This window comes from Pinibacter soli, assembly GCF_029961145.1.
GTDB classification, from domain to species: domain Bacteria; phylum Bacteroidota; class Bacteroidia; order Chitinophagales; family Chitinophagaceae; genus Pinibacter; species Pinibacter soli.
The window spans coordinates 230,911-288,581 of sequence record NZ_JASBRG010000007.1 but is presented as its reverse complement, the minus strand read 5'-3'; the positions used below and the strand labels follow the sequence as shown (position 1 = coordinate 288,581).

General features: G+C 41.2%; 52 protein-coding genes (2 of these 52 only partly in view). 31 read left to right on the top strand and 21 right to left on the bottom strand.

Annotation, left to right across the window (positions count from 1 at the left end; translation table 11 throughout):
- From QJ048_RS12195 to cobA, 3 genes are all read right to left on the bottom strand, one after another.
- Positions 1–358: the beginning of a molybdopterin molybdotransferase MoeA gene (locus tag QJ048_RS12195; RefSeq protein ID WP_282334635.1), read on the bottom strand. The gene continues 827 nt to the left of window position 1, outside the view; the window shows 358 of its 1,185 coding nt (coding positions 1–358); the start codon lies at positions 356–358; its stop codon lies beyond the left edge, outside the window.
- A 121-nt stretch (positions 359–479) separates the two neighbouring features.
- The gene (locus QJ048_RS12190) at positions 480–1,178 is read right to left on the bottom strand and encodes a Crp/Fnr family transcriptional regulator (RefSeq protein WP_282334634.1); all 699 of its coding nucleotides are present in this window, start codon (positions 1,176–1,178) and stop codon (positions 480–482) included.
- 110 nt (positions 1,179–1,288) lie between these two features.
- A complete protein-coding gene (gene cobA / locus QJ048_RS12185) occupies positions 1,289–2,059 on the bottom strand; it encodes a uroporphyrinogen-III C-methyltransferase (protein ID WP_282334633.1) in 771 nt (256 codons plus the stop codon).
- A gap of 208 nt (positions 2,060–2,267) precedes the next feature.
- Between cobA and nirB the strand changes: the two genes are divergently transcribed.
- The 7 genes from nirB (at position 2,268) to QJ048_RS12150 (ending at position 14,075) form a co-directional block, all read left to right on the top strand.
- On the top strand, positions 2,268–4,763 hold the full coding sequence (gene nirB / locus QJ048_RS12180) for a nitrite reductase large subunit NirB (protein WP_282334632.1): 2,496 nt from the start codon (positions 2,268–2,270) through the stop codon (positions 4,761–4,763).
- Positions 4,764–4,863: 100 nt separating this feature from the next.
- On the top strand, positions 4,864–5,253 hold the full coding sequence (gene nirD / locus QJ048_RS12175) for a nitrite reductase small subunit NirD (RefSeq protein ID WP_282334631.1): 390 nt from the start codon (positions 4,864–4,866) through the stop codon (positions 5,251–5,253).
- A gap of 112 nt (positions 5,254–5,365) precedes the next feature.
- Positions 5,366–6,718: an alginate export family protein gene (locus QJ048_RS12170; protein ID WP_282334630.1), complete on the top strand. Its 1,353-nt coding sequence runs from the start codon at positions 5,366–5,368 to the stop codon at positions 6,716–6,718.
- Positions 6,719–6,794: 76 nt separating this feature from the next.
- A complete protein-coding gene (locus QJ048_RS12165) occupies positions 6,795–8,102 on the top strand; it encodes an MFS transporter (protein ID WP_282334629.1) in 1,308 nt (435 codons plus the stop codon).
- A gap of 178 nt (positions 8,103–8,280) precedes the next feature.
- Positions 8,281–11,790 (top strand): nitrate reductase, encoded by a 3,510-nt coding sequence (locus QJ048_RS12160; protein ID WP_282334628.1) that lies wholly within the window; start codon positions 8,281–8,283, stop codon positions 11,788–11,790.
- Between the two features lie 176 nt (positions 11,791–11,966).
- Entirely contained in the window at positions 11,967–13,451 is a 1,485-nt protein-coding gene (locus QJ048_RS12155; protein ID WP_282334627.1) for a rubredoxin, read from the top strand.
- Between the two features lie 132 nt (positions 13,452–13,583).
- Positions 13,584–14,075 (top strand): hypothetical protein, encoded by a 492-nt coding sequence (locus QJ048_RS12150; protein ID WP_282334626.1) that lies wholly within the window; start codon positions 13,584–13,586, stop codon positions 14,073–14,075.
- Positions 14,076–14,332: 257 nt separating this feature from the next.
- On the opposite strand, the gene QJ048_RS12145 is transcribed toward QJ048_RS12150, so the two are convergent.
- Together QJ048_RS12145 and QJ048_RS12140 are read right to left on the bottom strand one after the other, a co-directional pair.
- Positions 14,333–14,602 carry an HU family DNA-binding protein gene (locus QJ048_RS12145; RefSeq protein ID WP_217789138.1) on the bottom strand — a complete coding sequence of 90 codons (270 nt, stop codon included), beginning with the start codon at positions 14,600–14,602 and terminating at the stop codon, positions 14,333–14,335.
- A gap of 432 nt (positions 14,603–15,034) precedes the next feature.
- The gene (locus QJ048_RS12140) at positions 15,035–16,105 is read right to left on the bottom strand and encodes a class I fructose-bisphosphate aldolase (protein ID WP_282334625.1); all 1,071 of its coding nucleotides are present in this window, start codon (positions 16,103–16,105) and stop codon (positions 15,035–15,037) included.
- A gap of 157 nt (positions 16,106–16,262) precedes the next feature.
- On the opposite strand from QJ048_RS12140, the gene QJ048_RS12135 reads away from it, so the two are divergent.
- Complete coding sequence (locus QJ048_RS12135) at positions 16,263–17,573, top strand: outer membrane protein assembly factor BamB family protein (RefSeq protein WP_282334624.1); 1,311 nt, start codon at positions 16,263–16,265, stop codon at positions 17,571–17,573.
- A 268-nt stretch (positions 17,574–17,841) separates the two neighbouring features.
- Here the strand turns inward: QJ048_RS12135 and QJ048_RS12130 are convergent, their stop codons facing one another.
- Together QJ048_RS12130 and QJ048_RS12125 are read right to left on the bottom strand one after the other, a co-directional pair.
- Positions 17,842–18,957 (bottom strand): BT_3928 family protein, encoded by a 1,116-nt coding sequence (locus tag QJ048_RS12130; protein ID WP_282334623.1) that lies wholly within the window; start codon positions 18,955–18,957, stop codon positions 17,842–17,844.
- 88 nt (positions 18,958–19,045) lie between these two features.
- A complete protein-coding gene (locus QJ048_RS12125; protein WP_282334622.1) occupies positions 19,046–19,597 on the bottom strand; it encodes a DUF1599 domain-containing protein in 552 nt (183 codons plus the stop codon).
- Positions 19,598–19,791: 194 nt separating this feature from the next.
- Between QJ048_RS12125 and folP the strand changes: the two genes are divergently transcribed.
- The 3 genes from folP (at position 19,792) to QJ048_RS12110 (ending at position 22,307) form a co-directional block, all read left to right on the top strand.
- The gene (folP, locus tag QJ048_RS12120; RefSeq protein ID WP_282334621.1) at positions 19,792–20,562 is read left to right on the top strand and encodes a dihydropteroate synthase; all 771 of its coding nucleotides are present in this window, start codon (positions 19,792–19,794) and stop codon (positions 20,560–20,562) included.
- Between the two features lie 295 nt (positions 20,563–20,857).
- Complete coding sequence (locus QJ048_RS12115; protein WP_282334620.1) at positions 20,858–21,328, top strand: Lrp/AsnC family transcriptional regulator; 471 nt, start codon at positions 20,858–20,860, stop codon at positions 21,326–21,328.
- Between the two features lie 7 nt (positions 21,329–21,335).
- Positions 21,336–22,307, top strand: a complete 972-nt coding sequence (locus QJ048_RS12110) for an EamA family transporter (protein ID WP_282334619.1) — start codon at positions 21,336–21,338, stop codon at positions 22,305–22,307.
- A 135-nt stretch (positions 22,308–22,442) separates the two neighbouring features.
- Here QJ048_RS12110 and QJ048_RS12105 read toward each other — a convergent pair whose 3' ends face one another.
- The 3 genes from QJ048_RS12105 to QJ048_RS12095 all read right to left on the bottom strand — a co-directional run bounded on the left by QJ048_RS12105 (position 22,443) and on the right by QJ048_RS12095 (position 24,486).
- Entirely contained in the window at positions 22,443–22,988 is a 546-nt protein-coding gene (locus tag QJ048_RS12105; RefSeq protein ID WP_282334618.1) for a hypothetical protein, read from the bottom strand.
- 240 nt (positions 22,989–23,228) lie between these two features.
- Positions 23,229–23,828 (bottom strand): acyloxyacyl hydrolase, encoded by a 600-nt coding sequence (locus QJ048_RS12100; RefSeq protein ID WP_282334617.1) that lies wholly within the window; start codon positions 23,826–23,828, stop codon positions 23,229–23,231.
- A 10-nt stretch (positions 23,829–23,838) separates the two neighbouring features.
- Entirely contained in the window at positions 23,839–24,486 is a 648-nt protein-coding gene (locus tag QJ048_RS12095; RefSeq protein ID WP_282334616.1) for a DUF4136 domain-containing protein, read from the bottom strand.
- A gap of 254 nt (positions 24,487–24,740) precedes the next feature.
- On the opposite strand from QJ048_RS12095, the gene QJ048_RS12090 reads away from it, so the two are divergent.
- On the top strand, positions 24,741–25,463 hold the full coding sequence (locus QJ048_RS12090) for a hypothetical protein (RefSeq protein ID WP_282334615.1): 723 nt from the start codon (positions 24,741–24,743) through the stop codon (positions 25,461–25,463).
- Between the two features lie 233 nt (positions 25,464–25,696).
- On the opposite strand, the gene QJ048_RS12085 is transcribed toward QJ048_RS12090, so the two are convergent.
- The 3 genes from QJ048_RS12085 to QJ048_RS12075 all read right to left on the bottom strand — a co-directional run bounded on the left by QJ048_RS12085 (position 25,697) and on the right by QJ048_RS12075 (position 27,198).
- Positions 25,697–26,215 (bottom strand): YkgJ family cysteine cluster protein, encoded by a 519-nt coding sequence (locus QJ048_RS12085; RefSeq protein WP_282334614.1) that lies wholly within the window; start codon positions 26,213–26,215, stop codon positions 25,697–25,699.
- 256 nt (positions 26,216–26,471) lie between these two features.
- Positions 26,472–26,747, bottom strand: coding sequence for a hypothetical protein (locus tag QJ048_RS12080; RefSeq protein WP_282334613.1), 276 nt, complete (start codon positions 26,745–26,747; stop codon positions 26,472–26,474).
- A 184-nt stretch (positions 26,748–26,931) separates the two neighbouring features.
- Positions 26,932–27,198 carry a hypothetical protein gene (locus QJ048_RS12075; protein WP_282334612.1) on the bottom strand — a complete coding sequence of 89 codons (267 nt, stop codon included), beginning with the start codon at positions 27,196–27,198 and terminating at the stop codon, positions 26,932–26,934.
- A gap of 535 nt (positions 27,199–27,733) precedes the next feature.
- On the opposite strand from QJ048_RS12075, the gene QJ048_RS12070 reads away from it, so the two are divergent.
- From QJ048_RS12070 to QJ048_RS12060, 3 genes are all read left to right on the top strand, one after another.
- Positions 27,734–28,915: a putative sugar nucleotidyl transferase gene (locus tag QJ048_RS12070; RefSeq protein ID WP_282334611.1), complete on the top strand. Its 1,182-nt coding sequence runs from the start codon at positions 27,734–27,736 to the stop codon at positions 28,913–28,915.
- 10 nt (positions 28,916–28,925) lie between these two features.
- The gene (gene tpiA / locus QJ048_RS12065; RefSeq protein ID WP_282334610.1) at positions 28,926–29,687 is read left to right on the top strand and encodes a triose-phosphate isomerase; all 762 of its coding nucleotides are present in this window, start codon (positions 28,926–28,928) and stop codon (positions 29,685–29,687) included.
- 149 nt (positions 29,688–29,836) lie between these two features.
- The gene (locus QJ048_RS12060; RefSeq protein ID WP_282334609.1) at positions 29,837–31,183 is read left to right on the top strand and encodes a lipopolysaccharide biosynthesis protein; all 1,347 of its coding nucleotides are present in this window, start codon (positions 29,837–29,839) and stop codon (positions 31,181–31,183) included.
- Here the strand turns inward: QJ048_RS12060 and QJ048_RS12055 are convergent.
- Positions 31,180–31,437, bottom strand: a complete 258-nt coding sequence (locus QJ048_RS12055) for an acyl-CoA-binding protein (RefSeq protein ID WP_282334608.1) — start codon at positions 31,435–31,437, stop codon at positions 31,180–31,182. The genes QJ048_RS12060 and QJ048_RS12055 overlap by 4 nt on opposite strands.
- A gap of 220 nt (positions 31,438–31,657) precedes the next feature.
- On the opposite strand from QJ048_RS12055, the gene QJ048_RS12050 reads away from it, so the two are divergent.
- Positions 31,658–32,482 (top strand): alpha/beta hydrolase, encoded by an 825-nt coding sequence (locus QJ048_RS12050; RefSeq protein WP_282334607.1) that lies wholly within the window; start codon positions 31,658–31,660, stop codon positions 32,480–32,482.
- Positions 32,483–32,627: 145 nt separating this feature from the next.
- Here QJ048_RS12050 and QJ048_RS12045 read toward each other — a convergent pair whose 3' ends face one another.
- The gene (locus QJ048_RS12045; protein ID WP_282334606.1) at positions 32,628–33,125 is read right to left on the bottom strand and encodes a lipocalin family protein; all 498 of its coding nucleotides are present in this window, start codon (positions 33,123–33,125) and stop codon (positions 32,628–32,630) included.
- A 90-nt stretch (positions 33,126–33,215) separates the two neighbouring features.
- Entirely contained in the window at positions 33,216–33,428 is a 213-nt protein-coding gene (locus QJ048_RS12040; RefSeq protein ID WP_282334605.1) for a hypothetical protein, read from the bottom strand.
- 252 nt (positions 33,429–33,680) lie between these two features.
- Between QJ048_RS12040 and QJ048_RS12035 the strand changes: the two genes are divergently transcribed.
- The 13 genes from QJ048_RS12035 (at position 33,681) to QJ048_RS11975 (ending at position 50,421) form a co-directional block, all read left to right on the top strand.
- Positions 33,681–35,582 carry a hypothetical protein gene (locus QJ048_RS12035; protein ID WP_282334604.1) on the top strand — a complete coding sequence of 634 codons (1,902 nt, stop codon included), beginning with the start codon at positions 33,681–33,683 and terminating at the stop codon, positions 35,580–35,582.
- Positions 35,583–35,689: 107 nt separating this feature from the next.
- A complete protein-coding gene (locus QJ048_RS12030) occupies positions 35,690–36,565 on the top strand; it encodes a carbon-nitrogen hydrolase (RefSeq protein ID WP_282334603.1) in 876 nt (291 codons plus the stop codon).
- Positions 36,566–36,699: 134 nt separating this feature from the next.
- On the top strand, positions 36,700–37,737 hold the full coding sequence (locus QJ048_RS12025) for an agmatine deiminase family protein (RefSeq protein ID WP_282334602.1): 1,038 nt from the start codon (positions 36,700–36,702) through the stop codon (positions 37,735–37,737).
- 221 nt (positions 37,738–37,958) lie between these two features.
- Positions 37,959–38,795 carry a hypothetical protein gene (locus QJ048_RS12020; RefSeq protein ID WP_282334601.1) on the top strand — a complete coding sequence of 279 codons (837 nt, stop codon included), beginning with the start codon at positions 37,959–37,961 and terminating at the stop codon, positions 38,793–38,795.
- Positions 38,796–38,997: 202 nt separating this feature from the next.
- Positions 38,998–41,493 carry a replication restart helicase PriA gene (gene priA, locus QJ048_RS12015; RefSeq protein WP_282334600.1) on the top strand — a complete coding sequence of 832 codons (2,496 nt, stop codon included), beginning with the start codon at positions 38,998–39,000 and terminating at the stop codon, positions 41,491–41,493.
- A gap of 265 nt (positions 41,494–41,758) precedes the next feature.
- On the top strand, positions 41,759–43,660 hold the full coding sequence (locus QJ048_RS12010) for a DNA topoisomerase IV subunit B (RefSeq protein WP_282334599.1): 1,902 nt from the start codon (positions 41,759–41,761) through the stop codon (positions 43,658–43,660).
- 134 nt (positions 43,661–43,794) lie between these two features.
- Positions 43,795–44,148, top strand: a complete 354-nt coding sequence (locus QJ048_RS12005; RefSeq protein WP_282334598.1) for a four helix bundle protein — start codon at positions 43,795–43,797, stop codon at positions 44,146–44,148.
- 49 nt (positions 44,149–44,197) lie between these two features.
- The gene (locus QJ048_RS12000; protein ID WP_282334597.1) at positions 44,198–45,040 is read left to right on the top strand and encodes a DUF1835 domain-containing protein; all 843 of its coding nucleotides are present in this window, start codon (positions 44,198–44,200) and stop codon (positions 45,038–45,040) included.
- Positions 45,041–45,131: 91 nt separating this feature from the next.
- Entirely contained in the window at positions 45,132–45,494 is a 363-nt protein-coding gene (locus QJ048_RS11995; RefSeq protein WP_282334596.1) for a DUF4260 domain-containing protein, read from the top strand.
- Positions 45,495–45,504: 10 nt separating this feature from the next.
- Positions 45,505–45,966, top strand: coding sequence for an IS200/IS605 family transposase (gene tnpA, locus QJ048_RS11990; protein WP_282334595.1), 462 nt, complete (start codon positions 45,505–45,507; stop codon positions 45,964–45,966).
- 296 nt (positions 45,967–46,262) lie between these two features.
- Positions 46,263–48,779, top strand: coding sequence for a DNA gyrase/topoisomerase IV subunit A (locus QJ048_RS11985; RefSeq protein ID WP_282334594.1), 2,517 nt, complete (start codon positions 46,263–46,265; stop codon positions 48,777–48,779).
- A gap of 193 nt (positions 48,780–48,972) precedes the next feature.
- Positions 48,973–49,698 carry a hypothetical protein gene (locus QJ048_RS11980; protein ID WP_282334593.1) on the top strand — a complete coding sequence of 242 codons (726 nt, stop codon included), beginning with the start codon at positions 48,973–48,975 and terminating at the stop codon, positions 49,696–49,698.
- A gap of 27 nt (positions 49,699–49,725) precedes the next feature.
- A complete protein-coding gene (locus QJ048_RS11975) occupies positions 49,726–50,421 on the top strand; it encodes a hypothetical protein (RefSeq protein ID WP_282334592.1) in 696 nt (231 codons plus the stop codon).
- Between the two features lie 229 nt (positions 50,422–50,650).
- Here the strand turns inward: QJ048_RS11975 and QJ048_RS11970 are convergent, their stop codons facing one another.
- Positions 50,651–51,649 (bottom strand): acyl-CoA reductase, encoded by a 999-nt coding sequence (locus QJ048_RS11970; RefSeq protein ID WP_282334591.1) that lies wholly within the window; start codon positions 51,647–51,649, stop codon positions 50,651–50,653.
- A gap of 60 nt (positions 51,650–51,709) precedes the next feature.
- Between QJ048_RS11970 and QJ048_RS11965 the strand changes: the two genes are divergently transcribed.
- Together QJ048_RS11965 and QJ048_RS11960 are read left to right on the top strand one after the other, a co-directional pair.
- A complete protein-coding gene (locus QJ048_RS11965; RefSeq protein WP_282334590.1) occupies positions 51,710–52,060 on the top strand; it encodes a 4Fe-4S dicluster domain-containing protein in 351 nt (116 codons plus the stop codon).
- 408 nt (positions 52,061–52,468) lie between these two features.
- Positions 52,469–52,894 carry a VOC family protein gene (locus tag QJ048_RS11960; protein ID WP_282334589.1) on the top strand — a complete coding sequence of 142 codons (426 nt, stop codon included), beginning with the start codon at positions 52,469–52,471 and terminating at the stop codon, positions 52,892–52,894.
- Positions 52,895–53,019: 125 nt separating this feature from the next.
- On the opposite strand, the gene QJ048_RS11955 is transcribed toward QJ048_RS11960, so the two are convergent.
- The 4 genes from QJ048_RS11955 to QJ048_RS11940 form a co-directional block, all read right to left on the bottom strand.
- Positions 53,020–53,520, bottom strand: coding sequence for a DUF1579 domain-containing protein (locus tag QJ048_RS11955; protein WP_282334588.1), 501 nt, complete (start codon positions 53,518–53,520; stop codon positions 53,020–53,022).
- Positions 53,521–53,779: 259 nt separating this feature from the next.
- Positions 53,780–54,397: a hypothetical protein gene (locus QJ048_RS11950; protein WP_282334587.1), complete on the bottom strand. Its 618-nt coding sequence runs from the start codon at positions 54,395–54,397 to the stop codon at positions 53,780–53,782.
- A 27-nt stretch (positions 54,398–54,424) separates the two neighbouring features.
- The gene (locus tag QJ048_RS11945; protein WP_282334586.1) at positions 54,425–56,065 is read right to left on the bottom strand and encodes a hypothetical protein; all 1,641 of its coding nucleotides are present in this window, start codon (positions 56,063–56,065) and stop codon (positions 54,425–54,427) included.
- Between the two features lie 125 nt (positions 56,066–56,190).
- On the bottom strand, positions 56,191–57,671 hold the final stretch of the coding sequence (locus QJ048_RS11940; protein ID WP_282334585.1) for a tetratricopeptide repeat protein. It continues 1,552 nt past the right edge of the window; 1,481 of the gene's 3,033 nt are visible here — the last part of the coding sequence; the start codon falls outside the window, past its right edge; it ends in the stop codon at positions 56,191–56,193.

Here is a 57,671-nt window from a genome sequence, read left to right as displayed (position 1 = left end):
CTTGAATGTTGAGCAATTTATTTTCTGCAACTACTTTTTCCTGCATCACAACAGTGTCTGCGCCGGGAGGAACCGGAGCGCCTGTAAATATGCGAACGGCATTGCCTTGTGTAAGTGTTTCAATTGCTGATGCACCTGCGGCTACTTCGCCGGTAATGGGAAGCAAAGTGTGCTTCCAACTATCAAAATGAAATGCATAACCATCCATCGCAGATTGATCAAAGAAAGGAACATCCACGGGTGAATAAATATTTGTGCCTATTACAAGCCCCGTTGCTTCCATCAGTGACTGTTTCACGGAAGCTAGCGCCCGAACGTTATCATGTATAATTTGTTTGGCTTCTTCGACAGAGATCATTCTTTTTGTTTTTGAATTTGCCACAGAGGCACAGAGTACACAGAGGAAATGAGGATGGCTCACAAGGATTGTTACACACAAAGCATTCTTAATTCTTAATTCCTAATTCTTAATTGCTGCTTCAAACACCGCTCTCGCTGCTCACCACTGCTCTTAATTTTTCAACCTCTAAAATCGCAATACTTTTTCCCGATGCATTGATTAACTTATCTTCCGTAAAATCAGACAACACTCTAAACACCGTTTCATAGGTGGTGCCGGCATAGGATGCAATGTCTTGCCTGCTCAATACAAGGTCAATAAAACCTTCTTCATCAGTTCCGAATTTACTATGCAATGAAAGCAACGCGTTTGCCACACGTCCCTTTACTGACATGTGTGCCATGTTGCGCATATTCTTTTCCGATTCTTGTAGTTCGTTCGCGTAGAACATCATCAGGTTAAACATCAGGTCGTGGTTGACTTTCAACGAAGCGAGCAGGAATTCCTTTTCTATAAAACAAACAGTAGTGGTTTCTAAAGCAGTTGCAGAAATAGGATAAACAGTATCGTTGCCCAAACCGCGATGCCCGAAAATTCCGCCGCCGGTGGCAAAACGAATGATCAGTTCTTTATCCTCGCCCCATTTCTTATGCACTTTCACTTTTCCCTTGTAGATAAAATAAATACCCACTACAGGATCACCTTCTTTAAAAATTACTTCGCCTTTCTTATACTCGAAATTCTTCTTGTGTTCTTTTACTGCCGGAAGCCATTCTTTCATACTTAATCTGCACAAAAAACAACTTTCAACATCGCACTCGTGTTTACTTTTTTTCATTTGCTTTAAAATTATTCCTGCCTTTAAGTTATACGATTTTGAATATTAATTGTAAAACCAGCCGTATTAATTTCAAATTCTTCCTTTCAATTATTCAGTTAGTCAGTTATTCAGTTACTGCTACTTTTCGCACTAACTAACTCTTTTGTTGCAAAAGTCTTCAAGAACGACGAATGCAGTGTCACCACTTCGCCTACCATAATAATAGCAGGGTTTGTGATCTCCGCATATTGCGCCCTGTACACGATATCCTTTACCTTGCCTATAACGATCTTTTCATTGGGCAACGTACCGTTTTGTATAATGGCAACCGGCGTCTCAGCCTTGCCGTTTGTAGTAAAAATATCCATGATTTCTTCCAGCTTGCTCATGGCCATTAATATGACAACAGTTGCAGAGGACTTGGCCGCCAGAGCAATATCATCGGAGATTTTGCCTGATTGCGTTGTGCCTGTCGTTACCCAAAAGCTTTCATTGATGCCGCGGCAGGTGAGGGGGATCATTTGCGAAGCAGGCACTGATAACGCACTTGATATACCCGGTACCACTTCCACCTCAATGCCGTGTTCTCTTGCAGCGTTTATTTCTTCCTGCGCACGGCCAAATACGAAAGGATCACCGCCTTTTAATCGCACCACATTGCCATGTGATAATGCACTGCTAATAATAAGGTCGTTGATTTCTTTTTGCGATAACGCGTGGCAGCCGTAACGTTTGCCCACAAATTGCTTGATAGCGTGAGGGGAGGCGTATTCTAAAAGTTCATTATTTGCCAACGCATCATATAATATAACATCGGCATTTTTAATAGCTTTGACGGCCTTCAAAGTGATAAGCTCTGGATCGCCCGGACCCGCACCTACAAGCGTTAGTTTTGGCATTTTCATATATTATAAAAATAATTATGTGTTTAATTTACCTGATTACTGTTTGTAATATGAAAGTAAATTACCTAAATTTATAGTAGAAATCATAAAATAATTGCCAAACAATAAGGTTTTATGATTAAAAATATTACATGCAATAAAATGTAATATGTAGACCAAGACGATTGTTTGCCTTCCATTCTAACCAAAAAAATAACGCTGCATGAAAGTAGTTGTAATTGGAAATGGCATGGTTGGCTACAAATTCTGCGAAAAGCTGGTAGCGAAATTCGAACCGGGAACTTATTCTCTTATGGTGTTCGGAGAAGAGCCTCGCCCGGCGTACGACCGTGTTCATCTTAGCGAATTCTTTTCCGGCAAATCGGCCGATGATCTTTTAATGGCTCCGGCAAACTGGTACGCCGATAACAATATTATATTGCACACCGGCGACCCGGTTAAAGAGATCAATCGCGAAAAAAAAGCAATCCTTTCCCACAAAGGCCTTACAGTTGAATACGACTACCTGGTGCTTGCCACGGGTTCAGCTGCGTTTGTTCCTCCAATTCCCGGTGTAGACAAGAAAGGCGTTTTCCTTTACCGCACAATAGAAGATCTTGAAATGATGACGGCGCACGCATCGAAAGCAAAACGTGGTGCGGTTATCGGCGGCGGTCTTCTTGGGCTTGAAGCTGCAAAAGCAATGATCGATCTGGGCGTAACTGATACGCATGTAATTGAATTTGCTCCAAGGCTGATGCCACGCCAGATTGATGACAGCGGTTCTAAAATATTGCAATCAAAACTGGAGACACTTGGTCTCACCATCTTCACCAATAAAAATACAAGCTGCATTACAGGCGATGAAAGCATTACGGGTATGCAGTTTTCCGACGGTACGTCCATAGATGTTGATATGCTTGTAATCTCTGCAGGCATCAAACCTCGTGATGAACTCGCTAAAGCTGCGGGTTTGGAAACCGGCCCACGCGGTGGTATTGTGGTGAATGAAAAAATGCAAACTACGGATGAAACGATTTTCGCTATCGGCGAATGCGCTTTGTTCAACGGTATGATATATGGACTCGTTGCTCCGGGCTATGAAATGGCAGATGTTGTGGTGGCAACACTTTCAGCGGCTGAGAAAGCTTTCGCAGGATTCGACATGAGCACCAAACTCAAACTGATCGGCGTGGATGTGGCAAGTTTTGGCGATCCGTTTGTGCCCGCTGCGGACTGTCGCACGGTTGTTTTTGAAGACACGATGAAAGGTGTGTACAAACGCATCAACATTAGTACTGACGGAAAATACCTCCTGGGCGGTGTATTGATAGGAGATGCTGCTGCATATAATATGTTGTTGCAAACCACTAAAAACAAAGTGGCCCTGCCAGAAAATCCTGAAGATATTTTACTCGGCAGCAGAGGAGGTGATGCTCCGCAAGGCGTTGGTGTAGCGGGTTTGCCGGCAGATGCGGTTATTTGTAGCTGCGAGGGAATTACCAAAGGAGCCATTTGCAGTGCAGTGGAAGCGGGTAATGAAACATTCGACAGCATTAAGAAATGTACCAAAGCGGCAACCTGTTGCGGAGGTTGTGCACCAATGGTAAAAGACATTATTACTTATACCCTGAAATCACAAGGCAAATACATTCGCAATGTGGTTTGCGAACACTTCAACTATTCACGCCAGGAGTTGTATGATCTCATCAAGATCAAAAAAATAAAATCGTACGATGACGTGCTCGATGAACTTGGCCACGGCGATGGTTGCGAAGTTTGTAAACCTGTTGTGGCTTCTATCCTTGCGAGCTTGTGGAACGAAATGATTTTGGTAAAAGGAAATGACACTGCGCAGGATTCAAATGACCGCTATCTCGCAAACATTCAAAAAGGTGGTACCTACTCAGTAGTGCCAAGAATTCCCGGCGGAGAAATCACCCCTGAAAAATTGATCGTGATAGGCGAGGTGGCAAAAAAATACAATCTCTATACAAAAGTAACGGGCGGCCAACGCATCGATTTGTTTGGCGCACATGTAAGCGATTTGCCTGCCATATGGGAAGAACTGATCGCTGCAGGTTTTGAAAGCGGTCATGCATACGGCAAAGCATTGCGTACCGTAAAAAGTTGCGTAGGCTCTACCTGGTGTCGCTTTGGTTTGCATGACAGTGTAAGCTTTGCCATACAAATTGAAGAACGGTACAGAGGTTTGCGTGCTCCGCACAAAATCAAATCAGCCGTTTCGGGTTGCATTCGCGAATGTGCTGAGGCTCAGTCGAAAGACTTCGGGATCATCGCGACAGAACGAGGCTGGAATTTATATGTGGGAGGCAATGGCGGATCAAAACCACAACATGCAATTTTGCTGGCGGCTGACCTCGACAGCGAAACATGCATCAAATACATTGACCGCTTTCTGATGTTTTACATCAAAACTGCAGATCCGCTGACCCGGACTGCAACATGGCTCAACAAACTGGAAGGCGGTATGGATTATCTGCGCAATGTCGTGATCAACGACAGTCTGGGCATTAATGCAGAACTGGAGGCAGAAATGCAATCACTGGTTGACAACTACAAATGCGAATGGAAAGAAGTGGTTGACAATCCTGAATTGCGCAAACGCTTCAACCATTTCGTAAACGCACCGGAAGAAAAAGATCCAAGCATTCAATTTGAAATGATGCGTGATCAGAAGAAGGCCGCGGGCTGGTAGGGAAGGAATTAGGAATTAGCAGCGTGCCAGGCTGTTTCATTTTCAAATTTCCACATTTTCAAATTAGCACATTTTATTAGCAACTTATAAAACCAATACTATGTCCTCAACAACAACACTCACGGAAGTCCACTGGTTCTTCGCCTGTAAAACTGATGACGTTCCTTTAAACGGCGGTGTTTGCGTAAAATATAAAGAAGAGCAAATCGCACTTTTCCATTTTTCCAGAAGAGAAGAATGGTACGCAACACAGAACATGTGTCCGCACAAACACCAGATGGCACTCAGCCGCGGTATGATTGGCACACAGAACGGCGAACCCAAAGTGGCTTGTCCTTTCCACAAAAAAACTTTCTCACTCGAAGATGGCCGCTGCTTGTCCGACGAAGCAGAATGCTCACTCAAAACCTACCCTGTAAAAATTGAAGAAGATCGTGTGTATATAGGCTTCTATGGAGGCTTCGACAAGCTCAGCCTGACAAACATTTAACACTGTCACCCTGAGCTTGTCGAAGGGTAAAAGCGAAGCCCGGCAGATTGCACTCTAACCAGGCTTCTCGATCTTAACTGATAGCGTCAATTAAAACCAAACCAAAATTAACATGAAAAATTTATTCCGCGCAGGGATATTTTCCGTGGTGTCACTGGCTTTGCATTCTCCTTTCAAAAGCCTCGCGCAATTATCCCTCGGCGCACAATTGAGAACCCGCGCAGAACTGCGGGATGGACAAGGGGCACCGTTGCCGGAAGGCGCAAAGCCCGCAAGTTTTATTTCTCAGAGAACACGATTGAATGCCGGTTTCACGGGCTACCGTTTTAAAGTGGGCCTTTCCGTGCAGGATGTTCGTGTGTGGGGACAGGATGCTTCTACATTGAACCGCACCACTACTCAGGATAACAACGGCCTGATGGTACATGAAGCTTGGGCGGAAGTAATGCTTACAGATACAACATTGAAAAACAAAACGTTCAGTATAAAATTGGGTAGACAAGAACTTGTATATGATGACTCACGATTATTGGGCAATCTTGACTGGCTGCAACAAGGCCGTCGGCATGATGCAGCCCTCCTAAAATATGAAGCCAACAGTTGGATGTTGCACCTCGGTGGTGCTTTCAATCAGAACAAAGAATTGTCATCAGGAACTATTTACAATCCTACACCTCCAGGCAATTATCCTGCAAACACCAATGGTGGTGCGATGTACAAGAGCATGGAATTTTTCTATGCAGGAAAAAAGTTTGAAAAAGGAAATGCATCGTTCCTGTTCCTATCAGACCAGTTCAGCAAATATCATTCAGACAATAGTGTGAAAACATGGGAGACAGGCGCGTGGACAAGGTTTACAACCGGTTTGTTTTTCACCAATACATTTAACAAAACAACACTTACCGCATCGGCATATTATCAGGGCGGTAAAAATGCAGTTGGCCAAAAGCTAAGCGCAGGCTTGCTTACAGCCAATGCGATGTTTGCATTAACTAAGACTTTTTCTATAGGACCTGGTTTGGATTACACTACTGGTGGGACATCCGGCAGCACGAGTAAAGCGTTTGATCCGTTATACGGAACACCGCATAAATTCTGGGGGTTGATGGATTATTATTATGCAGCAAGCGGATTTGGCGGTCATGGCTTGCAGGACTTTTATATTAAATCAAAACTCAAAGCCACTGGCAAACTATTGCTTGCCGCCGATGTTCACCAGTTTCTTAGTGCCTCTGACGTTTCTTCTTCCAACAATGTTTCTTACAGCAGAAATTTTGGAACGGAAGCAGATCTTGTAGCCACCTACAATCTAACCAAAGTGATTTCCTTTGAAGCCGGCTATAGTCATTACTGGAGCACCGCTTCACTGGTTTCAGAAACTGTAAAGAATGTTGCGAATGCCAAAAGCAACAGCAACTGGGCGTACCTGATGATCAATATTAAACCGGACTTCATTCTTAAGTAATTGCTCTTCGTTTCCGATTGCCTGCCATGCACGATTGCTTCCATGTGTTTTACAAACACTTTTCAAACTACTAATTATGCAGCCCACAATTGATAACAAGCCTTTAGAGAAACTCAACATATTCAGCATTAAGTCGGTGCAAATGCGCAGCTTCCACATTACGTGGTTCACGTTCTTTGTCTGTTTTTTCGGATGGTTCGGTCTTGCGCCTTTAATGCCTACGATTCGTGAAGATCTTGGTTTGACAAAATCACAGGTTGGAAATATTATCATCGCCTCTGTTTCATCTACGATAATCGCAAGGTTGATCATTGGCAAATTGTGTGATATATGGGGACCTCGAAAAGCAGCCATCAGATTGCTTTTGGTGGGTTCATTGCCGGTGTTCCTGGTAGGACTGGCACATGACTACACTACGTTTTTATTATTTCGATTAGCCATAGGTGTTATAGGCTCTTCATTTGTGATCACTCAGTTTCACACTTCCATGATGTTTGCACCAAAAATAAAAGGAACTGCCAATGCAGTTGCCGGTGGTTGGGGCAATCTTGGTGGCGGCGTAACAAACATGGTAATGCCATTGATCTTCGCCGCCATTGTTGGTATGGGCTATACAAAAGGCGAAGCGTGGAGATATGCAATGATACTGCCAGGAGTTATGATGTTGGTCGCTGCATTTCTCTATTACAAATTCACGAAAGACACACCTAACGGCAACTTCGATGAAATAGGGTACAATGTGTCAAAAGGAAAAACAGATTATTCCGTTTTGAAAGACTGGAGAATATGGGCGTTGACTATTGCTTATGCTATGTGTTTTGGAATGGAAATTACTTTTGATAACGTGGCGTCGCTTCACTTTGTTGACACTTTCAAACTATCACAAAGTTCAGCCGGTTTTTGGGCGGGCATTTTTGGATTCATGAATCTTTTCGCGAGAGCATTGGGCGGTATCGTATCTGATAAAACCGGCGCCAAATATGGCATGCGCGGCAAAGGATTGTTGCTTGCGTTTGTATTGTTGCTGGAAGGAATTGGTTTGATATTGTTTGCACAGGCAGGTACTTTGATTGTAGCGATCGCTTCGATGCTCACATTTGCACTGTTCCTGAAAATGGCCAACGGTGCGACTTATGGCATTGTTCCTTTCATCAATGAAAAAAATGTCGGTTTGATCAGCGGCATCGTAGGTGCAGGTGGAAATCTTGGAGGAATGATGTTCGGGTTCTTATTCAAATCAAAAACGATCACTTACATAGATGCGTTCACTTACATCGGCTTTATCGTAATGGCCACATCGATTGTGATATTGTGTACAAGATTCAGGAAGAAAGAAGAAGAGGTTGAAGTAGGCAAACTTGAAGTAGCGCTGGAAACGGCGTAGAATATAGCACACAGATGACACGGATTTAACTGATTTACACGGATTTTTTTCGAGTAGTAAACTATTTATCGAAAACTTAAAATATTCGACAATTCAGTTATTCAGTCACTCAGTTATTCAATTAAAAGATCAGTGTAAATCAGTTAAATCCGTGTCATCTGTGTGCCAAAAAAATAACATGACAGAATCTATTAAAACAACTTGTTGCTACTGCGGAGTAGGTTGCGGAATTATCGTTCATAAAAACCGCGACGGAAAGCTGCATGTAGAAGGGGATAAGGACCATCCGGTGAATAAGGGCATGCTTTGTTCAAAAGGCATGAACCTGCATTACACCGTGATGGATACGTCCGACAGGTTGTTATATCCTGAAATGCGCTATAACAAAAACCTTCCAAGGCAACGTGTTTCATGGGATCAGGCATTAGAAAGAACAGCTGCAGTATTTTCTACGATCATAGAAAAATTCGGCCCGGAAGCTGTAGCATTTTATGCTTCCGGACAATGCTTAACAGAAGAGTACTATGTTGTAAATAAACTGATTAAAGGGTTTATTGGCAGCAATAACATTGACACGAATTCAAGACTTTGCATGAGTAGCGCTGTAGCTGCTTACAAAAAATCATTGGGCGAAGATTCAGTTCCTGTTTGTTATGATGATATTGAATTAACGGATTGCATTTTCGTTGCGGGTGCAAATCCTGCATGGTGCCATCCTATATTGTGGAGAAGAGTAGAAGCCGCAAAGGCTGCCAATCCTAATCTTGTCATCATTGTAAGTGATCCTCGTGTAACGCAAACATGTTCACTCGCAAATTTGCATTTGCAATTGAATCCGGGTACAGATATCGTGTTGCATCACGCCATTGGAAGAGTGTTAATCGAACAAGGTGATATCGATGCTTCGTTCGTGCACAATCACACAGAAGGTTTTGAAAAGTATGCGGCGAAAGTAATGGAGCGCAGCGTGGAAGAAGCGGCTATTATTTGCGGTGTTCCTGCAGAAGATATTCGAAAAGCAGCGGCCTACATCGGCGCATCAAAAAGCTTCATCACCATGTGGACGATGGGATTGAATCAAAGTGTGATTGGCGTTGATAAAAACTTAAGCCTTATCAACCTAAATTTAATTACCGGAAAAATAGGAAAACCAGGCAGCGGCCCGCTTTCATTGACTGGCCAGCCAAATGCGATGGGCGGTCGCGAAGTAGGCGGATTGGCCAATATTCTGCCTGCACACCGCGATCTTGCCAATCCTCTGCACAGAAAAGAAGTAGAGGAATTTTGGGGCGGTAAAAAAATATCAGACAAACGTGGATTGACTGCAACGGAAATGTTTGAAGCGTTGGAGTCAGGAAAGTTGAAAGCAATTTGGATCATGTGTACCAATCCATTGCTGAGCTTGCCTGATGTCCGCAGAGCCGAAGCTGCGTTGAAGAAAGCAAAGTTTGTAGTGGTGCAGGAAATTTCGTTCAAACCAGAAACCATTCAGTATGCGGACGTGATCTTGCCTGCTGCGGCATGGACAGAAAAAGAAGGTACGATGACGAACGCAGAGCGTCGCATCAGTTATTTATCAAAGCTTGTAATGCCGCCGGGTGAAGCGTTGCCGGATGCAGAGATCATTTGCCGCTTCGCGCAAAAAATGGGCTACCACGGTTTTGATTACAATTCATTCGAAGAAATTTACAACGAACATTGCCAGATAACAAAAGGTACGAACATTGACATCAGTGCTTTATCGTACGATATTATCAAACGCAACAGAACTGTACAATGGCCATACAACGGCGATATAGAGCTGGGAACAAAGCGTTTGTTTACAGATCATCAGTTTCACACCCCTTCAAAAAAAGCGATCATTCATGCCGTGAATGATGAAAATACTTCCGAACCTGTGAGTCCTGAACTGCCGCTGATCCTTACTACCGGCCGCATTCGCGATCAATGGCACACGATGAGCAAGACGGGAAAAGTAAACAAACTGAAACAACACATTGCAAACGCATTTTTAGAAATTCATCCTGACGATGCATTTAAGAGAAATATTTCTGAAGATGATATTGTTGAGATAACCAATCGCAACGGGAACGTAAGAGTAAAAGCGAAACTAACAACGAGTATTAAGCGTGGTGTTGTTTTCCTGCCAATGCATTGGGGTAAAATTCTCAACAATGATTTGAATCGCGCCAATAATCTCACACATAATCTGCTTGACCCTACTTCGCTGCAACCCGATTTTAAATTCTCTGCGGTGGAGGTAAAGAAATATAAGAAGCCAAAACAAAAGATCATCGTAATCGGTGCTGGTGCAGGTGCGCATGGCTTTGTGAGAAGCTATCGTGCCGTGAACAACACTGATGAAATAAAGGTTTTCAGTAAGGAAGACTTGCCGTTTTACAACCGCGTAATGTTGCCTGACTATGTAAGCGGTACACAAAAATGGAACCAATTGGTGAAGATGACAACGGAAGAAGTGATCGAACATGATATTGATTATTTTCAGGGTGTAAGCATCACTCATATTGATCGTGCCAATAAAGTAGTAACGGATAGCAATGGCAAGCTTCACTCTTATGATATTCTTTTAATGGCAACCGGAAGCCGCGCTGCCATACTGCGCGATACTCCTCCGTTGAAAGGAATTTTCACCATGCGTAGCAGGGTAGACGCGGACAATTTTAAAAAACATATTGATCCCCCAAATGGCAAAGTGATTGTTGTGGGCGGCGGCTTGCTGGGCATTGAGATGGCTGCATCGCTTACTGAGATGAACTTTGAAGTGATTCTGATGCAACGTTCATCGAAGCTTATGGACAGGCAGTTGGATGAACTCGGAAGCCGCTTGCTACAGGAAGAACTTGCGGATCGCAAGATTGATATTTTGTTCAACGATGAAATAGAAAGATTTCTTGGAAATAAAAATCTGGAAGGTGTAAAGTTAAAAAGTGGTCGTACGATCGACTGCCAGGCTGCTGTGATGAGTATTGGAACCACACCAAACATTGAACTTGCAAAAGCTTGCGAGCTAACCTGTGTGCGGGGCGTTGTGGTAAATGAGTACTTGCAAACAAACGATCCTTCCGTATATGCAATCGGCGAGATTGCAGAATTTAAAGGCGTTTTATATGGAATCACTGCCGCAGCAGAACAGCAAGCTGAAATAGTTGCGAAACATTTGAGCGGTGATATATCCAACTATTACAAAGGCTCGCTTTTTATGAATATTTTAAAGTTGCATGGTGCAGATATTTGTTCGCTTGGCATTGTCGAAACACCGAAAGATCCGGCATATGAAGAGGTCGTGTTCATTGACAAAGCAAAACGATATTACAAGAAATGTGTGATTCACAACGACAGATTGATCGGTGCAATTTTGATTGGTGATCGCTCGGAGTTTTTGGAATTTAAGGATTTGATCGCTAACAAAATTGAATTGTCCGAGAAGCGTTTGCAGTTGTTGCGTTCTGGTAAAAAGGCAGAACCGGTGTTAGGGAAATTGGTTTGCTCTTGTGGAAGCGTGGGCGAAGGAAATATTTGCAATAAAATAAAAGAAGGATTCAAAGATCTCGGAAGTCTTTGCCAGGCAACAGGTGCAGGGCAGGGCTGCGGTAGTTGCAGGCCAGAAGTGCAAGCGATTTTAGAAAGAGAAGTGAATCCAGTTTTAGAAGTGGTTGTACAAAAATAGTAAGGCACTTCGCGTCTTTTTTTAACCGCAAAGGGGGCGCAAAGGAAACGAAAGAGAAATTTGATTTGTCTTTCTTCTTCCAATTTGAAATGTGTACCTCATCATTTTGATTCCTTCGTTCTCTTTGCGCCACCTCTGTGCTCTTTGCGGTTAATGACTCACTTAAAAACTTTTTCATGAAGAAAACAGAAACAATCATTGTCAATTTTACCGGGGGAATTATTTCGCCGGGGCACTTGTTTGAAGTGCTTTCTGTGGCTGAGTTGTCGCAAGTGAAAGAAGTGAAGTTTGGTCAGCGCCAGCAATTGATAATCGACGTTCCCGTAAAGCATTATAAAACATTTGCAGACACCTGCAAAAAAAACAAGATTGCTTATTCGATGTTGAAAGATGCAACGCCAAATATTACCAGCTCTTATCCTGCGGCAGATATTTTTATAAATGACACATGGCTTTCGGAAGGTATTTACAAAGATGTTTTCAATATGCTGGATGCAACGCATAAGTTAAAAGTGAGCATCTGCGATTACAATCAAACCTTTATTCCCTTTTTTACGAGCAACATTAACTGGATCGCTACAACGCAGCGCCACTACTGGTTTCTGCACATTCGTTTTCCCAGGACAAACACTTTATTTTGCTGGCCGGAGGAAATTTACACAAACGATATCGGCGCAGTAACAAAAGCTGTAGAAAAGATATTATTGGATCCTGCATTTTCCATGATCTCTGAAACCGGTGATGGGCAAAAGCTTTTTAATATGGTTAAGAAGCAGATAAATTACATTGGACGAAACGTGCAGAAAGAGTTGCAATTGCCTTCCTTTCATTTGCCCTATTATGAAGGATTCAACAAGCAGGGAAACTATTACTGGCTAGGCATTTACAAAAGGGATGAGGAGTTTTCTGTTCCATTTTTGAAGGACCTCTGCACGATCTGTATGGAAACAAAAGTGGGACAGTTTTATACAACACCTTGGAAGTCTGTGATCATTAAAAACATTGATGCGGCACATCGTAGCTTGTGGGATTATGTGCTAGGAAAATACAGGATCAACGTGCGCCACGCGGCCAATGAATTGAACTGGATCGTTGAGGACAACAGTGAAGATGCTTTGATTTTGAAGCGTCACATAATCCGCTATTTTGATAAGGAGGATGTGAGGACCTATGGTTTGTGTTTTAGCATCAAAGTAAAAACGAGGACCGGTTTGTTTGGTTCTGTCGTGATCAGAAAATGTGACATCAAAAATATAAGTCGTTTAAAGTCTTTGGAGCGTTATGATATTTTATACACGAAAGATTTTAATCCTAACTCCGGCGAGTTGGTGCTGTTCCGCGAGAATGTAGAGAAAGATCATCTTGGTGTTTATCTTGTTTCACTGAGTAAGCTGTATTACGAGAAAACCAGTGCCGTGAATGTTTTACAGAGTCATCAGTCTGCACTGATTTTGCAACCTGCAATGCCGGTTGAACAGAAAGCGCATCAATGCGGTAAATGCTTGACCATATACGATCCTGAAACTGGCGACGAAATGCAGGGAGTACCGGCTGGCACTTCGTTTGCCGATCTTCCCGATACTTATTGCTGTTCGTTGTGCGAAGAGCCTTTGAGTGGCTTTAATGAGCTTACGTTACCGTTGAGGCACACTGAACGTTGAACCTATTTTTCACCACTAAGGACCTAAGAGATGCCTAAATTCAAAATACTCCTTAGTGAGGCTTAGCGTCCTTAGTACCTTAGTGGTAAGGATTCGTGTCTAACACAGAAAATCATTACAAAATGAAAACCCATGACACTCTACATGATACACTTTAATGTTATTATGAAGTATTCTTTAGCTGTGGCGCTTCTTTGCAGCGCTTTACTGTTTTACTGCAAGCCGCCAACTAACAAACCAACCGAACAAAAATCACTAGATGGTACGTGGCAATTGGTCTCTGCTTTATCCATCACAAAACAAGACACTGTCGTTACATTTCCCATAAAAAATCAGCAGGTGGTCAAGATATTCAACCAAAGTCATTTTGCATTTTTCAAACATGACCATTCCCGTGGAAAAGATTCAACCGCTGTATTCGGTGCTGGCAGTGGCTCCTACAAACTTGAAGGCGAAAATTATTCAGAACATCTTGAGTACTGCAATGCCAGGGGCTGCGAAAACAACGACTTTCATTTCACACTCTCTATAAACAACGATACCCTTATCCAGCGCGGCATTGAGAAGATTGATTCACTGGGGGTGGATAGGGTGATTGAGGAAATATACAGGAGAATTAATTAGGAATTAGAAATTGCGTCAGATCAACGTTTGTCATCCCGAGGAACGAGGGATCTGGGCCTAACACTGACGAACACTATGGTAAACAATCACACAGATCCCTCCTTCGTCGGGATGACAAGCAGTCTTTCTTTCCTGGACATAGCAATCAAGTAATTGAAAAGTTGCTTAACTAAACGACATTGAATTTCTGATTCCTCGATTGGGGGCAAAAAATAAAGGAGACCTTTTGGGCCTCCTTTATTTTCAAGCAACTTAATTTATATTTTCTCAGACAACTCTTTACCAGCTTTAAATTTCGCTACTTTCTTTGCTTTGATCTTAATTGTAGCCCCCGTTTGAGGGTTTCTACCAGTGCGTGCTGCACGTTTAGAAACAGAGAAAGTACCAAAACCTACAAGGGTAACTTTGTCACCTTTTTTCAAAGTTTTAGTAACTGCATCAGTAAAAGAATCGATTACTGCACCTGCTTCTTTTTTGCTAATACCTGCGTCTGACGCTAGTTTGTCGATCAAATCAGCTTTGTTCATTGTTTGAGATTTTAATGGTTAAAAGACAAATATAGGAGAGTCCTGCATGTTTTGCACAAATGGCACTCCCTTTTTCATCAAGAGTTACAAGATTATAATTTTTTTGATGAAAATCAAGCACAATAACGGTTATATGGAAAAATTGTGCAATAAATGGAAACCATTAGGGCAATAATTGAATAACTGAATGACTGAATAACTGAGCCTCCTTCGCGAAAACCGCATCGTCATTGCTAGACCTGCGGAGGATGAACATTTGGATGATAAACTAAAACAGGCCGAGCAGGTTGCGGTCGAAGCAATCTCCCGCGGAACAGCCGGATTGCTTCGACCACTTGTTAAGTTTGCAATATTGTTTTTGTATTTCGAATGTTCTTCCTCCGCAGGTCTCGCAATGACGATGCCGCACTCTTCAGTTATTCAGTTATTCAGTTACGCAATGGTAACAGTCTTATCCAAATACACGTCCTGTATGGCATTTAGCATTTCTACTCCTTCATTGAATGGCCGTTGAAATGCTTTTCTGCCGGATATCAAACCGGTGCCCCCTGCACGTTTATTGATGATCGCTGTAAGCACTGCCTGCTTTTTATCGCTTGCTCCGGAAGATGCACCGCCGGAGTTGATCAGGCCAGCACGTCCGTTATAACAGTTGATCACCTGGTAACGGCAAAGGTCGATCGGATTATCGGAAGTTAATTCAGTATAAATGCGTTCGTCCAATTTACCGTATGAGCTGTTGCCTGTGTTCAATACCTTATAACCGCCATTGTTTTCCGGTAATTTTTGTTTGATGATATCAGCCTGGATAGTGGTTCCAATATGATTCGCCTGGCCCGTTAAATCTGCCGATACGTGATAATCCACACCGTCTTTTTTAAAAGCATTGTTACGCAAATAGCACCAGAGAATGGTTGCCATTCCGAGTTCATGCGCTTGTTCAAAAACTTTTGCAACTTCCACAATTTCGCGAGTCGCATCATCAGAGCCGAAGTAAACCGTTGCTCCAACGGCTGCTGCGCCAAGGTTCCACGCATCTTTCACTGAACCGAACATGATCTGCTCGGCTTTGTTGGGATAACTCAGCAATTCATTATGATTGAGCTTTACAATAAACGGAATTTTGTGGGCGTATTTTCTGGACACAATACCGAGCGCTCCAATGGTTGTTGCAACTGCATTGCAGCCACCTTCAATCGCCAATTTTACAATGTTCTCAGGATCAAAATACATTGGATTGGCGGCAAATGATGCGCCAGCACTGTGTTCTATGCCCTGGTCAACCGGAAGTATAGAAACATAGCCGGTGTTTGCCAAACGGCCATGGCCGTACATCGACTGGAGATTGCGCAACACCTGCGGATTGCGATTCGATATAGAAAATACATTATCTACAAAATCCGGCGAGGGGAGATGCAATTGTTCCTTTGGAATTGTTTTGCATACATGGGACAGTAAACTTTCATTTTCTTTTCCGATCAATGATAAAAGATTTTCGCTCATAGAAACTCGTTTTATACGTTAACAATGGTTAATCTATTTGGTTTAGCGAAAAGAGGGAAGTGGGACGGTCTTGTTGCAGCGGCGCACTAAAGTAGTTATATTGTTTATTTTTTACTAGTTCGACCAATTTTTTAAAGAAATATTATTGATGAAAAAAATGCTTCCTCTACTCCTAATCATAATTTTTGTACATTTTTTTACATCAGCAATCGCTGCCAATACAATCCGCTTCCCAAAGCCGGAAAATCGCGACACTGTGCAGGTGTTCAAAGCCATCAAATGGCAGTTTCAAACAAGAGGTAAAATATTTTCAACGCCTGCGATTGCAAATGGCATCGTTTATATTGGAAGTGAAGATAGTAGCCTCTACGCTATTGATCAGAGCAGCGGCAAACTGAAGTGGAAATTCAACGCTAAAGGTAAGATCAACTCTTCTGCCACTGTGTTTAACAATACCGTATTCTTCGGCAGTTATGATGGTTACTATTACGCCTTGAATGCTGAGAATGGCCGCGCAGCCTGGAAGTTTCAAACGGGCGGAGAAAAACACATTGGTGCAAAAGGGTTATGGACAATGAAGCCTAACAGCTTGTATATGGACGATCCTTTCGATTTTTTTCTTTCATCGCCGGCAATTGACAGTGTAAACGGAAATGTTTGTTTTGGTAGTAGTGACGGCAATGTGTATGCGCTGAGTGCAAGGAAAGGAACAATGAGTTGGAAACAAACTACACAGGGACCAATACATGCCACTCCGCTATTGCACAACGGCGTTATTTACATCGGCAGTTGGGATTTTAACCTGTATGCAATTAATGCAAACAATGGTTCTGTAAAATGGAAATTCAAAACGAATGAACAACCAACCTATCATATACTGGAAGGCATCCAAGCCGCACCAGTTGCGGATGACAGTCTGATCTACTTTGGCGCAAGAGATGCCTTCTTTTACGCTTTAAATGCAAATACAGGCACATTGGTATGGAAGTTCAATGCGGGAGGTTCATGGGTAGTTGCGTCTGCTAATTTGAAAGATAACGCTGTTTTTTTCTCCACCTCTGATTCGTACAGTTTTATTGCCGTCAATAAACAAACAGGAAAAGAACTGTACCGCATTAAAGCAAACGGCTATATTTATAACAAGTCTGCTATTGCTAACAAAATCGCATATTTCGGCGATTTTACGGGGCAGTTATTTGCCATCGATATTGCAAGTGGAAAACAGTTGGATGTCTTTGCGTTCGATACCAGGAAAACCAATGCACAAAAAGTTTTAAAAAACAACAATCTCGATTTCTCCTATGCAGCAGAAGGGAAAGATCTGATGTACTATCAAACCAGCGTTGAAGCCATGAATAGATTGTACACGCTCGGTTCCATCGTTTCTTCGTCTGTTATTGTAAACAATGTACTTTACGTGGGAAGTGCGGATGGGAATTTGTACGCGGTGGAACTGGGAACTGAATGACTGAATGACTGAATGACTGAATAACTGAGTGAAAACCGCACCGTCATTGCGAGGCCGGCGGAGAAAGAATACTCGAATACAAAAAACAAAATTGAATACTCAAGGACGGGCGAAGTAATCTCATTAATAGATGACCGAGATTGCTTCGCCACGTTTGTTTTAAAGCATGTTTGCAGATGACAGTCAAACACTCAAATTACCCAGTGGCTCGCAATGACGATGCAATTTTCGCGAGAACGTTCAGTTATTCAGTTACTCAGTCATTCAGTCACTTAGGCATGCCCTCCACAGCCTTTCCGAGCTTCGCGTAACTGTATTTGTTTACAATTGTTCCGTTGTTGATTGAATACAATACTGCATTTGTGCGGCACGCGGTTTTAACTGCTACAGCATCGCATTTGAGTAAAGGCACATCCTGCATAGGTTTGCCTACTAACGCTTTGATGTTTTCTTCCGGCAGTGCGGAGACAAAAAAGAATGGAATATTTTTATGCTGCGCCAATTTGTAAATTTCAAAAAGCTGAGCTTTCCAGTTGGCGGCATTGTCTTCATCGTGAATAAAGAACAGGTACATATTTCCCTGGCTATGCAGCAACTCCTGTGTGGTGTCATTTCCCGAAGGTGTGATCAGTACAAAGTCTTTAATGGCCGGTGCTGCGTTTCCTTTACGAACAACTTTGTCATAACGTTTTACGAAATGATATAATGAGTCATCGAAATCAGCAGGGAATGAATCTGCAGTAAATTCAATGTCTTTACCTGCTTTATTGTAGACAAAAGAAATCACAGTGCTATCAGGAATTGCTCCTGCAGGAATTTTCATTTTCTCCGAGATATTATAACCAACACGGTAAGGCAAACAATCTTTCACCGGAAGATAAGTCAACACATACCACTGGAATATAAAGCTTGCTCCAAGTGACAACAGCAATAAAGCGATACTTACTTTGCGGCTAAATATTGGTTTGATCTTTTTGTAATTGAAAAATATCAGCAGGATCAACACCAGCAGGAACAAATCCTTCATGAAAGATTGTTGTGCTGTTAACGGAATACAATCGCCGAAACATCCACAGGTTTGTATTTTTCCTGAGAATAAAGCGTAGCCTGTGAGGAATGTAAAAAAGATGATCAGCAGCAGCAACAGCCAGCTAAAGAGTTTCATCTGCCAACCCAGTAAAATAGCAACGCCTGCCACTATTTCGAAAACGATCATTAATACAGACAATGTAAGTGTGAAATTGTTTAAACCGTTCCATCCCCAGACCTCAAAAAACTCCTGCATTTTGTAACTGAGCCCGAGTGGATCGTTTGCCTTTACGAGTCCCGAAAAGATGAACAGGACCCCTACGATGATTCTTGCGATGTTGATTAATGTTTTCATGTTAATTAGGAACTAGGAATTAGAAGTTAGGAATTAGAAATGCACAATCACCCCAATTTTCAAATTCTCATATTTTCAAATTTTCAAATTATTTACCGTGTTTGCCTTCGCCGATCAGTATCAGCGCAAAAGCTGCGTAATTGATGATGTCGAAATAATTCGCATCAATGCCTTCGCTGATAAGGGTTTTGCCTTCGTTCAGCAAGATTTGTTTGATGCGTAAGAGCTTGGTCAGGATAAGGTCGGTGAAGCTTTCCTGGCTCATATCGCGCCATGCTTCGCCGTAATCGTGATTTTTATTTTGCATAAGCGATTTTGCCGCTTCGATTTTTTCGCCATATAATTTCTCTACGACATCGACAGATATTTCGTCAATTTCATCATTTTTTTTATCCAGTTGAATAAGGCCAATGATGCCATAGTTTAGTATACCTATGAACTCAGACTGGATATTATCGTCTATCTTTTGTTGTTTGTTTTCCTGGATGGTGCGAATGCGTTTCGCTTTGATGAAGATCTGATCAACGATGGAAATGGTGCGCAGCACTCGCCATGAAGTGCCATAGTCCTTTGTCTTTTTAATAAATATTTCCTTGCAACTGTTAACTGCCTGATCGTACTGCTGAATAGTATTTGCCATGAACGGTAATGATAAATAGTGAATCTTTGGTAAGCAATCGTGAATGGTGAATAGCGAAACGTGAATGATGCCTTCCCGGCGAATTCACGTTTAACGATTGACGTTTCACGATCTTCCCTTATTTTGCCAAAAATAATACAATGTACACACTCAATTGCAAAGGCCGGATTTTAGAAATAAATAAGCCTTTGGTAATGGGCATAATTAATATAACACCGGATTCATTTTTTACAGGTAGCCGCCAGCAACAGCTTGACGGAATGTTGCGCCAGGCAGAAAAGATGTTGCGTGAAGGTGCCGCCATTCTTGATATTGGCGGCCAAAGCACTCGTCCGGGAAGTGAGTTGATTTCGGCAGAGGAAGAATTGCAAAGGGTGGTGGCGCCGGTAAAAACGGTTCATGAGCATTTCCCCGAAGCCTTCATTTCTGTGGATACTTTTTATAGTAAAGTGGCAAAAGAAACGGTAGAAAACGGCGCCTGCATCATCAATGATGTCAGTGGCGGTACGCTTGATCAAGACATGCTGGCTACTGTTGGCAAATTAAATGTTCCGTACATCTGCATGCACATGAGGGGCACGCCGCAAAACATGCACGAGTTTGCGCATTATGAAAACGTCACGAGGGAAGTGCTTGACTTTTTTATAGAAAGAATTGACCTCTGCAAAAAGCACGGCATTAATGATATCATTGTTGATCCGGGCCTGGGCTTCGCCAAAACATTTGCGCACAATTTCGAAATCCTGAAAAATCTTTCGCTTCTAAAAATACTTGAAAAGCCTTTACTGATCGGGCTTTCAAGAAAAGGCATGATATACCGGACGCTTGGTACAACTGCTGACGACGCATTGAATGGAACGACAGTTTTAAACACGGTGAGCCTAATGAATGGTGCGAGTATTTTGCGTGTACATGATGTGCGTGAAGCTGTGGAAGCGGTGAAGTTGGTGCGGATGGTGGGGTAGAGACAAGGCATTGCCTTGTCTACGCTGGCAGCGTAATTGTGCAATTCTACGAATGCGAAATGCGCAATTTCGCCGAATTTTATTCGGCCACAAGAATAAAATTCCCAAATGCTTGTCTTATCTGCATTTCAGCCAAGCAGCGTTTTAAATTTTAACAGAAAATCCAGCACTTTAAGCCCACCGGCCTCCGACAACTGGTGCCTGGCAACCTACATTTTCAGAATTATATTCGTTTTTATAAATTTTTCTTGAATTTAATTCTAAATGATTTTAGATTTACAGAAAATTAATCGAAATGGAAATCACTTTAGACAAGATCGATCTGCAGATCCTGAATATTATTCAGGCGAATGCTAAGATCTCCAATGCGGATCTTGCTAAAGAAGTGAAGATGGCGCCTTCTGCCGTTTTGGAAAGAGTTCGCAAGCTGGAGCAAAAGGAAGTAATAAAAGGGTACACAACCCAAATTGATCCTTTGGCCGTAAAGCAAACGATGCTCGCATTTATTTTCATTCGTACCTCCGTTGGGTTTGCATGCAGTACCAACGCTGCAACTTTGCTCGCTGCGCTTCCGGAAGTGCAGGAAGTACATCACATTGCAGGTGAAGATTGTTTTTTAATTAAGGTAAGAACCGCTGACTCCTCGTCGCTTATGCGCCTCATGCGTGATGAATTGCGAAAGATACCTGAAGTCTCCTCTACGAAAACAACGATTGTACTTGAAACAGTGAAAGAGCAGCAACAGATTATCATCCCTGAAAAGTAACAACATTATGAACATCGAACAATCTAAAAAAGTGTCACCACTAATGGTGATCCTTGCCTTCGCGACTGTATACATTGTCTGGGGATCAACTTATTTCTTTATACAAAAGGCAGTAGCGGAATTTCCTCCCTTTATTATGGGAGCATTAAGATTTTTAATTGCCGGATCTATATTGCTGATCTGGTGCATTATAAAAGGTGAAAAGATCTGGAACCCAATGCTCATCAAGCATGCGGCAATCAGTGGTCTTTTATTATTGTTGATAGGAAACGGCGCGGTGATCTGGGCAGAACAAACATTGCCAAGTTCGCTGGTGGCGGTACTTGTATCATCAGTGCCCATTTGGTTTGTGTTGCTAGACAGAGCACATTGGACAGAGAACTTCAAGAGTCGCGAAACACTGACGGGTTTGTTTATTGGTTTTGCCGGTGTGATCTTATTATTTGTTCAGCGCATTGCAGAATCAATGTCATCTGCCAATACAGGTGCCCAGGTTTTGGGACTGCTCATCTTAATTGTAGGATCAATGAGTTGGGCGGCTGGTTCATTGTATTCTAAAGCGAAAAGTTCAGGTTATCCTGCCACTGTAAACACCGCATGGCAGATGTTTGCCGCAGGCATTGCGTTTTTACCCTTTGCATTTTTATCAGGTGAAACAAAGAGTTTTTCATTCGCCACAGTAAGTACAGGTGCATGGTTTTCGATAGGTTATCTTATCGTGTTAGGGTCATTGATCGCCTATAGCGCATATGTATGGTTGTTGCAGGTTCGTTCGGCTACGCAGGTGAGCACTTATGGTTATGTAAACCCTGTAGTAGCAGTGTTGCTCGGCGTATTCTTCAACAACGAACCAATGAGCTGGATTCAAATTCTTGGTCTTGCGATCATTTTAACCAGTGTGCTATTAATCAACATAGCCAAGGCGAGGAAGGAGAGGAAGGTGGCTGTTAAGAGAAGAATGGAAATGGCCGTGGAATAATTAATAATTAATAATTAACAATTAATAGGTGTAGCTGTTGGATAAAACGCGATCACACTTTTTGTTTAACATACAATATGGCCGCATCTCGAATGAATGCGGCCATATTAATTACTAATTATTAATTATTAATTACTATTTAACTTTCACTATCGTGCCGTCCGGCGCAACAATCACTTTTTTCTTGTTTGTACCGTTAGTGGCAGTTACTTCGTAGTATTCTTTGTGACTGCCGTAGTTGCTGGTTTTGTAATAAGTTTTATCTACCAAAGTATATCCTTTCCCTTCACCGGCTTTTTTTAGAGAAGCTTTTACGGCTTCGGGAAGTTCAGCGTCTTTTTGTTCAAGTCTAGATATCAGTAAATGTCCATTGGCATCATACAGCCCGTAGTATTGCATATCATCCCGTTTGAAACTGATAGTGTAGTGGTCAATAGTTTCACCGGTCTGCAAATTGTCGTCATGCGTAATGTTCCATTTTTTTACATTGTTGGGATTTGCTTTGAAATATTGAACAGACTTTGCATCAGGGAATCTTTTGTGCAGGCTGTCCACAACTTTTTTAGGTGCCATTTGCTCCGAAACCGGAGTAGCGCCTGAACCTTTGATCACTACATCATCCTGAGCAAAAATGCTGAGCGAAGAAACTGAGGCAATAAGAATCAATAGAGACTTTTTCATAAAACAATAATTAAGATTTAATAATGGTTATAGACAAAAATGTACCAGTGGTTTACACCGGTACATGTGCATGCAAGTCCTTGGAATTTGAAAATTTGAAAATTTGCTAATTTGAAAATGCTTTAGGTGCGGCTTACTGGTAGTTTTAAAGCAGTCTGCTCCTCAAGAAAGAATGAAATTAATTGGAGAGATGAACACAATGCATTTTCAAATTAGCATATTCTCAAATTTTCAAATCATCTAATGTCCCCATCCGCAGATGCCAAGCTTTAATCCAAAAAAGGTAGTCGCGGTCATGGCCTGCGCAGCGGGCAAAGTGTTATAGGTAGCAGCTATATAAAATCCATGGTTTTCGTCTTTGTTGAATCGCAAGCCAAGATCTGCATGGGCTGCAAACTGCGCTCCGTCTGCCTGTATGATGTATAGACCATTGTCAGAGCGTTGATCCTGGTAGGCGCCGCCAACACCGATTCTTGCGTAAGGCACCATATGTTCTTTGGGTTTCTTGAAGTCGTATTGCACCAAAGCCACCAGTTGATAAATGTTGGTATAGTTACTTCGGTTACCTGTTATAGCCGCGTTTTCTTTGTCTGTAGGATATGTTCCATGTCCTTTTTTATCCTGGAAATAGAACCATGTGAATGCTCCGCCAAGTGATAGTTGAGGATTTTTGAGTCTGTGAAGATAGGCTCCGGAAAATCCTACCCAACCTGTTTTACTCACGAAATCTTTAAAGCTGCCTGTGGGAAACGATACCTGGTAGCTGAACTCTGCTACTTGCTGTGCGTTTACTGCCGTATAAAAAGCTAGTGCCGCTATAATGGTTAAAAGGTATTTCATGATGTCGTGTTTAATTGTTTAAATAAGGTGACTGTTTAAACATTTGAGCAATGTTTGTCTGGATTCTTGAATTGATATTGGCGGTGCCTCCTTCAAGCAATCCGTTGAGAACGCCTAACCAAACAACAGGTAGCTGGTTTGGTTTGGGTTGTTTTGGATTTGTCATATTTACGACTAGTGTTCCTGTATTGTATGTAGCACAAACTACATCTGAAGGGTACCACCAACCCCAACCTCCACCCCACGCAGGAGGATAATATCCCCAGCCAGGCCACCAGCCCCAATAGCACCACCAGCAATAAGCCTGGCACACGCCTTGTTTTTGATGTGTTACAGAAGGGAGCACCACCACGTCACCTGCTGTACTGGTAACTCGTGTCCATCCCAACGCATCGAGTTGTTTCTTTAACTCTGCAAGAATAGTCTTGTCATAAGTGTGGTCAGGTTTGTCACCCGGATTAACAATATGCTCAACAGAATCAGGCAACATATAGGTTGTCACTTTAGAAAAATCGTAGGAATTGTCTGGTTGTGTGTACACCAGATCGTAGTCTTCGATGTAATCAGGTGCTGACGGATAACAACTCCATAAGGTAAGACTCGAAGCGAGAATTAGTACGGCTGCAATAGCCTTGGGATAAGCTTTTTTGATTCGCATACTTAATTAGTGTTTTAATGTCAAAAATGAGGGTGGCGGATGGGTATGAAGGAACTCAATAGGTATTTGGTTAGTGAATATCTCTCATTACCATTGCTGGTACTTACCTTATAACCATATACTTAAACAATTGTTCACGAATGAAAGGTGGATTTAACGGTAAAATGAGTTTAAGAAATTCTAATCATTTTCAACATTTTAAACTCCCGGCTGTTAAGGACTATAAATCAGCATTTATTATCAAAATCATCTTTATGAAACAGATAGCAACCTTACTCCTCGCTTGTTCATTAAGTTTTGCTCATGCGCAGACTCCTCCGCCTACACAGCCCACGCAGCCTCCGCCGCCTACTCAAACTCCGGCTCCTGTGCAATATTATGCACCGGCACCGGAGCCACGTCATACGCCCCCGGCAGCCGTACCTAAAATATCCTTGAATGTGCTTGGTGGTTATGTATTTGGTGATAATGTTTCTACCGATCAATATTATGGACATGTAAACGGGGGCTTCCAGTGGCAGGCAGGGTTTGAATTTGGCTTAAAGAAAATGTATGGCCTTGAGTTGTATTATGTAAGACAAGACACTCACATCGATGCTGAGAATTATGCTCATCCACCACAAAAAACATTCAATGCGGGCATTAACTATATATTACTTGGGGGTAAGAGATATTCTTATATCAAAAGTGAGACGCTGATGGCCTGGTATGGTGTAAGCCTTGGTGCAGCTTTTGGAAATAATGAAGATGGTGATGGTTCTTATTCAAAATTTGCCTGGGGACTACGGGTTGGTCTGAAGGCAAAACCAAACAAAGAATCTAAAATAGGATTTCTCTTCCAGGCGCAATTGCTTTCTGCTGTGCAAGCCGCAGGTGGGGGCATCTACTTTGGTACAGGTGTGGGAGCAGGCGTATCAACCTATTCAACCATCTATCAGTTTGGTTTGAGTGGTGGTATATCGATCGCATTGAAATAATTGAATTATTGAATCATTGACGGAAGCTCGCGTCGTCATTGCGAGCCCCGGCGAAATGCTCAGCTTGCATTTATAAGCAATGGTACTTCTTCAAGGTGCGGGGCGAAGCAATCTCAAATGGTGCAACAGGAGATTGCTTCGCCCCGTTTGTTGACTTTCAATTTCTCTTGCGTAATCCTGTTATTCGTTCTCGGCAGGGTCTCGCAATGACGGTGCAGACTCTTTTCAGTTATTCAGTCATTACTAAATCCTGTTCTCTTCTTCAACTGCTCCATCACATTGTAAATAATCGGACAAGTGCCATAGTGCATGAACATGGAAAATAATCTTCTTGTAAAGTTGTCCTGGTGAAGGTGAGGGAAGTCCCTGCATCCCTGGAATCGATGCTCGTAAATAGTGCATTTATTATCGCTAAGGAAATGACAAGGGATCGTGTTGATCACATATTCGTTGCCTAATCCCTGTTCAAGATATTTCTCTTTAATTGAATCTGCTGGCTGCTGGAGTGCTGCAGAAAGATTTTGCAATTCTGTTTCTGTTACATTTATCATTAAAGATTTACAACAATTACCGCAAGTCGTGCAGTCTATCGCCGGACTTATTTCATCATTCAATTCATGAACGATCGTGTCGATCTGCTTGCCATCCTCTGCATTTTTAAGGAATGAAGTGAATGCGTCATTTTCAGATTCTTTCGCCGCCGCTTCTGCCGCAATAAAGGATAGGGAAGTATGAATTGTGTAGTTTGCCAAACGTTGGTATTAAGCGGCAAAGCTACGCTTTATAAATTTTACCACAGAGTGAGGGAGTTTTTTACACAGAGGAAAGGAAAGTTGTTTAGAGGCCAGAATGAGCACACTTTTGCAAACGGTCGCGGGTTAAAATCGCTTTATCATTACGCGGCCGCTACATACTTTAAAGCCCCTCTTTTTCTCTGTGTAAAAAAACTCCTTGACTCTGTGGTAAAAAAAATCCCGCCGATCGGCGGGACTTCAAATGTTGTATTACTTATTCTTCGGAGTAAATGTCGTCGTCAAATTCTGCTTCCAGATCATCATCATAAATACTTTCAAACTCACTGATTTTCTCATCATCCACTTCTTCTATGATTTCAGCAATTACATCTGATTTCATTTTCCAGAAATCTTCCGGTTCAGGCGTAAAGCTTCTTAGAAGCACACATTTTTCTGTTTCAAAAATAGCGCATACCAGCTCTATTTCATCTGCCTGTGAATCCTTGATAAGGTAGTAGGTGTCAAGCGTAAGATCAGCGTATGTTGCCATAAAATGTTTTCAATAAAGTTATGATCATTTTTTATACGCGGAAATAATTAACAATTAATAATTAATAATTAACAATGCTGTCATTCTAACAAGATGTAACGCCGCCTTTAATCAAACACTCACCAAGCCGCAACTAGAAAAGTATGTTACCCCTATTAATTCTTAATTATTAATTATTAATTTCCTAATCCTCATCTTCCTCGTAATTAAAAGCATCCTGGTTAAAATAAGTCTTTTCCCAGGCCTTCACTTTATCATCACTCAACAACTCGATAATGTCAAAAATAGGTGCATCTTTTTTCTTCCATTCCATCACTTCCGTTTCATCATAACGTGAAATGAAATGGCAATGGTCAGACTCAAGATTTATTTTGATGAGTTTTAATGCCTCCAATTCTTTCTCCTGAATAATGTAATAACACCCTGGTTCTAATAACGAATACGAATACATACGCACTAGTTTTTCAACGTTTTATAATAGTTAAAAAAATACAAGCAAGCTCTAAAATGCCGAATTTAAATGGGAGAATTGATGGATAGTTAGTAGTAAAACCACAAACAAAAGGAAAACCTATAAACTGTGGTTGAAAATCAAATATACAACTATTGATCTTTTGAAAAAATCGTCTACATGATTTTGGTCATTATTTTTACATAAACAAAATTTATTATTAATAATCAATAATTTACATATTTACAAATAGTGTTATTATCTAAAAAAAAGGCTCATTCTTTGAATCAAAAATAATGGTACAAAGGGCCTGTTTTTAGGAGAAAAACCCCTAAAGCAAGGAATAACTGAATAACTGAATAACTGATTAACTGAATAACTGAAGTGGTGAACTATTGAATAATTGAATTATTGAGGAAAATCAGCATTGAAAGTTCAGTTATTCAGTTAATCAGTTATTCAGTTATTGATTCTTCAATAAATCAATGATTCACTTATTCTTTTCGCCTATTTTTGAAACTACTTAAGCAACCCAATGGAGAAAATAATTTTCACAGAAGAGTTTTGCCAACCACAAAAATTGTTTCCATTTACACTAACCCGGCATGTGCAAGACATTCGTGTGGGAATTCTCACCATTCGCCAGAAATGGGAAGCTTATCTCGGGCTTCCATCCTTTAATAAATGGCTGGATAATTATAAGGACAATGGTCTTTCCGTTAAAACAAACGAATTGTCTCCGGGCGACTATCTATTGATCCACAGCAATGTGTTGCCTTCGGCTGCGATTATTTCGCAGATAAAAAAACTTGATGCAGGAGAGTTATTGCTGTGTGCTGTAAACGGACCTGTTGCATTAAAATTCTCTAACAGAGATGCCAGCGCCAACGATATTAAAGTGAGCAAAACCACTTTGCTCGAAGAAGATGCGAAAACCATCGCTCAGTCGTGGCATATTTTTCAGCTGAATGACTGGGCCGTTCGCGAGGATTTTCATTTGCTTACCAACGGTAGAACATCTGAACCTATTTCCTCTACTAATAAAACAACCGCTCCGGAAAACATATTTATCGAGCAGGGCGCAAATGTGGAGCATTGCATTTTGAATGCATCCACCGGACCGATCTATATTGGTAAAAATGCTGAGATCATGGAAGGCTCTGTCATTCGCGGGCCACTGGCGATGTGCGAAGGAGCTGTTTTAAAGCTGGGGACAAAAGTATATGGCGCCACGACGCTTGGTCCATATAGCGTTGGTGGAGGTGAGATCAAGAACAGCGTTTTCTTTGGCTACTCAAACAAGGGGCATGATGGTTATCTCGGCGATTCAGTGATAGGTGAGTGGTGCAACATGGGAGCGGGAACTTCTAATTCCAACGTTAAAAACAATGCCGGTGCGGTAAAGGTCTACAGCGATCTTGAAAAAAACAGTTACGAAACGGCGGGCATAAAATGTGGTGTACTGATGGGTGATTATTCGCGTTGCGCCATCAATACTTCGTTCAATACGGGCACTGTCGTAGGCGTATCCGCGAATATTTTTGGCAGCGGATTGACGCCCAAATATGTTCCATCTTTTTCATGGGGATCGGAAGGCATAAAAACCTATAACTTTGACGCCGCTTTGCAGCATATAGAAAACTGGAAGCAACTGAAACATCAGACATTGACGGCGGAGGAAAAAAGCATTTTGAAATATTTATACGAAAATCAATAATTCCATTTTTATGAGACAACAAATTGCAGCTGCTAACTGGAAAATGAATTTAACCTGGGAACAGGGCCAACAATTACTGAATGGTATTTTGGGTGCCAATGTTACTCCAAAACAAAACCAGGCCGTTATCATCGCTGTTCCATTTCCATACCTTACCGCTGCAAAAGAAATAGTAGAAAAGAAAGCCGGTTACTTTGTTGCCGCGCAAAATTGCTATTATAAAAAATCAGGCGCCTTTACCGGAGAAGTTTCTGCTGAAATGTTGAAATCTATCGGCGTAAAATATGTAGTCATCGGTCACAGCGAGCGTCGTGAATATTTTAACGAAACAAACCAGCAGCTTGCTGACAAACTAAATCTGTTGCTTGAGAATGGCATCGTTCCAATTTTCTGCTGCGGCGAGCCTTTGGCTGTGCGTGAGGCAAACGAACAAAACAGCTATGTAGAGCAACAACTGGTTGAGTCTCTTTTCCACTTAACTCCCGAGCAAATTTCAGGCATCGTGATTGCTTACGAACCAATCTGGGCGATCGGTACCGGTAAAACTGCAACGGCTGATCAGGCGCAGGAAATTCAGGCTTATTTGCGTTCAGTGCTTGCCGGCAAATACGGTAAAGAAGTAGCGGCAAAAATCCCTGTATTGTACGGTGGTAGCGTAAAAGCTGCTAACGCAAAAGAAATCTTTGCAAATGAAGATGTTGATGGCGGCCTTGTAGGCGGCGCTTCTTTGCAAGCTGATGAATTTGTGAAAATTATTGAAGGACTGAAATAAGTGGTGAGTTTTAAGTTATGAGTTATGAGTAGTAAGTTCTAAGTTACGGAAACAACTAAAATCTGTATTAGCATTCTTTGCACAGGATCAATTGAACTTCTTACTTATAACTTATAACTCAAAACTTAAAACCCATAACTTCCTTTATAATGAACATAAGAAAGAGTTTATTGCAAGGTTTCATTTGGAGATGGTTATTCTTCCTTTCGCTCTTTTTACTTAACGTAGGCTTCTCACGATACTTTGGTGCTTCAGAAAGCGGCAAGGTTTATTTTATTACCAACACGCTTAATTTCTATTTACTCGTAAGTACTGTCAATATTGAGCTGGGAGTTGCTTTTTACGCAGCCAATAAAAGAAAAAGTGTTTTTACCTTGCTTGTTACCGGTTTTGTTCTTTGTGTCGCTTCTGGGCTTATGCTGCTTTTACTGCAAAACATTTTACCTGTCTCCCGGTATTTTTCTGCTCCTGAATGGCCGTGGTATTTTCCATTGATCTTTGTTGCCGGTAATTGCTTGTCCAACTTCATCTGCCCGCTTTTCTATGCCCGGGGAAATTATGGTCTGCCAAATGGTATTATGGCATTTTTCATGCTATTACTAACCGCACTGTTTTTCGCAGTAGACAAAATTCACTTCATTGATAGGAATACCATGATGAAGTTGTACTTCTTGCTACCGATGGTCCAGTCGTTTTTTTTATTTATCGTATTTCTTGTTTATGAGTGGAATATTTTGAGTGTAGGCAAATTCAATATAGCTTATGTCAAAAGGGTTTTCCGTTATTCCATTATTGCATTTGGCAATAGCTTGCTACTGTTTTTGCTCCTGCGAATTGACTATTGGTTCGCGGAACATTATTGCTCGCCGGCAGAACTGGGAAATTACATACAGGCCTCTAAATTCGGGCAGTTGCTGCTTATTGCGCCAACGGTTTTTTCGTCTGTTTTACTGCCACGCGTTGCAGATGGAACTTTTAAAAATTACGGACGTGTTTTGTCTTTTCCCTTTGTGTTTTTAACTGCTGGTTTCCTTTTGTGCTTTGTGTTGCTGCTGGTTTGCGGCACCTCTGTTTTTGAAGTCTTAATGGGGCATGACTACGATAGCATGTATTGGCCTGCGTTGATAAAAATTCCCGCCATTCTGTTTTTGTCGCTTCAGAATGTATTGGGCATTTGGTTTGCGGGAAAAAACAAAATGAAGTACAATTTTTATAGTACTCTCGTAGGAGTAATCGCAATGATAATCGCCGATCTGATACTAATTCCCGCGAAGGGGATTAGCGGTGCCGCATTTGCCTCTATGCTGGCATATATCATCGCGTTTATTACCAGCGTCTATTTTTATAACAGAGAATCAAAACAGCCCTTTGGGCAAATATTACATTACAGCTATAGGTTGATCTTTAACTGGAAAGAAGAAACGGTGATCCTCTGGAATCAATTCAGATCACCTTCAATTGTCAGCAAATCAGGGGAAAACGAGTTGTCCGATTAACCCATTAATTTAGTCACGAGGTCAACATATTCCTGCATCGCTGCTTCTTTGCTTTTTCCTTTCAGATTGCTCCACGCTTCATGCTTTGCCTTGTTTACAAAATCAAACGGATTTGATGGAGGCTCAGTATTTACATCGCCTTCGGTACCTTGCTTGTATAATGAGTACAATTGAAGCAGCATCTCATTGTCCGGTTTTTCGGAAAGTGTCTTGCTGTCTGCCGCTGCCTTTTCAAAAAGTTCTTTAAGTGCCATGAAATAGATTTTGTACGAATGTATCTAAACAATGTGTTAATTTGAAAATATGTTTAATTTGAAAATTCTGAGAATTGACCATTTCTTGTGATAGGGGTCTTTCTCGCTATTCAAATTATTTAATGTAAGAATTTGGAGCAGGCATTAAATAATGGATATTTGACCTTTAGCATTTTCAAATTACCACATTTTCATATTTTCAAATTTTTTCAGCACCATCATGAAAAGAATATTTTTCTTCCTTACGCTTTTATGCGTTATTAGTGCAAGTGCCCAGCAACAATATGATACCATTAAAAATGTTCACTACTACGCAGATTCCATCAACAAAAAAGACAGCTACATCAACTCCCAATGCACCATCGACATTTACTACCCGAAAGGTGTAAAAAACTTTGCAACCATCGTCTGGTTTCATGGCGGCGGAATAACAGGCGGTAAAAAAGAAATTCCGTATGCATTAATGCAAAAAGGTTACGCGGTGATTGGCGTTGGTTACAGACTTTCACCCAAAGTAAAAGCGCCTGCTTATATTGAAGATGCAGCAGCTGCTGTCGCGTGGGCATTTCAACACATTGCTGAATATGGCGGAAACACTGATCTGATCTTTGTTTCGGGACATTCTGCTGGCGGTTACCTGGGAGAAATGATCACCCTCAATAAAAAATATTTAAGCAAGTACAATATCGATGCAGACAAAATAGCGGAGTTGGTTCCGTTCAGCGGACAGGCCATAACACATTACACCATTCGTGCAGAAAGGGGTATTAAGGAAACTCAGCCTATCATTGATGAGTATGCGCCTTTGTATTTTGTTCGCGCAGATGCGCCGCCAATGTTGCTGATAACAGGTGACAGAGAAATGGAACTTTACGGTCGCTATGAAGAAAATGCTTACTTAAACCGAATGATGAAACTCGCCGGTCATAAAAGAACAACGTTATACGAGTTGCAAGGCTTCGATCACGGCGGCATGGCCGAGCCAGCCTTTCCGCTATTATTGAAAGAAGTAGCGAAGAGGAAGAAAGAAATCCTGGGAAATTGAAAATTGAAAGTTGAAAATGAGAGATGGAACACAGATCTTCATGATTGTCACGATTTATTATGATAAGATTAAAAATCATAATGAATCATCACGATCTTAAAAATCTGCGTTCCTTCATTTTCAACTTTCAATTTTCAATTAATTCCTACTGGTTCTTCGTAAACGAATACATCAGGTAAGTATGTTTTCCGGCGATGTCAAGCGGGGAACGCAACACCATGCTCGATGCGTCTTGCGATACTTGTTCCAGTCTGTAACCTGTCGTAATTTTTTTATCTTTTACACCTTCCTCCAGTTCTTTAAACTGCAAATAGTTGACGTTGTTTTCTGTTAGTCTTGACCAGAGAATATTGTGCGCACCCGCCTGGCAATTGCCTCCGGATTGAGTAATGGTGTAGTTGCCGTATCCATTTGACGGGAACAGCCACGTGCTGCTGATCATACATTGGCGTGGAATACCACCCAAAACTTTCACATCAAATTTGTCATTGGGAATGCCATCAAGGGTAATAGAATTAAGCGTCCACGTTCCGTAAATTGATTTCTTGGAAGCTCCTTCAGAAACGCCGTTTGTTTTTGTGCTTTTACAACTAAAAGTTAGAGCAGAAGCAAAAAGCGCAAGGGCAACGATTGGTTTTTTCATATTTATCTTATTTGTGATAATTGATATTGATCCGGATTAAACAGATGATTTAGATGACATGCATCTAAATTCGGTTGCAAATCTAAAGCATCAGTTTTGTTTTTTCCCTGCCACCACCATCACTATACCTGCGATTGCCGCAATGCCGCCAACATATGTAGGCCAGGAAAGCGTTTTCTTTTCCTTTTTATTTACTTCAAGCGGGCCAACATCCAACACTTTTTTCTCTCTGGTGAAGCTGATACCTGGTATAACAACCATGAGCAAGCCAATAATTATCAGAACGATTCCTGCTGTTTTCATATAAAGTTTTTTAGGTTTTATATAACAATAGCAATATTCATTCCTTACCTGTAAATCCAAAATGGCCGCAAAGATGCGAAATATTTAGTCAAACTTGTAAATGCGGCGTCATGTTTTGGTGTCTGAAGACTGGACTTCGTATCGCATTATTTTTATAATGTTAAAAAATGAAACCCAGGAATTTTCGCATTGATACTGTCAGCTTTTTTAAATAACTATGTCCTTCTAAAACACCTCACCTAAGGAACCGTTATGAATCTCAAATCCCCTCAACCGCTATTGCTGGCGCTCATTCTACTATTTTTTTGTTTAAACAATTTTGCGCAGAACAGTTATAACCTGAATGATGCACGAAAGGAAGGAGGCTTTTTCAGACAGGTTAACCAATTAATTGAATCGCGACCAAAAGAAGTGTTATTTGGTATAGATATAAGTCCGGAAGGAGACGTTATATTTTCGATGTCGAACAAAGAATGGTTTGACAAAATTTTCGCACTTGCCGATGGCATTACTGCAGACATTATTTCCAAGGATAACTATGATTGTAATAAATCAAGTGCCGGTAGGCAGATACCTAAAGGGTACGTGATACAACCACTATACAGACAGAATTTCAACGCCAATCTTACAGTAATTGCCAAAGATTATTTCACGCTCAAAATTGGCAAATTGCCGGCATCGATGAAAGGAAAAGAGCTGGAGGCAAACCTCGTTATTCTAAGTGGCAAAAACATTTGCTACTATACCAATTTCGTTAATATCGATCGCTCGGTTTGGGATATTTTGCCAATGGGTTTATATACCGATACCTTGCTGCAATCTTACACCAGCACAGATACGTCGACGTCTGCCATTTTTAATTATACCAGGAAGGTGCAGGTGATCGTGCCTTTTGTAAAAGGAAAAACGACCTACAATAAAGCAGATATTCAACCGCTGTACGACTCACTGACGCTTAAAAATTATGTGATCAGGAAAATAGATATAAGAGCTTACGCGTCGGTTGAAGGAACGGAAGCCACGAATAAAGTGCTAATGACAAATCGTGCCGCTGCCATGGTGAAAGCGCTGCAGCAAATCGATAATTCTGTGGAGCGGATGAAAATAAACGCTGCTGAAAACTGGATAGAATTTTTGCAGGATATACAAAACAGTCCTTTCGCGGATCTTTCACATTTGGCGAAAAATGAGGTGAAGGCGAAGCTTATGGACAAACAACTGGCAGCGAAATTGGAACCCATTCTTTCGAAGGAAAGAAAAGCGATCGTCACCATTTATATGGATACAAAAACTGGTTCCGAAACGGTTAGTAACCAAAATATTGCCCAAGAGTTTAAAACGGCAGTTGCGGGAAAGAACATACAGAAAGCAAGATCCATACAAAAGGAAATATTGGAACGGATCGCTGACAAAAGATTGCCGGAAAGCTATCTTTCTGAGCTCGAAGTGCCAATGGAGGCGTCAAACCTGATGCTCATCAATGACCGAGAAGTGTACAAATATTTGTTTAAGCTAACGGCCGAATACGAAGCACTGGAAGTTTTTAAGGAGTTGAAGCAAAAATATCCGGGTGATGGGAGGATCAACTATAATCTTTGCGCACTAACCATTTTGCAATGGCGTGCAGGAGACACGGCAAATGTTTCCGGATTACTAAAAAATATCAATCAGTTACCCGGCCAGCAAATGGATGACGGACTTGTTAAACGCCTGCTCATCAATTACAACATTCTTGTTTGCCCCGGCTTAATGGCAAATTTCAAGTACGATGAAAAAGACAAGGCGATTCTGTTTATCAAAAACGCTTACTCGCAAATGTCTTTAACCGATGAGGATATATACTCCCTGGCTAAATATTTCGCTTATTATTCCCATCACGAATGGGCCGAGGAAATCATAAGCTCACGTATAGATAAGATCGACGTTAGCGAGGATATCCTGTTTTACTACGTTAATCTCGGCTTTTATCACCCTGCGAAGTACAGTTCCGAAAATTTTTCAAAGGCCCTCCTCAACGCAAGTACGCTCAACAAGGAGAGGTTTTGCAATTTTTTCACGCCCAATGATAAAGGCGGTGCCAGCCTGCAACTGCTTGACCATGAGATTCTGAAGAAAGTCTGGTGCGAAGTGTGTTCCATTACGAAGCAGATGTAGCGGCGACTGGAGAAATCATAACATTTCGCCAACCAATTATTAAACCTGGTTTTAGTAATTATTAATTGATAATAAGTAATTTTGCGCTTCAAAATCAATAACCGGACATGGGCAAAGTAAAAGTGGGATTGGTGCAGATGAGCTGCACGGCCAACAAGCAGGAAAATCTGGATAAGGCGATTTCTAAAGTGAAAGAAGCAGCAGCAAAAGGCGCACAAATCGTTTGCCTGCAAGAGCTTTTCACTTCTTTATATTTCTGCGATGTGGAAGATTATGACAACTTCCAGTTGGCAGAACCTATACCTGGCCCGTCCACAGACGCATTGTCTGCGGTGGCAAAGGAGCTGGGCGTTGTGATCATTGCTTCCTTGTTTGAAAAAAGAGCGCAAGGCTTGTATCATAATACAACTGCGGTATTGGATGCTGATGGTTCTTACCTTGGCAAATACCGCAAAATGCATATCCCGGACGATCCGGCTTACTACGAGAAATTTTATTTCACGCCAGGCGATCTTGGCTACAAAATATTTGAGACAAAATTTGCAAAGATCGGTGTACTAATTTGCTGGGATCAGTGGTATCCAGAAGCTGCGAGAATTACAGCACTGATGGGAGCGGAGATATTGTTTTACCCGACTGCTATCGGCTGGGCCACTTCACAGGACGAACACACCAACAGCGAGCAATATAATGCATGGCAAACCATTCAACGCAGCCACGCAGTTGCGAATGGCGTACACGTTGTAAGCGTGAACCGCGTGGGTTTTGAACAAAACGGTGCAATGAAATTCTGGGGTGGATCATTCGTAGCCAATCCGTTTGGCAACCTTCTTTACCTTGCTTCTCATGATGACGAAGAAACAACAGTGGTAGAGATCGATACCAAACTAAGCGACCGCTACAGAACGCACTGGCCATTTCTGAGAGACAGAAGAATTGATTCGTACCAGCCAATTACGAAGCGATACATAGACTCGGATTAATTGAAAATGGAAAGTTGAAAATTGAAAATGATACTGTAAGGGCGAATCGCATTCGCCCTTATTACATATTCAACCAACAGTCAATTGTTAGCATGCCACATCTGTTAATTGTTAATTATTAATTATTAATTGAAATGACTCCAAAAGAACTCGGATATTATTTCCCCGCTGAATTCGCTCGTCATGCTGCTTGCTGGCTTAGCTGGCCGCATAAAGAAGCTAGCTGGCCGGGAAAAATTGATGCCATTTACCCATATTATTGCCAGTTTATAAAAGAACTTACCATTAGCGAAACTGTTTGCATCAATGTAAACAATGAAGCAATGAAAGCTTTTGCTACCGGCCATTTACAAAAGGAAGGTGTGGACCTCAGTAAAGTAAAATTCTTTTTGCACCCTACAAACGATGCATGGTGCCGCGATCACGGCCCTGCGTTTTTGATCAATCCCAATGCGGAGCAGAAAAAAGTGATCGTTGACTGGAATTATAACGCCTGGGGTGGGAAATATCCTCCTTACGATTTAGATGATGTAATCCCAACCTTAGTCGGAAAGCATTACGATATTCCTGTTTTTTATCCAAACATTATCATGGAGGGCGGTTCTGTTGAGTTTAACGGAAAAGGCACGTTGCTTACATCAACTGCCTGTTTGCTGAATCCTAATAGAAACCCCCAGTTGAACCAGGAGGAAATTGAAACTTATTTGCGCAACTATTACGGCGTTGAACAAATTTTATGGGTAGAAGAAGGAATCATTGGCGATGATACTGATGGCCACATTGACGATACAGTTCGCTTTGTAAATGAAGACACCGTTCTTACAGTAATTGAAGAAAATAAGAATGACGAGAATTACGGCATTCTGCAACATAATCTGCAGCAGTTAAGCCAAATAAGATTATTGAACGGCAAACAGTTGAACATTGTTGAGCTGCCAATGCCCGATCCTGTGGAATTTGAAGATCAGCGGCTTCCGGCATCTTATGCAAATTTTTATATAGCAAATCATGCAGTGATTGTTCCTACCTTCCGCTGCGATAAAGATGACAAAGCACTTCAAATTATTCAAAGCTGTTTTACAGACAGAAAAGTGGTGGGCATAGACTCAACTGAAATCATTTGGGGCTTGGGTAGCTTTCACTGCCTGAGCCAGCAGGAACCGCTGGTATAAGTAAAAAGTCAAAAGTCAAAAATAGAACTCGCAAACAGGAAGCAAACTGCTTACTGTTTGGGTCCATTTTTGACTTTTTACTTTTGAATTTTGCCTTTCCCGTTTTTCCCTACCTTTGGCCTCCTTTACAAAATGTCAACGTAAAGACGACTGATTTAGGTCAGTCAGGCAACAGCCCGCAACCCTCTATATTTGCGGACTCGTTTTTTAAAATCGCGGAAATGAAAAATAAAGGATTTAAGTATTTGATGTTATTGAGTGGATTAACGCTCGTTTTAGGCTCAGCTTTTGCACAAAAAAAGAAAAGAACAACAGCAGAACAAGTAGGCAGAAAGGGGGAGTTTTACATTTCATGGGGTTATAACAAAGAATGGTACACCCCAAGTAACATTCACATTAGCCAACCTTCCCTTGGAAACGACTACAAATTCATAAACGTTTATGCCGCCGACCATCCGGGTTGGGACGAAGGCATAACCAACAGAGCGATCAGTATTCCCCAGTACAACTATCGCGTAGGCTACTTCTTTAAAGATAACTGGGGTGTTGAAATCAACTTTGACCACACAAAATATATTGTAGCTACAGAACAATTGTTGCACGTAAAAGGAACAATGGAAGGCAAACCAGTGGATGCCTTTTATGATAATACGAAACCGTATGGTAATGCTTCACAGCCTTTGACATATTTCCTGAACAATGGTGCAAACTTCCTATTGTTCAACCTTGTTCACCGCAAACATCTTACAAGTTTCAAAACAAATTGGTTCGATGCTTCATTGTTACTGAAAGGCGGCGTAGGCATGGTGATACCGCACGTCGAGAATACCATTTTCGGCAAAAAGAACGACCCGAATTTTCAGATAGGTGGCATGGACGTAGGTGTTGAGGCCGCTTTGAGAATGACATTTGCCAAATATGTTTACCTTGAATATTGCAATAAACTCGTTTACGCAAATTACTGGGGCCTGAAAGTTGCCGACGGCACTGCAAGACAAGCTTTCGGTTGTTACGAAATGATCCTGAACCTGGGTGTGAGCGTGCCATTGAAGAAGTAGTTATTAGAAAACACTGATTATCGTCAATAAATATAAAAGTGGATCAATTGGTCCACTTTTATATTTCTGTTGGTGCGAGTAATGTAATTAGAGTACAGTTTTTAATCAGTGTAAATCAGTCAAATCTGCGCCATCTGTGTGCTCTCTCTAACAAAAATCGCCTACCTTACGTCTTAAACTTTACACCTTCAACCATATAGTATTGAGCGGAGCTACTTATAAAGAGGATTTATTTACAGAAAAGGCGACCCATTTTGCGGAAGTGTTATTACCGTTGGCTTTGCCAAAAAATTATACGTGGGCCGTTCCGGCAAATTTGCTGGAAAAGGTGCAGCCCGGTTGCCGCGTAGAAGTGGTTTTGAAAAATAAAAAGTATGCAGGTATTGTGAAGTTGGTGCACACGGAAAAACCAAAGGCATTCAATCCTCAGCCGATTTTAAATGTACTCGATGATGAGCCTATTGTTTTTGGGAATCAATTAAAGTTGTGGGCATGGCTCTCGGATTACTACATGTGCAGCGAAGGCGAAGTAATGCAAGCTGCGCTGCCCACGCATTTCAAATTAAGCAGCGAAACGGTGTTGATGTACAACGACGAAGCCGGCGACGATTTCGCTCACCTGGATGATGAAGAATTTTTGGTGGCAGAGGCTTTGTTACTAAAGAAAGAACTTCGTTTGGTGGAAGTACAGCAGATATTGGACGTTTCGCACGTTTACCCTGTTATCAAACGATTGATAGAAAAAGGGATTTGTTTTGTTTGGGAAGATTTGAAAAACAAATACACCGAGAAAAAAGAAAACTTCGTAATTCTTCACCCGGAGTTCGCAACCGAGGAAGCATTATCCAATTTGCTTTCCAACGATAAAAAACTACAGAAAGCTGAAAAGCAAATGGAGTTATTGCTGGCGTTTCTCCATTTCATGAAAACCACCGGTGAAGTAAAACAAATGGATCTTTTAAAAAAATCAAACGCTACCGCAGCACAATTGAAAGGTCTTGCCGACAAAGGTATTTTAATCATAGAAAAACGCTCGGTAGACCGGATCAAAAATTTACCAAAGAGCATCAATATAAATTTTACGCTTTCGGAGGCGCAGCAAAAAGCGCTTGAAGAAGTCAAAGCATCCCAACAGCAAAAACAAGTTGCTTTACTGCACGGGGTAACTTCCAGCGGTAAGACGCAGATTTATGTGAAGTTAATCGAGGAACTGCTTGCGAAAAATAAACAAGTGCTGTACATGCTACCGGAAATTGCACTTACGGCGCAGGTTATACGCCGATTGCAAATATACTTCGGCGGTTATATTGCAATTTATCACTCCAAGTTCAATTCAAACGAACGCATCGAAATTTGGAACAAAGTAAAAAGTGGCGAAGCAAAAATCATTCTAGGCGCAAGATCAGCGCTGTTCCTGCCTTTCCGTGATCTGGGATTGGTTATTTGCGATGAGGAACACGACTCTTCTTACAAGCAACAGGACCCTGCGCCACGCTATCATGCACGCGACGCTACAATCTATTTCGCCTCTTTGTTCGGTGCGAACGTGATTTTGGGGAGTGCCACACCGTCACTGGAAAGCTATTACAATGCGAGCGTTGGCAAATATGCATTGGTCGAATTGCTCAGTCGCTTCGGAGATGTCGATTTACCTAAAATTGAAATAGTTGACACGAAGAAACTGTTTACAAAAGAAAAAGGGAAAGTAATACTGTCTGTTCCTCTCCAGGAAGCCATCACCGAAAGTCTTCAAAAGCAGAAACAGGTCATTTTGTTCCAAAACCGTCGCGGGTACTCGCCTTACCAGGTTTGCCAGACTTGCGGCTGGATACCGCATTGCCACAATTGCGATGTTTCGCTCACCTTTCATAAGCTCAGTAATAAACTGGTTTGCCATTATTGCGGTACGAATTATCCTCCCGTTCATACCTGTGAGGCTTGCGGCAATCACCACTTTGCGCAGCAGAATTTTGGAACAGAAAGGGTGGAAGAAGAGTTGCAGGAATTTTTTCCCGATGCCAAAGTTTCCCGAATGGATATGGATGCCGTAAAAGGAAAACATGGACATGATGCATTGATCCAGCTTTTTGAACAACAGCGTATAGACATACTCGTGGGAACGCAAATGGTGGTGAAAGGCCTGGACTTTGAGCACGTTTATCTTGTGGGGATTTTGGATGGTGACGCCATTCTTGGATTCGCTGATTTTCGTGTAAGCGAACGTGGCTTCCAGCTGATGGAGCAGGTGAGTGGCCGCGCCGGACGTAAAAATGAACAGGGAAAAGTGTTGGTACAGGTGCGTAACGTCAACCAGCCGGTGCTGTTTTTTGTGCAACAGCACGATTTCAAAAGCTTTTACAAATCAGAAATTGATAGCCGTAAACAATTTCAATACCCACCATTTACCCGTTTGCTTCAAATAACTTTTAAACATAAAAAACCGGATGTTGTTGCTCATGCAGCCCGCACATTCGCACAGGGAATGCAATCGCTTTACGGTCAATATATCATTGGGCCTGCCCAACCTATTATCAACAAAATCAGGAATTTATACCTCATGGAAATGATGCTGAAGCTACCTAAGGACACCCAATTGATCAATGCCTGCAAACACATGATCCAGCAGCAGACAGCCATTTTGCATAATGATAGCCGGTTTAAAAGCGTAGTGATTACGCCGGATGTAGATCCGTATTAGGGTAGAGACAAGGCAATGCCTTTTCTCTACAAGGGTGAGCTTTGGTATTTTTGCATTCTTGAAAAGAAAGTTGCACACAGAGTCTAACAACTAACAATCATCAACTAACAAATAGATTTTCAATTTCTTATAAAATAAATATCCCCACTTCCACAATAAAATACCCTCTCTGAAAACTAAATATTTTGGGAAAGGGTTTTTGCTTTTATAATCAATCCTTTAAATTCGCACCGTTTGGAAAAGGTACCATTTTAACAGATAAACTATGGCAGAAGAAAAGAAAGAGAATTTTGAGTATACGGAAGACTCGATACGAAGCCTCGACTGGCGCGAACATATCCGCCTTCGTCCGGGGATGTACATTGGTAAATTAGGTGATGGAAGCAGTCCGGATGATGGTATTTACGTGTTGTTGAAAGAGGTAATGGACAACTGTATAGATGAGCACACGATGGGCTATGGTAAAAACGTGGAGGTATCGATTGAAGACAAGACTGTTACCATTCGCGATTATGGCCGCGGTATTCCGTTAGGAAAAGTAGTGGATGTGGTGAGTAAAATAAATACCGGTGCGAAATACGATAGCAAGGCCTTCCAGAAAAGTGTTGGGTTGAATGGTGTGGGTACAAAAGCGGTGAATGCGTTGAGCTCGTGGTTTAAAGTAACGGCTTTCCGCGACGGAAAAGAAAAAACTGCTGAGTTTGAAAAAGGTGTTTTAACCAAAGAACATAAAGAAGCAAAAACTACTGAACCAAACGGAACGCTGGTTTCGTTTATCGCTGACAATAACGTGTTTAAGAGCTTCCATTTTGTACACGAATACCTTGACAACCAATTTTGGAACTACTGCTATTTGAATGCCGGTTTGATAATTAACTACAATGGCAAAAAATACGTTTCCAAAAACGGCCTTCTTGATTTGCTACAACGCAAAACCAACGAAGACGAGATCCGTTACCCAATCATTCACCTGAAAGGGGAAGATATCGAAGTGGCGGTTACACACGAAAACCAGTACGGTGAAGAATATTATTCATTCGTAAACGGCCAGTATACTACACAGGGCGGTACGCATCTTGCGGCATTCAGAGAAGCGTTTGTAAAAACCATTCGTGATTTTTACAAAAAAGATTACGATGCGGCTGACATTCGTTCCAGCATTTGCGCAGCAGTTTCCGTGCGTGTTCAAGAGCCGGTGTTTGAGTCGCAGACCAAAACAAAACTAGGTTCACTGAACGTTTATGAGAACGGCCCGACGATGAAAAACTTCGTGACCGAGTTTCTTTCAAAAGAATTGGACAATTTCCTTCACCGAAACCCTACCACTGCCGAGGCTTTAAAGAAAAGAATCGAGCAAAGCGAGCGTGAAAGAAAAGAGCTGGCGGGTATAAAAAAACTGGCGAACGAAAGAGCGAAGAAAGCCAATCTGCACAACCGCAAACTAAGAGATTGCCGTTATCACTACAACGATGAAGCAACGGGAAAAGATAAAGATGCGATTTTAGAGAAACAGAAGGAAAGCACCATCTTCATCACAGAGGGTGATAGTGCCAGCGGTTCCATTACGAAATCCCGTAACGTGGAAACTCAGGCGGTGTTTAGCTTACGTGGTAAACCACTTAACAGTTTTGGCCTTACTAAAAAAGTAGTGTATGAAAATGAAGAGTTCAACCTACTGCAACACGCATTGAATATCGAAGAAAGCTACGATGATCTTCGCTACAACAACATCGTGATCGCGACTGATGCCGATGTGGATGGTATGCACATCCGTTTGTTGTTAATGACGTTCTTCCTGCAATTTTTCCCCGACGTCGTAAAGAACGGCCACGTGTACATTTTGGAAACGCCTTTGTTTCGAGTTCGTAACAAACAGGAAACTATATATTGTTACGATGAAACAGAAAAGCAGGCTGCCGTTAAAAAGCTTGGCAGCAAACCGGAAATCACTCGATTCAAAGGTTTGGGAGAGATCAGTCCGGACGAGTTCAAACGCTTTATCGGCAACGACATGCGCAAACAACCGGTAATGATCATGCCTGAAACGCATATTCAGCAGTTGCTCGAATATTTTATGGGAAAAAACACGCAGGAGAGACAAGAGTTTATTATTGATAACTTGAGAGTGGAGTTGGATTTGGTGGAAGAACCTGTGAGCGCCAATTAATAATTAATAATTAAAAATTAATAGGTAGAACCCTCTATTGTGTTTTGAACATCATGGGATAAAGACCGGCGCCTAATTAATTATTCTTTATTAATATAGAAGCCCTATGGTCATAGAATACTTGCAACAACCACATGAAGCAAGACAATGTTATTCTTGATAAAACGTTCAGTTTTTCAATAAGAATTATTAAGCTCTTTCAATATTTAAAGACGAAACGAACGGATAAAGAATTAATCGGGCAATTGTTAAGAAGTGGGACTTCAATAGGTGCCAATGCCGAAGAAGCAATTGGTGGATCTTCAAGAAAAGACTTTGTTCATAAACTGAAGATTGCGTACAGAGAAGCCAGAGAAACTCGATATTGGTTAAGACTATTAAAGGCGACAGATATTGTAGAAGAAAAAATTGCCAACTCATTAATAAACGATTGCGAAGAAATATTAAAAATATTAACGGCAATCATCAACAAAAACAATTTTGATTAATAGAGGAAATCTGACCCTGTTAATTATTAATTATTAATTATTAATTCAAATGCTTCACATAGTATTTAACGAACCAGACATCGCAGTTCTAAAACAGGCTATCGCGCTTGATGAAAACCTGCAAGGCGATGTTATACAAATAAAAGATGACTACGCTGTTGGCCCATTGGAAAATATTTATTTGGGAGAAGGAAAAGAAGCCCGTAAAAACTGGTGGCGGGAAGTGCTGGCTGGTGGCGACTATGATGGCAAGGCAGATACTGATGAAGTGGACGATTACAAAACCATCGCAGAGCTGGTGGGCACTATGCGCAGAAATGAAGAAGAGAAAATTTGGATATGGGCGGCGCAAAATAAACACGATGTATCCGGTTATTACTGGTTGTTGAAATACATGCAGGAGTTCCAGGGACGTGTGTTCATTTTGTATTTGAATAATCTGCCTTTCATTAATGAAAAGGGACAAATATTCTATCCAACATGGCTTTCAACCATTCCGGCAAAAGAATTTTTGAAAGCAAAAAAGTTGGCCAGACCAATCACGCTCAGCGAATTTGAAGTTGATCCTGACGAGTGGGCGAAACTTTGCAGCGAAAATAAAGGTGTTCGCTTGCTTGAAGGTGGCAAAAAATTGTCGCAGGCGGACTATGATTTCTATGATGAAGAACTGAAAAAATTCATTACTGCTGATTGGCAAAAAGCCAGCAAGATCATCAACCAGTTTTTGACAAAGGCGAAAAACACAACAGGCGATGCCTACATATTGTGGCGCTTGAAACAAATGCTGGCAGCCGGAGAATATGACGTGCAGGGTGAAATAAAAAACATGAAGGATTTTGAGGTAAAGGCGAAAACAGCACAAGAAGTTACAAGCGCGGAGAACCAGAATTAGGAGTCAAAATTCAAAAATCAAAAGGGTCTCTGTGTTTGCGGACTCTTTTTTTGACTTTCTAATTTTGAATTTTACTTATAACAATTTACTTATGAAACAGCTACTGCTACTGGAAGAATTGGCGATGTTTTTATTCAGCATTTTCCTTTTCAAATCCTTGCCGTTTTCATGGTGGGTTTATCCAGCTTTGATATTGCTGCCAGACATAAGTATGATTGGTTATTTGATAAACGAAAAAGCAGGAGCGATTTGCTATAATTTTGTGCACCACAAAGCAGTAGCAATTGCATTGATGATGATAGGTTATTATTTATTGAACGATTATTTTTTGCTTGCAGGCATTATATTATTCGGTCATTCGTCATTAGACAGGGTTTTAGGTTATGGACTCAAATACTTTGCCGGCTTCCAGTTCACGCATTTAGGCGTGATCGGGAAGAATAAAGCAGAGTAAATGTTCATATATGGCAAACACATATACGCAGATATATATTCAAATAGTATTTGCAGTTAAAGGAAGAAAATGTTTTATTAAGGAGGAGTTTAGAGAAGAAGTGCAGAAATATATGGCGGGGATTATCGGCAACAAGAAACAGAAATTGTTTGCGGTGTATTGTATGCCAGATCATGTACATATGTTGGTGAGTATCAAACCCGACGTATCATTGTCCACATTGGTAAAAGATATTAAGGTGAATACAACAATATATTTGAAACAACAAGGCTTTGTAAATGGAGGGTTCAGTTGGCAGGAAGGATTTGGAGCATTTTCATATTCCAAATCACAAACGCCGCAGGTTGTCAGTTACATTTTGAATCAAAAAGAGCATCATAAAAGGAAAACATTTCGCGAAGAATACATTGAATTCCTGGAGAAGTTTGGGGTTGAGTATAGCGATAAATATCTGTTTGAATTTTATGAGTGAAACACAAGAAAGTTCTTAGAAGAGTGTCGAGTGTTACACGTAACGAATGCTCCGTTAGGAGCATTACGTTCGTAGCAAGACGAAGGCGTGGCAATTAAAATACCAGCTCCGTAGGAGCGACATGTTAATTTAACGTATCGCCCCTACGGGGCTGGAAATGGGATGTGGAACGTAATACTTTTGCTACGAACATTTGGCTCCGCTGGAGCCGTCGCTGAAAGAGGGCTTGAATAGCGATCAGGAATGTCATTTTGATATAGCAACTGCTCAATAGAGCACAATTTCTTGGAAAATTTATGAGCACAAAGAATAAATCAACGGAATTTTTAGACAACGAACATGGTGTACAGGGCCAGTATAAGACATGGTTCCTTGATTATGCGTCGTACGTAATTTTGGAGCGTGCTGTACCCGCCATCGAGGATGGTCTGAAGCCCGTGCAGCGTCGCATTTTACATGCCATGAAGGAAATGGACGATGGCCGTTTCAACAAGGTGGCGAACATAATTGGGCAGAGTATGCAATACCACCCGCATGGTGACGCCAGCATTGGTGATGCGTTGGTAAATATGGGTCAGAAGGACCTGTTAATTGAAACGCAGGGTAACTGGGGTGATATAAGAACCGGCGACGACGCTGCTGCGGCGCGTTACATTGAAGCACGTCTCAGCAAGTTTGCGCTGGATGTGGCATTCAACAACAAGACAACCGAATGGCAATTAAGTTATGACGGTCGTAAAAACGAGCCTGTAACATTGCCAATGAAGTTTCCATTGTTGTTGGCACAAGGTGCTGAAGGTATCGCGGTTGGTTTGGCCACAAAGATTCTTCCTCACAACTTTTGCGAACTGATAGATGCTTCTATAAAATACTTAAAGGGCAAGAAATTCGAGCTGTATCCAGACTTTCAGACTGGCGGCTCAATGGATGCATCCAACTATAATGACGGAAAGCGCGGAGGTAAAGTAAGGGTTCGTGTAACCATAGAAGAGTTTGATAAAAAAACATTGGTAATTCGTGATGTGCCGTATGGTGTGACCACTACACAGTTAAAAGATTCTATCATCAAAGCAAACGACCAGGGTAAGATCAAGATCAAAAAGGTAGAGGATCTTACTGCTGCTGATGTTGAATTGAAGATCGATCTTGCTCCGGGCATTTCTTCTGATATCACTATCGATGCATTGTACGCTTTCACGGACTGCGAAGTGAGCATTTCTCCAAATGCCTGCGTGATCGTTGACAAAAAGCCGATGTTCCTTACTGCTTCAGAACTTCTAAGGGCCTCAGCCGACAATACAAAAGAATTGTTGCGCCGTGAGCTTGAGATCAAACTGAATGAGCTACAGGAAAAATGGCATTACACTTCTTTGGAGAAAATCTTCTTCGAAGAAAAAATATATAAGGAGCTGGAGAAAAAGCACGAGACCTGGGAAAAGGTGTTGCAGGCAATTGATAAGGCCTTCGCTCCATTCAAGACGCAGTTACGTCGAGACATTACAAGAGAAGACATTGTAAAGCTGACTGAAAAACCCGTTCGTCGTATTTACAAACTAGATATCGATGAACTGAACGAACAAATCAAAGCATTGAATGCGGAGATCAAGCAAGTGAAGCATGACCTTGCAAACCTTGTGGATTTTGCTGTTGCATACTATGAAAATCTGTTGAAGAAGTACGGTAAAGGCAGAGAAAGAAAAACGGAGATCAAACCTTTCGAAGCAATTCAGGCAAACAAGGTTGCGATCGCGAATGCCAAAATATACATGAACCGTGCAGATGGATTCATTGGTACAAGCTTGAAGAAAGACGAGTTGATCGCGGATTGTTCTGATCTTGATGATATCATCGTTTTCACGAAAGCGGGCAAGATGAAAATTGTTCGTGTTGCGGATAAAACCTTTATCGGCAAAGACATTATTCATGCAGCTGTTTTCCAAAAGAATGATGAGCGCACCACTTACAATATGATCTACGTGGACGGTAAATCAGGGATCAGTTTTGCGAAGCGCTTTAATGTCACCGGTATTACCCGTGATAAAGAATACGATCTTACAAAAGGATCAGAAAAAAGCAAAGTGCAATATTTCACTGCCAATGCAAATGGCGAAGCTGAAATTGTAAAGGTTACATTGAGTCCTAACTGTAGTGCAAGAAATAAAGAGCTTGAGTTTTATTTTGAAGAGCTCGATATCAAAGCTCGCGGTACAATGGGTAACCAGGTTACGAAATATCCAATCAAATCTGTGAAGTTTAAAGAGGCTGGCCGCTCAACGCTCGCAACCCGTAAACTTTGGTACGATGATAAGTTTGGCAGATTGAGTGCGGATGAAAAGGGCGTTTATATCGGCGGATTCGATGCAGAAGATAAGATCCTTGTTGTATTTGCTGACGGCACCTACGAAATAACGGATCAAGAATTGACGCAAAGGTTCGACGTTGATAAAGTATTGCTGATTGAAAAATTCAATCCGAATAAGACATTAACAGCAATCTATTACGATGGCGACAAGGAACAATACAATGTAAAACGTTTCAAAATCGAAACTACTACACTAAAAAGCAAATTCCTGTTCATTAAAGAAGGCGAGGCCAATCAATTGGAATTGATCACTACGGACAATGATCCTGTGGTGCTGATTTACACTGGAAAGGGTGCCCAGACCAAAACCCAAAAAATCAAAATCGCCGATTTTGTTGAGGTGATGGGATGGAAGGCTGTAGGTAATAAACTGGCCGACTACTCAAAAAGTATCGAAATGGAGTGGGAGCCAAGGGCCAAAGAAGACAACGGAATGCCGGAATTATTCTAACTAACAATAAGGCTTCGAAAAGTTCAAGCGTTGCTGAGCCGATCGAAGCCTTTTTAATTTTTCACCTCAGTCCGTTTTTTATGCATCATCAGTCTTTTGAATTCTGAATTTTAACCTTTAACTTATGAATATCAACTGCGTTGTAATAAATCCTTAGAAATCTATTAACCATTTAATATTAAACCCTCTAAACATGAAAAAACTGTTAATCTTACTCATAGGAATTGCCCTCGCTGCAACCTCTTGTACAAAAGAAATGTCTAGTGAACCAGGATATTCAGGAACCACCGGAAATCCGGGAGGTTCGGGAAATCCCGGAGGCGGTAGTTCTACCGGCACAATAAACTTTCAGCCTTCTAAAAAGGATACTTATTTGAAAATGAAAGTCATGAGTGGAGTTGCAGGTGTTCCGGACAAAATTTCAACATTGGTATCAACTGGCCAGACAAGTACCACAGATGGGATTGATTTTGTGACCTGGAAAGAACAGGAGTCTGGAAGTACACAGGAATTTGGGTATAAAGATCATAATCTGTACACAAAAGTAAAGGCAGCGAGTCCGAATACAGGAGCAGTAGTTGATGTGAATTTTATCTATCTGAATGATACTGCATCTGTTGGATTTAAATGGACACGAACGGCCGGGGTCGGAGGTGGATTTACCGCAAACATGCCAGGCGAGATCGTTGAAAAAAATATTACGAAACAAATACAAGGAAAAACTTATACAAACGTTACTCACAGCAGAGTAAGTCTAAGTTATATAGTTCCCGGTTTTGGAGAATTGACACTCGCCATATATGAGTTCTACATTGCCAATAATATTGGTATTGTAAAAGTCGATTCACAGGTTCTCGATGGATTCGGAAATCAAACTGGTAGTGTAATCAGTGAATTGACGGAATATTCAATAAAATAAAAACATTACAACAAGCAAAGATTGACCATGAAGTCATACCCATACAGAAACATATTGATCATTTCAATCTTTGCTTTTTTATTTTCCGCCTGTAAAAAAGAATTGCATGGCGATCTTCCGCCGGACCCGCCGGTACCCGTGTATGGTACAGGTGACTATCAACCCGCGACCGAAGGAAGTTACTGGGTTTACAATTATGTAGACACAAAAGGAACAAAGGATCTTTATACATGGAAAGCAACTAAAGACACCACATCTTACGATTCACTTACTTACAGAGTATTTGTGAGTTATGCCAATTCCGCTGGGCTTTCCAATAATTATATCGCTGTAAACAGTAACAATTATTTCCTCCGTCAAAATGCCACTAACGGATCTTCAACCTCTCTTCCATTGACTATTTTATATCTCAACGACAAATATTATGATGATGATACGTGGGAGGCTGTTGCAGGAGAAGGCGATCTTTATACCGTAAAGATCAAAGGTGTTATCATTGCAAAGGATATTGCAATGAACGTTAATTCCCTTCAATTTCCTCATGTGATGCATAGCCAGGTTACGCTGTATTATGATATCCCGGGCATTGGTCAATACAAGATGGCGACTTATGACTACTATGTTGCACTAAAAGTGGGTATCATTAAGATAGAATGCACGCCAAGTATTTATTCAGATGAAGCAGGTTTTACACAAGCAATTATTAATTACTCGATAAAATAAGGAGATCAGGGAAAATTGAAAATGGTAGTGGCGAATCGCATTCTCCCTATCCTTTACAACAAGCCTTTTTAAATTCGTGTTTGATATATTGTTTTTGTATAGTCTTAAAATAAAAAAAGGTCATGTTCTAAATTGAAACATGACCTTTTGATTTTGGGACTGGGCGCTTTAACTTTGAGAACAAACACTCTCAACTCCCCACTTTCAACTTTCAATTCTCACCTCTCCACTAACTAAGCGACTTCAAAAATTCCATCGTATCCGCTCCATCCGCAAAATCCATTAGTGAAGGTTGTTGCGCCACTCCAAAAGGAGTGAAACCTTCACCTACAAGACATTGAATGTTTTTATCGTTTCTCAAAGACTTTATATCCTCTCTATTCTTATAAAAACCATAATTCAATTGACTGATCGGAGAGAACGGAGATCCATTTTCTACCAATAGCGTACTGCCATCGGTCATGTAGAATTTGTTGTTTAGAATCTGGAGCGACAACTGATAGTCATAATTATTTTTATACTTGTTGTGGTCTGCGAAATGACCATACTTTTTCATGGCAGTCAGCAAAGGCACAAAGTCATAATTTTCCGGAACCAATATTTGCGTAACGTTACGGCAACCAAGACCGAAATATAAATGAATATCGTCGCTGAGTTTTTCAAGCTCTTCAACAGTTTCATTACCCGTAAGTACGGCCACAGAAGTTCTGTTACGACGTATAATACTAGGGTATTTGGAAAAATAATAATCGAAATATCTTGCAGAGTTATTGCTGCCGGTTGCGATATATGCGTCGCAGTTTTTCAGAAGCTCGGCAAAAACTATAAGCGTTCTGCATTCTTCATCCCAAATGTATAATTGGTCCGCGAGGTGTTTTATCAACACATCATCTTTTGAAGATGTTTTAATAACGGCAATGTGACCGGTCAGAAAAACACATAAGAAATCATGGAATCCAACCAGCGGAATATTTCCCGCCATTACTACCCCTACTTTCTTAGGATTGGCATTTAATTCCGGTAATTGATAAGCTGTTGCGAAGGCTTCGAGTTTATCTTTTTGTAAAAAATTATTGACAATATTTTCGGTTGCTATTTCCAAAAATTCCGGCGTAAACCAGCCATTTTCGCGGGTTGCCCTACGTTGTGCCGCCTGCCAGTTCTCGTTTTCGCTGGTCATATATTCGCCTAAACGAACCAACAAATTAATTCGTTGTTGTAAGTTCATATTACATTCATAAATTTGTGCGCAAAGTTATAGTAAAACAGTACCTTAAAAATTACGAATATGGCAATTAAAATAACCGATGAATGTATCAACTGTGGCGCTTGTGAACCAGAATGTCCGAATAATGCGATTTATGAAGGCGGTGTAGAATGGGCAATGGCTGATGGTACAACAGTAAAAGGCGCTTACAAATTGATGGATGGTACATCTGTCGATGCTGATCAACGCAATGCTCCTGTTAGTGTTGATACATATTATATTGTTCCGAATAAATGTACAGAGTGCCAGGGTTTTCACGAAGAACCGCAGTGCGCAGCCGTTTGTCCGGTTGATTGTTGCGTACCTGATGAAATGTACAGAGAAACTGTGGAAGAATTAATGGAAAAAAAGGAAAAATTGCACGTGATGTAATTTTATTTTTCCGCAGAAAAGGAGCGCCGAGGCAGGAAAATGCCCAAGCTAATAACAAATATTTGTACTTGCAAGGATTAAAAATTTTAGCACTATTTTTTTCGGTATACCCATTTATTTGTTTACCTTTTCTGTATCAAATTTCTTTTACTGTAGCCTCAGTGCTACTTATATAGGCGGGTGATATTTCCCGCTAGGACAAGGGTGAAGGGTAAATGCCTTCACCTTTTTTTGTTCTGCGCACAAAAAATAATTTGGAAATGTGAAAATTTGAAAATGCTTTTAGGTCGATCTCCAAAAACGGTTTTCAAATTTTCCTGATTGTGGAAGAGGCATGAATAAATTTATTTCGGTGCTGCACCCCGCATTTTCAAATCTTCAAATTTTCAAATTTTCAAATTGTCTTCTATGCAACAACGTTTAAGCTTCTTAACTATCGGTGTGAATGACCTGGAGCAGATGAAAGATTTCTACATTGAAAAATTTGGCTGGACGCCGATGAAGGATAGCGATGGTATTGTATTCTTTAAATTAAATGGCTTTATTCTTAGCCTGTTTCCGGCAACTGAATTGGCCGAGGATATTAGTATACCGCAGGATGGTAGCGGGTTTAAACGCATTACCACCGCGATGAATTTCTCTTCAGAAAAAGAAGTGGATGAAGTTTTTGCGGAGTTGGAGCAAAAGGGTGTGCGCATTGTGAAACCACCTGCGAAGGTCTTCTGGGGTGGGTATAGCGGTTATGTAGCTGATATCGAAAACAACTACTGGGAGTTTGCATACAATCCATTTATGGCAATGGATGAAAACGGGAACGTGAGAGAACACCAATAATTTGAAGATATGGAAATTTGAAAATGCGCTAAGTCTGTCATTGGCTATTTTTATTCTTGCCATTTAGGTTGTAAATAAATTTATAGCGGCTGTTGCACAGTTGAATTTTCAAATTTTCAAATTTTTCAAATTGTCCGTCGGTAATCCGTCTGGGTCGCTAATTGCTCTTCTCCTTCCGGGGAAATGTTGTATGCAGTTATCCTGATATGATCATCATCCAGTATGTCGATAGAAGTGCGCCAGCCCCAGGTTTGAGGCTGTTCTTCCCAACCCTGGTAATGCCCTAACACGGAAAGAAAATCATCGTTCCTGGCGCCTTCGGAAAACATAATACCGGTACCCATGTGGAATGAATCGATCCATGCAGTTTGATACGTTCCTGAAGTAAGATGATAGCCAATGATAGCAAGCCCTTCCAGTTCTTTCCCTTCAAAACTGCCTTTATATTCGTGTAGCGCAAACATACCGCCCAATATCAATCTAATTGACCCAACAACCGGTGATTCATCATGCACGACTTCCGGGGCGAACCAAACTTTTGTAGTGCCCGTCCAGTTTCCGGCTAACTGACTTAATTCTTTGTGTGGTCCGATTTCAACCGAATCTTTAAATTTCAAATCTGACATATGTTGGTGTTTTAGCTTTAAAAATTTAAAAGTGACTCTGATTAATTTGAGGGTTTGAAAATTTGAAAATGCATTCTGGCTGATCTTTAAAAGTATTCTCAAATTTCCCAATTGCTGAGGAAAAAGGACGCGATCTGTTTCGTTGTTGCACTCAACATTTTCAAATTCTCATATTTTCAAATTGTTTGCACTATTACAAATAAAAGACCCGACAGGTTCTGCAACTTGTCGGGTCTTTATGTTAAGTTTTTTATGATGTTTATCGAACGAGATTATTGAGATAGCTAACCACTTTATTCGGGTCCCAGTTATTGATGTAAAAAATGTACGCCGCGGCACCTGCAATCAACAGCCCGGGAATAGCAAAAGCAAGCCACAAAAATCTGCGTTTCTTGCGACGTTTACCGTGAAGCAATTCATTCATCTCATGATTGGATACCTCGCGGTCGCCAACCCTGATCGCATGAGAAGCGTCCTGGCGGATCACTCTTTCCGCGACAATGTTTGGCAGCATCGAATAGTCAGTGGCGTAGGGCTTAAATATAATTTCGCCGTTTGATTCCATGCTAAATGTACCAATGCCGGGCCATTCGCTGCTTCCGTTGTTACGAATGTTTGCTCTGAGGTCGTATGCAAATTCATTGTACCATTTGATGGCTTCAAAATCTGCAATGTTTTTTTTGCTTGCCAGGTAAACAAAAAACTCTTTATCCGGTGCGTCAAAATATTTATCGAACCTGTATTTATACTGAGGAGGTAGTAATCTATGATTTACAAAGTCAGATACCGCCGGCACTGTATCCGCATACAAAGAGCCAAGCCCGGGAATACTAATACTTTTTTGTTGCGCCAGATAACTGTTGAGAATATTAATCATGGTAATTGTTTGCCGTCTGCAAACTTATTATTTCTGGTTAAAATTAAACACAATGCCTCCTAAAATATTAAATCCATATACTTTATACTGGTTCCAGCGTTCGTATTTATTATTGAAAATATTATTCATTTGTACCCATAGATTCAACTGACGGGTTATCTTAAACTCAAGTCCGGTGCTCATGTCAAATGCAGCTTTGCCAGTTTTCGTGCCCAGGGTTTTAGTGCGGTACTCCGGCGGTGCCCACGCAGCGATTCCTGCTGTCCAATAAAGGTCCTTCATTACCTGCCATCTCATGTCTGCATTGAATTCAACAGGCAACAAACCCCATGGAGAAGCTTGCCCCTTGATGCCACTATATTGGTTAATATCGAGGGCAGCGGTTGCATTGAACAGTTCCCCTTGGGAGTAGCCAATTTCCCCGTGAATATGAAATGCGTTCAAAGAAGAGGCGTACACAGTTTGAAATGTTTTGCCGTCTGCTGTATCGTTAACAAACAATGGCATGTTATGATAAGTGATCACACCAATTTTTGCATTGTATGTAAATGCCTTTCCTAAAAGTCCTTTGATGCCGCCATAAAACTCCTGCTTGCGGGTGTTCAGCAATGAATCCGGCTGAATGATCCACGGATTCATTGTAGTAAAGCGCTGATAGGAACCTTTATCATAACTTCCTACCCACCCTGCCTGTAAAGTAAATTTCTTGTCGTTGGTAGTAAGTTCAGCCATGAGGTCGGGCAAAAGGTGGAAATCTTTTCTATCCCATGAGGGCATTACGCCGCCATGCAGCCACAAATTGTCGCCTTTGTAAACAACAGCCGGTGATACATAATAAAGGTTGTTGTTGATCGTGGCTTTATCTGCTTTATGATATGAAGTGAAATTTGCGGTCACGCCTAAATTAACGGCAAACTGATCGGTAATCGATTTTTGAATAGGGACATCCAACACAGCATTTGTTTCGTTTGCATCACTGAGGCTGTTTTTTCCTTTAAAGTCGGTTATGCGCAGATTTGGATGGTAATTCACACCAAATTCGGTCGCACTAATATTCTGCAATCCAACCGATCCTTCGAAAGTTTGGAAACGTTGGCGAAGGTCTGTTTTATTGAATTTTAAAGTATCGGGTTTGTATCCGTAGAAATAATAATCCTCACCGGTAAATGCGAGTTTGCCATCCCATTGCATGTTTTTACCTGTTTTCAGAAAACCTTTCAGTCCCACATTTGCATAGCTGTTTTTCTGATTTTCCAGGTTGCCTTTTGAACTGTAGCCTTTGGCAAATATGTTTAACGAGGCAGTTTTCGCATCGCCAAAGCTAAAGCCTGCCTGCACATAAGGTAAATGTACATTACCCAGGCCAACTTTAATGAAATTGCTGTTTTGCCAATCGATGGTTTGCACCGGAAGTGCTACCGGACTCAATGCGCCGGACTGATAGTTCATCGTCACGGGCTGCTGGGGAATATTGTAAGTCAGTTTTGGCTTCGAAGAATCTGTTGCTGGTGGAACGGCCGTGAAATTGATCTTTGCCGCATCTCTCAAAACCGGTTTAAAGGTAGAGGTGATGTCAACTGTTTTTTTCTTCCCGTTATCCTGCGCCAACATTGCTTTACTCAGCGTAACCAGACTTAGGGAGGCAATTATATATTTTGAACAATTCATGTTGTGCTAGTTTATTTATTATAAATAACTCGAACTATCAATTAAGAATTAGGAATTGGGAATGAATGCTACATGCGAAAAATTCTTAATTCTTAATTCTTAATTCCTAATTCTTAATTGGAAAATCAACCTTTCAGCTTACTGTTTTGCTTCTCTTCGTCAGTAGCTGCTGTCAGCTTTTGCTGCGCCTGTTCTTTCAGCTCAGGATTGCTCGAATTGTCTATTACACTTTGATAAGTCGCTTTCGCGTTGAAATAATCTTTCTCAGAGTAATAAATATCGCCCAGCAAAATGTATGATTTTGTAACCCACAATTCGTAAGAACCGGATTTGTTGATCACTTCAAATGCTGCTTTTTCGCTTTCCTTCAGTTTGTTTTGTTTAACCAACATACTAGCGATTTCATAACGAGCCTCTGCTGCATATTCACCCTTGTTAAGTGCAATGGCATTTTTGTAGTAGGAGATAGCCAGATCAAAATCATTGTTGCCTTGTGCAGATTTTGCAAGCACCATGTTGGATAACACTTTGTCATCCGAACTGCTAGATTTTTGTGCAACAAGATCTTTTGCATTGGTAACTGCTTCGCTCCATTTTTTCAACTGGTACTGGCTTCGCAAAAGTCCACGCATAGCTTCCAGTTTGTTTTCCTGCGTTGTTGCAAAATCTTTTAGTTTGGAAAAATACTGCTCCGCTTTTTCGTAGTTTTTCACATCAAAAAAGTTAATGCGTGCCGCCTGTACAAGCGATTTTTCACCAAACTTATTTGGAACCCTGTCAGATACTGCCTCGTAGCCTTTCACCGCATTCGCGTAATCTTTCTTGTTGTTATAAATTTCACTGCGATAGTAGTAGGCTTCAATTGCATAATGACCATCCGGGAAACGGGAAAGATAACTGTCAAATTTGTTCAAAGCACCATTAAAGTTGCCATTGCTGAATTGTATTTCTGCTTCCGCGTAAGCAAGCGAATCTTCCTGGTTCACAGAAATGTTTCTGCCCATCGATTTCGCGAATGCCACATAATCAGATGTTTTTCCTTCTTCAACATAAACAGATTTTGCGTTGTCTAACGCTTCATCCGCTTCCGGAGAATTTGGATATTGTTTAAGGATGGCATTGTATTGATTCAATGCTTCCTGGTTGTTGTCGATGTTATAGTAAGCGATGCCAAGTTTCAACAAAGCCTTTGGTTTTAAAGCTTCGTTGTCCGTGTTGGAAGTAGCGACTTTTTTAAGGAAAGGAATAGCGTCAGAGAATTTTTCGTCGGCCATATAAGTGCTTGCAATCTCCATGTTGGCGTCTGGTGCAAGCGAAGAATTTTTATAGATACGTTCAATGCTCTGCAATAATTTGATCTTGTCCATGCTGCTGTTAACGCCCGCTACCATTGCTTTTTGGAACGTCGCGTAATCGCTTGAAGGCCATGAATAATTGATCGCCTGATCGTACATGCCAATTGCTTTCTTATAGTCTTTTGCCATGTAGTAACAATCCGCTTCGCGTATGAAGGCATCCTGCTCAACCGGCGTGCTGTTGATGCGCGGTGTTTTTACAACCTGGTCAAAATAAGAAAGTGCTTGTTTATAGTTTTCCTTTTTGAAAT

Bases quoted from the DNA above. Each gene is read 5' to 3' on its own strand.
- QJ048_RS12190 (WP_282334634.1), bottom strand. From the start codon at position 1,178: ATGAAAAAAAGTAAACACGAGTGCGATGTTGAAAGTTGTTTTTTGTGC.
- cobA (WP_282334633.1), bottom strand. From the start codon at position 2,059: ATGCCAAAACTAACGCTTGTAGGTGCGGGTCCGGGCGATCCAGAGCTT.
- nirB (WP_282334632.1), top strand. From the start codon at position 2,268: ATGAAAGTAGTTGTAATTGGAAATGGCATGGTTGGCTACAAATTCTGC.
- nirD (WP_282334631.1), top strand. From the start codon at position 4,864: ATGTCCTCAACAACAACACTCACGGAAGTCCACTGGTTCTTCGCCTGT.
- QJ048_RS12170 (WP_282334630.1), top strand. From the start codon at position 5,366: ATGAAAAATTTATTCCGCGCAGGGATATTTTCCGTGGTGTCACTGGCT.
- QJ048_RS12165 (WP_282334629.1), top strand. From the start codon at position 6,795: ATGCAGCCCACAATTGATAACAAGCCTTTAGAGAAACTCAACATATTC.
- QJ048_RS12160 (WP_282334628.1), top strand. From the start codon at position 8,281: ATGACAGAATCTATTAAAACAACTTGTTGCTACTGCGGAGTAGGTTGC.
- QJ048_RS12155 (WP_282334627.1), top strand. From the start codon at position 11,967: ATGAAGAAAACAGAAACAATCATTGTCAATTTTACCGGGGGAATTATT.
- QJ048_RS12150 (WP_282334626.1), top strand. From the start codon at position 13,584: ATGACACTCTACATGATACACTTTAATGTTATTATGAAGTATTCTTTA.
- QJ048_RS12145 (WP_217789138.1), bottom strand. From the start codon at position 14,602: ATGAACAAAGCTGATTTGATCGACAAACTAGCGTCAGACGCAGGTATT.
- QJ048_RS12140 (WP_282334625.1), bottom strand. From the start codon at position 16,105: ATGAGCGAAAATCTTTTATCATTGATCGGAAAAGAAAATGAAAGTTTA.
- QJ048_RS12135 (WP_282334624.1), top strand. From the start codon at position 16,263: ATGCTTCCTCTACTCCTAATCATAATTTTTGTACATTTTTTTACATCA.
- QJ048_RS12130 (WP_282334623.1), bottom strand. From the start codon at position 18,957: ATGAAAACATTAATCAACATCGCAAGAATCATCGTAGGGGTCCTGTTC.
- QJ048_RS12125 (WP_282334622.1), bottom strand. From the start codon at position 19,597: ATGGCAAATACTATTCAGCAGTACGATCAGGCAGTTAACAGTTGCAAG.
- folP (WP_282334621.1), top strand. From the start codon at position 19,792: ATGGGCATAATTAATATAACACCGGATTCATTTTTTACAGGTAGCCGC.
- QJ048_RS12115 (WP_282334620.1), top strand. From the start codon at position 20,858: ATGGAAATCACTTTAGACAAGATCGATCTGCAGATCCTGAATATTATT.
- QJ048_RS12110 (WP_282334619.1), top strand. From the start codon at position 21,336: ATGAACATCGAACAATCTAAAAAAGTGTCACCACTAATGGTGATCCTT.
- QJ048_RS12105 (WP_282334618.1), bottom strand. From the start codon at position 22,988: ATGAAAAAGTCTCTATTGATTCTTATTGCCTCAGTTTCTTCGCTCAGC.
- QJ048_RS12100 (WP_282334617.1), bottom strand. From the start codon at position 23,828: ATGAAATACCTTTTAACCATTATAGCGGCACTAGCTTTTTATACGGCA.
- QJ048_RS12095 (WP_282334616.1), bottom strand. From the start codon at position 24,486: ATGCGAATCAAAAAAGCTTATCCCAAGGCTATTGCAGCCGTACTAATT.
- QJ048_RS12090 (WP_282334615.1), top strand. From the start codon at position 24,741: ATGAAACAGATAGCAACCTTACTCCTCGCTTGTTCATTAAGTTTTGCT.
- QJ048_RS12080 (WP_282334613.1), bottom strand. From the start codon at position 26,747: ATGGCAACATACGCTGATCTTACGCTTGACACCTACTACCTTATCAAG.
- QJ048_RS12075 (WP_282334612.1), bottom strand. From the start codon at position 27,198: ATGTATTCGTATTCGTTATTAGAACCAGGGTGTTATTACATTATTCAG.
- QJ048_RS12070 (WP_282334611.1), top strand. From the start codon at position 27,734: ATGGAGAAAATAATTTTCACAGAAGAGTTTTGCCAACCACAAAAATTG.
- tpiA (WP_282334610.1), top strand. From the start codon at position 28,926: ATGAGACAACAAATTGCAGCTGCTAACTGGAAAATGAATTTAACCTGG.
- QJ048_RS12060 (WP_282334609.1), top strand. From the start codon at position 29,837: ATGAACATAAGAAAGAGTTTATTGCAAGGTTTCATTTGGAGATGGTTA.
- QJ048_RS12055 (WP_282334608.1), bottom strand. From the start codon at position 31,437: ATGGCACTTAAAGAACTTTTTGAAAAGGCAGCGGCAGACAGCAAGACA.
- QJ048_RS12050 (WP_282334607.1), top strand. From the start codon at position 31,658: ATGAAAAGAATATTTTTCTTCCTTACGCTTTTATGCGTTATTAGTGCA.
- QJ048_RS12045 (WP_282334606.1), bottom strand. From the start codon at position 33,125: ATGAAAAAACCAATCGTTGCCCTTGCGCTTTTTGCTTCTGCTCTAACT.
- QJ048_RS12040 (WP_282334605.1), bottom strand. From the start codon at position 33,428: ATGAAAACAGCAGGAATCGTTCTGATAATTATTGGCTTGCTCATGGTT.
- QJ048_RS12035 (WP_282334604.1), top strand. From the start codon at position 33,681: ATGAATCTCAAATCCCCTCAACCGCTATTGCTGGCGCTCATTCTACTA.
- QJ048_RS12030 (WP_282334603.1), top strand. From the start codon at position 35,690: ATGGGCAAAGTAAAAGTGGGATTGGTGCAGATGAGCTGCACGGCCAAC.
- QJ048_RS12025 (WP_282334602.1), top strand. From the start codon at position 36,700: ATGACTCCAAAAGAACTCGGATATTATTTCCCCGCTGAATTCGCTCGT.
- QJ048_RS12020 (WP_282334601.1), top strand. From the start codon at position 37,959: ATGAAAAATAAAGGATTTAAGTATTTGATGTTATTGAGTGGATTAACG.
- QJ048_RS12010 (WP_282334599.1), top strand. From the start codon at position 41,759: ATGGCAGAAGAAAAGAAAGAGAATTTTGAGTATACGGAAGACTCGATA.
- QJ048_RS12005 (WP_282334598.1), top strand. From the start codon at position 43,795: ATGAAGCAAGACAATGTTATTCTTGATAAAACGTTCAGTTTTTCAATA.
- QJ048_RS12000 (WP_282334597.1), top strand. From the start codon at position 44,198: ATGCTTCACATAGTATTTAACGAACCAGACATCGCAGTTCTAAAACAG.
- QJ048_RS11995 (WP_282334596.1), top strand. From the start codon at position 45,132: ATGAAACAGCTACTGCTACTGGAAGAATTGGCGATGTTTTTATTCAGC.
- tnpA (WP_282334595.1), top strand. From the start codon at position 45,505: ATGGCAAACACATATACGCAGATATATATTCAAATAGTATTTGCAGTT.
- QJ048_RS11985 (WP_282334594.1), top strand. From the start codon at position 46,263: ATGAGCACAAAGAATAAATCAACGGAATTTTTAGACAACGAACATGGT.
- QJ048_RS11980 (WP_282334593.1), top strand. From the start codon at position 48,973: ATGAAAAAACTGTTAATCTTACTCATAGGAATTGCCCTCGCTGCAACC.
- QJ048_RS11975 (WP_282334592.1), top strand. From the start codon at position 49,726: ATGAAGTCATACCCATACAGAAACATATTGATCATTTCAATCTTTGCT.
- QJ048_RS11970 (WP_282334591.1), bottom strand. From the start codon at position 51,649: ATGAACTTACAACAACGAATTAATTTGTTGGTTCGTTTAGGCGAATAT.
- QJ048_RS11965 (WP_282334590.1), top strand. From the start codon at position 51,710: ATGGCAATTAAAATAACCGATGAATGTATCAACTGTGGCGCTTGTGAA.
- QJ048_RS11960 (WP_282334589.1), top strand. From the start codon at position 52,469: ATGCAACAACGTTTAAGCTTCTTAACTATCGGTGTGAATGACCTGGAG.
- QJ048_RS11955 (WP_282334588.1), bottom strand. From the start codon at position 53,520: ATGTCAGATTTGAAATTTAAAGATTCGGTTGAAATCGGACCACACAAA.
- QJ048_RS11950 (WP_282334587.1), bottom strand. From the start codon at position 54,397: ATGATTAATATTCTCAACAGTTATCTGGCGCAACAAAAAAGTATTAGT.
- QJ048_RS11945 (WP_282334586.1), bottom strand. From the start codon at position 56,065: ATGAATTGTTCAAAATATATAATTGCCTCCCTAAGTCTGGTTACGCTG.